At 61.7% G+C, this 55,708-nt stretch carries 55 protein-coding genes (2 of these 55 running past the window's edge); 30 read left to right on the forward strand and 25 right to left on the reverse strand.

All coding sequences use genetic code 11. The features are described 5' to 3' along the window. Positions 1-2,590, reverse strand: the 5' portion of a protein-coding gene (locus HDE75_RS13495) for an NAD(P)-binding protein (RefSeq protein ID WP_183677184.1). The gene continues 527 nt to the left of window position 1, outside the view; the window shows 2,590 of its 3,117 coding nt (coding positions 1-2,590); it begins with the start codon at positions 2,588-2,590; the stop codon falls past the left edge of the window. A gap of 202 nt (positions 2,591-2,792) precedes the next feature. Between HDE75_RS13495 and HDE75_RS13500 the strand changes: the two genes are divergently transcribed. Together HDE75_RS13500 and HDE75_RS13505 are read left to right on the forward strand one after the other, a co-directional pair. Beyond that, on the forward strand, positions 2,793-3,344 hold the full coding sequence (locus tag HDE75_RS13500; RefSeq protein WP_183677183.1) for a phosphohydrolase: 552 nt from the start codon (positions 2,793-2,795) through the stop codon (positions 3,342-3,344). A gap of 385 nt (positions 3,345-3,729) precedes the next feature. Beyond that, positions 3,730-4,314, forward strand: coding sequence for a response regulator (locus tag HDE75_RS13505; RefSeq protein ID WP_260174034.1), 585 nt, complete (start codon positions 3,730-3,732; stop codon positions 4,312-4,314). A 404-nt stretch (positions 4,315-4,718) separates the two neighbouring features. Here the strand turns inward: HDE75_RS13505 and HDE75_RS13510 are convergent, their stop codons facing one another. Further along, positions 4,719-4,940: a hypothetical protein gene (locus HDE75_RS13510; protein WP_183677182.1), complete on the reverse strand. Its 222-nt coding sequence runs from the start codon at positions 4,938-4,940 to the stop codon at positions 4,719-4,721. Here HDE75_RS13510 and HDE75_RS13515 point away from each other — a divergent pair. From HDE75_RS13515 to HDE75_RS13525, 3 genes are read left to right on the forward strand one after another with little or no spacing between them, the layout of a single operon-like run. Beyond that, positions 4,939-5,151, forward strand: a complete 213-nt coding sequence (locus HDE75_RS13515; RefSeq protein ID WP_183677181.1) for a hypothetical protein — start codon at positions 4,939-4,941, stop codon at positions 5,149-5,151. The two genes, HDE75_RS13510 and HDE75_RS13515, sit on opposite strands and share 2 nt — an antisense overlap. Positions 5,152-5,157: 6 nt before the next feature. Further along, the gene (locus HDE75_RS13520) at positions 5,158-5,772 is read left to right on the forward strand and encodes a chromate transporter (RefSeq protein WP_183677180.1); all 615 of its coding nucleotides are present in this window, start codon (positions 5,158-5,160) and stop codon (positions 5,770-5,772) included. Then, entirely contained in the window at positions 5,769-6,353 is a 585-nt protein-coding gene (locus HDE75_RS13525; protein ID WP_183677179.1) for a chromate transporter, read from the forward strand. Before HDE75_RS13520 ends, HDE75_RS13525 begins: the two co-directional genes overlap by 4 nt. 82 nt (positions 6,354-6,435) lie before the next feature. Here the strand turns inward: HDE75_RS13525 and HDE75_RS13530 are convergent, their stop codons facing one another. Then, positions 6,436-7,218, reverse strand: a complete 783-nt coding sequence (locus HDE75_RS13530) for a DUF4349 domain-containing protein (protein WP_183677178.1) — start codon at positions 7,216-7,218, stop codon at positions 6,436-6,438. 299 nt (positions 7,219-7,517) lie between these two features. Between HDE75_RS13530 and HDE75_RS13535 the strand changes: the two genes are divergently transcribed. The 3 genes from HDE75_RS13535 to HDE75_RS13545 are packed head-to-tail and all read left to right on the forward strand — an operon-like array spanning position 7,518 to position 12,753. Then, a complete protein-coding gene (locus HDE75_RS13535; RefSeq protein ID WP_183677177.1) occupies positions 7,518-8,105 on the forward strand; it encodes a DUF2760 domain-containing protein in 588 nt (195 codons plus the stop codon). After that, positions 8,102-9,973, forward strand: coding sequence for an Hsp70 family protein (locus HDE75_RS13540; protein WP_183677176.1), 1,872 nt, complete (start codon positions 8,102-8,104; stop codon positions 9,971-9,973). Before HDE75_RS13535 ends, HDE75_RS13540 begins: the two co-directional genes overlap by 4 nt. A gap of 2 nt (positions 9,974-9,975) precedes the next feature. Continuing rightward, positions 9,976-12,753 carry an Hsp70 family protein gene (locus HDE75_RS13545; protein WP_183677175.1) on the forward strand — a complete coding sequence of 926 codons (2,778 nt, stop codon included), beginning with the start codon at positions 9,976-9,978 and terminating at the stop codon, positions 12,751-12,753. Here HDE75_RS13545 and HDE75_RS13550 read toward each other — a convergent pair whose 3' ends face one another. Next, on the reverse strand, positions 12,754-13,953 hold the full coding sequence (locus tag HDE75_RS13550; RefSeq protein WP_183677174.1) for a citrate synthase family protein: 1,200 nt from the start codon (positions 13,951-13,953) through the stop codon (positions 12,754-12,756). Positions 13,954-14,040: 87 nt separating this feature from the next. On the opposite strand from HDE75_RS13550, the gene HDE75_RS13555 reads away from it, so the two are divergent. Then, a complete protein-coding gene (locus HDE75_RS13555; protein WP_183677173.1) occupies positions 14,041-15,432 on the forward strand; it encodes a CoA transferase in 1,392 nt (463 codons plus the stop codon). A 1-nt stretch (position 15,433) separates the two neighbouring features. Here HDE75_RS13555 and HDE75_RS13560 read toward each other — a convergent pair whose 3' ends face one another. Continuing rightward, a complete protein-coding gene (locus tag HDE75_RS13560) occupies positions 15,434-16,759 on the reverse strand; it encodes a serine hydrolase domain-containing protein (RefSeq protein WP_183677172.1) in 1,326 nt (441 codons plus the stop codon). Between the two features lie 47 nt (positions 16,760-16,806). Continuing rightward, positions 16,807-18,357 (reverse strand): CHASE2 domain-containing protein, encoded by a 1,551-nt coding sequence (locus HDE75_RS13565; RefSeq protein ID WP_183677171.1) that lies wholly within the window; start codon positions 18,355-18,357, stop codon positions 16,807-16,809. A gap of 191 nt (positions 18,358-18,548) precedes the next feature. On the opposite strand from HDE75_RS13565, the gene HDE75_RS13570 reads away from it, so the two are divergent. Beyond that, positions 18,549-19,688, forward strand: coding sequence for a sigma-54-dependent Fis family transcriptional regulator (locus HDE75_RS13570; protein ID WP_183677170.1), 1,140 nt, complete (start codon positions 18,549-18,551; stop codon positions 19,686-19,688). Positions 19,689-19,837: 149 nt separating this feature from the next. Beyond that, a complete protein-coding gene (locus HDE75_RS13575; RefSeq protein ID WP_183677169.1) occupies positions 19,838-21,634 on the forward strand; it encodes an NAD(P)/FAD-dependent oxidoreductase in 1,797 nt (598 codons plus the stop codon). Positions 21,635-21,765: 131 nt separating this feature from the next. On the opposite strand, the gene HDE75_RS13580 is transcribed toward HDE75_RS13575, so the two are convergent. Continuing rightward, positions 21,766-22,332 (reverse strand): YceI family protein, encoded by a 567-nt coding sequence (locus HDE75_RS13580; protein ID WP_183677168.1) that lies wholly within the window; start codon positions 22,330-22,332, stop codon positions 21,766-21,768. A gap of 494 nt (positions 22,333-22,826) precedes the next feature. On the opposite strand from HDE75_RS13580, the gene HDE75_RS13585 reads away from it, so the two are divergent. From HDE75_RS13585 to HDE75_RS13610, 6 genes are all read left to right on the forward strand, one after another. Beyond that, entirely contained in the window at positions 22,827-23,429 is a 603-nt protein-coding gene (locus HDE75_RS13585; protein WP_183677167.1) for a biliverdin-producing heme oxygenase, read from the forward strand. Beyond that, on the forward strand, positions 23,429-23,902 hold the full coding sequence (locus HDE75_RS13590) for a YbaN family protein (RefSeq protein ID WP_183677166.1): 474 nt from the start codon (positions 23,429-23,431) through the stop codon (positions 23,900-23,902). The genes HDE75_RS13585 and HDE75_RS13590 overlap by 1 nt, the downstream gene beginning before the upstream one ends. A 355-nt stretch (positions 23,903-24,257) precedes the next feature. Further along, the gene (locus tag HDE75_RS13595; protein WP_183677165.1) at positions 24,258-25,064 is read left to right on the forward strand and encodes a methionine ABC transporter ATP-binding protein; all 807 of its coding nucleotides are present in this window, start codon (positions 24,258-24,260) and stop codon (positions 25,062-25,064) included. Beyond that, positions 25,057-25,731 carry a methionine ABC transporter permease gene (locus HDE75_RS13600; RefSeq protein ID WP_183677164.1) on the forward strand — a complete coding sequence of 225 codons (675 nt, stop codon included), beginning with the start codon at positions 25,057-25,059 and terminating at the stop codon, positions 25,729-25,731. Before HDE75_RS13595 ends, HDE75_RS13600 begins: the two co-directional genes overlap by 8 nt. 22 nt (positions 25,732-25,753) lie before the next feature. Then, positions 25,754-26,581 carry a MetQ/NlpA family ABC transporter substrate-binding protein gene (locus tag HDE75_RS13605; protein WP_183677163.1) on the forward strand — a complete coding sequence of 276 codons (828 nt, stop codon included), beginning with the start codon at positions 25,754-25,756 and terminating at the stop codon, positions 26,579-26,581. Positions 26,582-26,683: 102 nt separating this feature from the next. Next, on the forward strand, positions 26,684-27,403 hold the full coding sequence (locus HDE75_RS13610) for an HAD family hydrolase (RefSeq protein ID WP_183677162.1): 720 nt from the start codon (positions 26,684-26,686) through the stop codon (positions 27,401-27,403). On the opposite strand, the gene HDE75_RS13615 is transcribed toward HDE75_RS13610, so the two are convergent. Genes HDE75_RS13615 through HDE75_RS13640 form a run of 6 tightly spaced genes read right to left on the reverse strand, consistent with a single transcriptional unit; the run spans position 27,366 to position 32,077 of the window. Then, positions 27,366-28,196 (reverse strand): ATP-binding cassette domain-containing protein, encoded by an 831-nt coding sequence (locus HDE75_RS13615; protein WP_183677161.1) that lies wholly within the window; start codon positions 28,194-28,196, stop codon positions 27,366-27,368. The two genes, HDE75_RS13610 and HDE75_RS13615, sit on opposite strands and share 38 nt — an antisense overlap. 17 nt (positions 28,197-28,213) lie before the next feature. Further along, positions 28,214-28,996: an aliphatic sulfonate ABC transporter permease SsuC gene (gene ssuC, locus HDE75_RS13620; protein WP_183677160.1), complete on the reverse strand. Its 783-nt coding sequence runs from the start codon at positions 28,994-28,996 to the stop codon at positions 28,214-28,216. Position 28,997: 1 nt separating this feature from the next. After that, the gene (gene ssuD / locus HDE75_RS13625) at positions 28,998-30,158 is read right to left on the reverse strand and encodes an FMNH2-dependent alkanesulfonate monooxygenase (RefSeq protein WP_183677159.1); all 1,161 of its coding nucleotides are present in this window, start codon (positions 30,156-30,158) and stop codon (positions 28,998-29,000) included. Between the two features lie 28 nt (positions 30,159-30,186). Further along, entirely contained in the window at positions 30,187-31,191 is a 1,005-nt protein-coding gene (locus tag HDE75_RS13630; RefSeq protein ID WP_183677158.1) for a sulfonate ABC transporter substrate-binding protein, read from the reverse strand. Between the two features lie 29 nt (positions 31,192-31,220). Next, positions 31,221-31,820, reverse strand: coding sequence for an NADPH-dependent FMN reductase (gene ssuE, locus HDE75_RS13635; RefSeq protein WP_183677157.1), 600 nt, complete (start codon positions 31,818-31,820; stop codon positions 31,221-31,223). Then, positions 31,817-32,077, reverse strand: a complete 261-nt coding sequence (locus HDE75_RS13640) for a hypothetical protein (RefSeq protein ID WP_183677156.1) — start codon at positions 32,075-32,077, stop codon at positions 31,817-31,819. The genes ssuE and HDE75_RS13640 overlap by 4 nt, the downstream gene beginning before the upstream one ends. On the opposite strand from HDE75_RS13640, the gene HDE75_RS13645 reads away from it, so the two are divergent. The 8 genes from HDE75_RS13645 to HDE75_RS13680 all read left to right on the forward strand — a co-directional run bounded on the left by HDE75_RS13645 (position 32,076) and on the right by HDE75_RS13680 (position 39,634). Beyond that, the gene (locus HDE75_RS13645) at positions 32,076-33,281 is read left to right on the forward strand and encodes an acyl-CoA dehydrogenase family protein (RefSeq protein ID WP_183677155.1); all 1,206 of its coding nucleotides are present in this window, start codon (positions 32,076-32,078) and stop codon (positions 33,279-33,281) included. The two genes, HDE75_RS13640 and HDE75_RS13645, sit on opposite strands and share 2 nt — an antisense overlap. A 26-nt stretch (positions 33,282-33,307) precedes the next feature. Beyond that, positions 33,308-34,135, forward strand: a complete 828-nt coding sequence (locus HDE75_RS13650) for a MetQ/NlpA family ABC transporter substrate-binding protein (RefSeq protein ID WP_183677154.1) — start codon at positions 33,308-33,310, stop codon at positions 34,133-34,135. A gap of 4 nt (positions 34,136-34,139) precedes the next feature. Next, the gene (locus HDE75_RS13655) at positions 34,140-35,534 is read left to right on the forward strand and encodes an LLM class flavin-dependent oxidoreductase (protein WP_183677153.1); all 1,395 of its coding nucleotides are present in this window, start codon (positions 34,140-34,142) and stop codon (positions 35,532-35,534) included. Between the two features lie 19 nt (positions 35,535-35,553). After that, positions 35,554-36,546 (forward strand): aliphatic sulfonate ABC transporter substrate-binding protein, encoded by a 993-nt coding sequence (locus tag HDE75_RS13660; RefSeq protein ID WP_183677152.1) that lies wholly within the window; start codon positions 35,554-35,556, stop codon positions 36,544-36,546. Positions 36,547-36,554: 8 nt separating this feature from the next. Next, a complete protein-coding gene (locus HDE75_RS13665) occupies positions 36,555-37,373 on the forward strand; it encodes an ABC transporter permease (RefSeq protein WP_183677151.1) in 819 nt (272 codons plus the stop codon). Positions 37,374-37,379: 6 nt separating this feature from the next. After that, positions 37,380-38,114 (forward strand): ABC transporter ATP-binding protein, encoded by a 735-nt coding sequence (locus HDE75_RS13670; RefSeq protein ID WP_183677150.1) that lies wholly within the window; start codon positions 37,380-37,382, stop codon positions 38,112-38,114. A gap of 84 nt (positions 38,115-38,198) precedes the next feature. Further along, positions 38,199-39,071 (forward strand): subclass B3 metallo-beta-lactamase, encoded by an 873-nt coding sequence (gene bla, locus HDE75_RS13675; RefSeq protein ID WP_183677149.1) that lies wholly within the window; start codon positions 38,199-38,201, stop codon positions 39,069-39,071. A gap of 80 nt (positions 39,072-39,151) precedes the next feature. Next, the gene (locus tag HDE75_RS13680; RefSeq protein ID WP_183677148.1) at positions 39,152-39,634 is read left to right on the forward strand and encodes an META domain-containing protein; all 483 of its coding nucleotides are present in this window, start codon (positions 39,152-39,154) and stop codon (positions 39,632-39,634) included. Between the two features lie 8 nt (positions 39,635-39,642). On the opposite strand, the gene epsC is transcribed toward HDE75_RS13680, so the two are convergent. After that, positions 39,643-40,581 (reverse strand): serine O-acetyltransferase EpsC, encoded by a 939-nt coding sequence (epsC, locus tag HDE75_RS13685; protein WP_183677147.1) that lies wholly within the window; start codon positions 40,579-40,581, stop codon positions 39,643-39,645. Positions 40,582-40,783: 202 nt separating this feature from the next. Here epsC and HDE75_RS13690 point away from each other — a divergent pair, with 202 nt between their 5' ends. Further along, positions 40,784-41,971 carry a multidrug effflux MFS transporter gene (locus tag HDE75_RS13690; RefSeq protein WP_183677146.1) on the forward strand — a complete coding sequence of 396 codons (1,188 nt, stop codon included), beginning with the start codon at positions 40,784-40,786 and terminating at the stop codon, positions 41,969-41,971. A 6-nt stretch (positions 41,972-41,977) separates the two neighbouring features. Here HDE75_RS13690 and HDE75_RS13695 read toward each other — a convergent pair whose 3' ends face one another. Together HDE75_RS13695 and HDE75_RS13700 are read right to left on the reverse strand one after the other, a co-directional pair. After that, positions 41,978-42,310: a hypothetical protein gene (locus HDE75_RS13695; protein WP_260174038.1), complete on the reverse strand. Its 333-nt coding sequence runs from the start codon at positions 42,308-42,310 to the stop codon at positions 41,978-41,980. A 78-nt stretch (positions 42,311-42,388) separates the two neighbouring features. Next, entirely contained in the window at positions 42,389-42,829 is a 441-nt protein-coding gene (locus tag HDE75_RS13700; protein WP_183677145.1) for a carboxymuconolactone decarboxylase family protein, read from the reverse strand. A 116-nt stretch (positions 42,830-42,945) separates the two neighbouring features. Here HDE75_RS13700 and pdxR point away from each other — a divergent pair, with 116 nt between their 5' ends. Further along, the gene (pdxR, locus tag HDE75_RS13705) at positions 42,946-44,388 is read left to right on the forward strand and encodes a MocR-like pyridoxine biosynthesis transcription factor PdxR (RefSeq protein ID WP_183677144.1); all 1,443 of its coding nucleotides are present in this window, start codon (positions 42,946-42,948) and stop codon (positions 44,386-44,388) included. A gap of 1 nt (position 44,389) precedes the next feature. Here pdxR and trxC read toward each other — a convergent pair whose 3' ends face one another. Further along, entirely contained in the window at positions 44,390-44,833 is a 444-nt protein-coding gene (gene trxC, locus HDE75_RS13710; RefSeq protein ID WP_183677143.1) for a thioredoxin TrxC, read from the reverse strand. A gap of 131 nt (positions 44,834-44,964) precedes the next feature. Between trxC and HDE75_RS13715 the strand changes: the two genes are divergently transcribed. Then, complete coding sequence (locus tag HDE75_RS13715) at positions 44,965-46,374, forward strand: coniferyl aldehyde dehydrogenase (protein ID WP_183677142.1); 1,410 nt, start codon at positions 44,965-44,967, stop codon at positions 46,372-46,374. On the opposite strand, the gene HDE75_RS13720 is transcribed toward HDE75_RS13715, so the two are convergent. Continuing rightward, complete coding sequence (locus HDE75_RS13720; RefSeq protein WP_183677141.1) at positions 46,375-46,980, reverse strand: LysE/ArgO family amino acid transporter; 606 nt, start codon at positions 46,978-46,980, stop codon at positions 46,375-46,377. A 215-nt stretch (positions 46,981-47,195) separates the two neighbouring features. Here HDE75_RS13720 and HDE75_RS13725 point away from each other — a divergent pair, with 215 nt between their 5' ends. Both HDE75_RS13725 and HDE75_RS13730 read left to right on the forward strand, forming a co-directional pair. Further along, on the forward strand, positions 47,196-48,140 hold the full coding sequence (locus tag HDE75_RS13725; protein WP_183677140.1) for a LysR family transcriptional regulator ArgP: 945 nt from the start codon (positions 47,196-47,198) through the stop codon (positions 48,138-48,140). Between the two features lie 85 nt (positions 48,141-48,225). Continuing rightward, positions 48,226-49,212, forward strand: a complete 987-nt coding sequence (locus HDE75_RS13730; RefSeq protein ID WP_183677139.1) for an alpha/beta hydrolase — start codon at positions 48,226-48,228, stop codon at positions 49,210-49,212. 127 nt (positions 49,213-49,339) lie between these two features. Here the strand turns inward: HDE75_RS13730 and HDE75_RS13735 are convergent, their stop codons facing one another. The 7 genes from HDE75_RS13735 to HDE75_RS13765 all read right to left on the reverse strand — a co-directional run. Then, positions 49,340-49,981 (reverse strand): phasin family protein, encoded by a 642-nt coding sequence (locus HDE75_RS13735; RefSeq protein ID WP_183677138.1) that lies wholly within the window; start codon positions 49,979-49,981, stop codon positions 49,340-49,342. A gap of 297 nt (positions 49,982-50,278) precedes the next feature. Then, on the reverse strand, positions 50,279-50,593 hold the full coding sequence (locus HDE75_RS13740; protein WP_183677137.1) for a hypothetical protein: 315 nt from the start codon (positions 50,591-50,593) through the stop codon (positions 50,279-50,281). A 20-nt stretch (positions 50,594-50,613) separates the two neighbouring features. Then, a complete protein-coding gene (locus HDE75_RS13745; RefSeq protein ID WP_221291857.1) occupies positions 50,614-50,985 on the reverse strand; it encodes a VOC family protein in 372 nt (123 codons plus the stop codon). A gap of 111 nt (positions 50,986-51,096) precedes the next feature. Next, positions 51,097-52,362 carry a YVTN family beta-propeller repeat protein gene (locus tag HDE75_RS13750; RefSeq protein WP_183677136.1) on the reverse strand — a complete coding sequence of 422 codons (1,266 nt, stop codon included), beginning with the start codon at positions 52,360-52,362 and terminating at the stop codon, positions 51,097-51,099. A gap of 74 nt (positions 52,363-52,436) precedes the next feature. Continuing rightward, entirely contained in the window at positions 52,437-53,342 is a 906-nt protein-coding gene (locus HDE75_RS13755; protein WP_311735127.1) for a creatininase family protein, read from the reverse strand. 224 nt (positions 53,343-53,566) lie between these two features. Next, positions 53,567-55,207, reverse strand: a complete 1,641-nt coding sequence (locus tag HDE75_RS13760; protein WP_183677135.1) for a methyl-accepting chemotaxis protein — start codon at positions 55,205-55,207, stop codon at positions 53,567-53,569. A gap of 96 nt (positions 55,208-55,303) precedes the next feature. Continuing rightward, positions 55,304-55,708 carry the end of a patatin-like phospholipase family protein gene (locus HDE75_RS13765; RefSeq protein ID WP_221291858.1) on the reverse strand. It continues 726 nt past the right edge of the window, so the window shows 405 of its 1,131 coding nt (coding positions 727-1,131); its start codon lies off the right edge, out of view — the gene reads right to left on this strand; its stop codon occupies positions 55,304-55,306.

Below are 55,708 nucleotides of genomic sequence, written 5' to 3' on the forward strand. Positions count from 1 at the left end.
GTTCCGTGAAGGCCGACAGTACCGGCTGCTGGCCTTTCGGTTGATACACCCAGCCCATCTGCCTTAAATCCTTGTTCAGCCAGACCTGATAAGCCTGCGTGGCCACCGTTTTTACCTTGTCGGCCGCCAGTTGCAGGGCCGGGCTTTGCTCCAGCAATTGCGGGCACAGGGCCGGCAGCGAGCCGATGGAAATGCCGAACACCACCTTGTCGAAATCGACACCCTTCTGCAACACCGTCACGGGCAGCGGCTGGCCAAACGCCTGCTGGTATTGCTGCGGCCAGTCGCTCCAGTACGATTCCAGGTTGATGTCTTTTGCTTGCAGCAGGGCCGCCTGCGCTGGCTCGATCTGTGCGTAATCGGGTCCGCTGGGCCAGCAGGCCAGTCCCTTCACATCGACCAGCGGCGCGTAGCCGGCAGCCGTATCCCTCAGTTGCACCTGCTCGGTGATGCGGATGCTGTCGATCTCGCCGTGCAGCGGCACCAGCTCTTCCACGCGCTGGAAGAACCTGAACTTGACGCCGCGCTTTTGCAGCACTTCGTACAGCGGCGTAAAAATCGTGTCGCCCATGCCGGCCTGCATCTTGAACATGATGCCGCCCTTGTAGGCCAGGCCGATGCGCGCCATCGCCCGCAGCAGGGTGCCCGCCTCGATATTGGGCTTGCCGAAATCGCCGCCTTCGTAGGCAAACACCAGGTCGTAAAAGCCGCGCACGGGCGCCGAGTTGACGCTGAACTGTTCATCGCCGCCATGCTTGCGCAGCCAGGCGCGGAAATCGATATCGTTGATGACATCGAAGCCGTGCTTGAACACGCCGTCTTCAAACATGCCCTTCATGACCGTGATGCCCAGGTCCAGGCAGGTAAACAGCCGGCGCAAGGTATCGTCGCCATCGATTTTGCTGCGGTAGCGCAGGCGCAGCCAGGTACGGATGCCGCTCAGGCTGCTGGCCAGCAGCTGGTGGCGGGCCACGTCGTGGCGTCGCGAATCAGGCGCCAGGTCAGCCACCAGCGCTACCAGCGCGCCCACCGACAAGCCCACGTCCAGCCCCAGTTCATCCACCTTGCCCACCGCCTCGTCTGCCAGGCGGCGCAGCCAGGCTGGCCAACTACCATTGTTATCGCTGGTCGTGGCGACCCGCGCATCGGCCGCAGCCACCTTGCGGATCTCGCCTATCCACTGTTCGATCCAGCCCACCATGGCCACCGCCATCTGCCATAGGGTGATGTCTTCGCCACCGACACCCGGCTCGCCCGGCAAGGTAGGGAAAACGATGGACCAGTTGCGCCAGCCGCCCTTGACGTCTTCCGACAAGGCCACGTAATCGTGCTGCTTGAAGGCGTCGCGCCAGGTGGCCAGCGGCGAGCCGGCTGGCCGCTGCAGGCTGGCATAGGCTTCCTTGATCATCCTGAAGGCATTGGTGTAGAAGCCGAACCAGATATGCAGGCCGTGTTCCTCGATGCGCTGGCCGATGGCGGCATTGCGTCCGCTGGCGCCCTTGCCACCGAGGCGCCAGCCCAGCTGGTACACCGTGATCTCGCGCTCGTTTTGCCAGCCCGGCTGATTGGTCAGATAGTAGGCCGCCGTCATGGAGGCCACGCCACCGCCAAGGATGACGATCTTTTCCGGCGCGACGCGTGAATTGTCGACCAGTTCTTCGCCCGGCATGGCCGTGAAGTCAAAATTCACATTGAAGGGCAAAATAGCCTGCTGCGGTCCCAGCTTCAGGCCCAGGGTGTCATTGAGCGGAAAACTGTCGAAGGCGTGCAAGGTGCATTCGTACTCAAACCCAAGCAGGCGCGCGCTGTGCAGGCGGTTGATGGTAGCCGGCGCCGCCACCAGCGCCTGGTACACGGCTTTCACGCCCGCGCTGTCGGGAAATTGCTTGAGGAAGATCTGGTCGATACGGGGATTACGCAGCAGCGACAAGATATCCTGCCAGCCAGCTGCATCCATATCGAAGAAATCCGGGATGGACAAAAAGATCTTGAACGCCTGTTCGATGAGTTCCAGGAAACTGTTGACGGGCTTGTGCGGCCCCTTTTGCACGGTAGCATTGACTTCCAGCAGCGGATGCAGCGCCAGCTTCGTTTCCGGTGAAAAATGCTGGAAACCCTTGGCCGCCACGGAACAGCGCAGCGGCTCGCTGCCGGCGGCGGGAATCTCGTATTCGCACAGGTATTTCGGGTAGCCGAACAGCTCGCGCCCGTTGATCAGGGCCATCGCATCGTCAACAAAAATATGGCAGGGGTACCAATAGATTTGGGCCAGCTTGCCCTTGGCATCCATCTGGCCCACCATGATCCAGGTCACGATATCGACTTCCGTGATCCAGCCCTTGGCCTGGTCGACCGGGTTGGCGGAATCGGCGTGATTGACCCGCGTAAAGGTCAGCATCACATAGGGCGACAAGGCCTTCAAGGTCATGTGCTTGCCCGCTACCTGGTTCAGGGTGGTGTTGACAGTCGCTTGCAGTTTCGCCAGGTCTCCCTTGACGAAATAACCATACATTTCAGACTGTTTCAATTGCAGCGGCGAATGCATCATCACCGAACCGCCCTGGTAAATATAAGAAGGTCTTGCCGTCATATCCCACCCTTGTTTTGATTTCAATCAAACAATGTTCTCTTAGTGTGCCAGAGAATGAAAGATTAATGATATGAAATAAATTAAACAATTTGCCAATATGCATAGGCTCAGCAATGGAAAGCGGGACGGCACCCTGAAGGTCCCGGGTGTAGCATGGACACCTGACAACTTTCACTGCGCAATGATAATGAAGACGACGGAGATGATCACGACCGACTATGTATCCACGTATTCTGGCAACCGTTTTTATCCGCTGCGGCCGCATATCGACAAGGTAGCCATCGAAGATATCGCGCACGGACTGGCTTACCAGTGCCGCTTCAATGGCCAGACGCAAGTGTTTTACTCGGTCGCCCAGCACAGCCTGATCGTGGCCGAACTGGTGCCGCCGCGACTCAAGCTGGCGGCCTTGCTGCACGACGCGGCCGAAGCCTACCTGGGGGATATGGTGAAACCATTAAAAGTATTGCTGCCGGAATTCGCCGCACTGGAAGACAAGGTCAGCGCCATCATTGCAGCCACCTATGGCCTCGACTTTTCCGATTACGCCCCCATCAAGCGGGCCGACCTGATCGCGCTGGCGACAGAAAAGCGCGACCTGATGCCGCATTCCGCCGAACGCTGGGCTTACCTTGACGGTATCGCGCCCTTGCCCGGTATAATTGTGGCCATGGATCCCAGTGTCGCCAAGCAACATTTCTTGCAATGTTTTGCGCAGTTGCAGGGCCAGGGCAGCGATAGCACGCTAGTGTAGATCCCATGACGCCGCACCCAACTCATCAGCCTCCAAAGCTAAGTCCGCGTTTTTACAGGACTTTTTTAGATATCCACAGCAACTGTGGATAAAGTTGTTGATAAACCCCTCTTGACAAGCCGCAAAGCCAGTATTAATGCGGCTTTCAACAATTTGCTGTTTTCACAGGCAATATTTTTACTGATTAAAATCAATGACTTGCAACGTGGATTTTGCACGAGAACAAAGTTTCGCCAATTCATGAAAAATATATTTTTCTGTGCATAAGCAAGCACCAGGTCAGGCACCGGCAAGCCCCCTCGTACGCTTGCCTGCACCTTTTTGAGAAAGCGTGCACACTGACATGGTGCGGGTCTCACACCGCATGATCACTGTGGGGAGAAGCATGAACGCCAATACAGAAAGCGCAAGCGCCGCCACGGCGGCTGACGATCCCGACTGGCTGGTGGACGATACCCTGCCCGGCAGCGGCGAGATCTCGGACTCGGCCCAGGCAGCGGCACCATGGCGCGTGCTGATCGTCGACGACGATGTCGACGTGCACGTGGTCACCAAGTTCGCCCTCAGCCAGGCCAGCTTCCAGGGACGGCGGCTCAGTTTCCTGCACGCCTATTCAGGCGCCGAGGCGCTGGCCGTACTGCGCAGCACACCCGACGTGGCGGTGGTGTTGCTCGATGTGATCATGGAAAGCCAGGATGCGGGCCTGCACGTGGCGCGCAAGATCCGCGAAGAATTACATAACAGCAGCGTGCGCATCATCCTGCGCACGGGCCAGCCGGGGCAGGCGCTGGAGCACCGCATCATCCTCGACTACGATATCAATGATTTCTGGTGCAAGACCGACCTGACCACGCGCAAACTGTTCACTACCGTCATCTCCTCGCTGCGCACCTACGCCAGCCTGCGTGAAGCGCAGCAGCAAGTGGCGGAACTGGAGGCCGCCCTGGATCAGCAAGCTGATCGCCACTGATTTGAGCAGCGACTTCTGGTTAAAAAAATTGCACACTGGATGGGCATACAGTCCTGTCTTGCTCACCATCTGCGCCTTGCGCATAAGCGGCTAAACGCCCCGTTTTGATCAAAATCATCTAAGTGGCGGATTGTTAAGCTATTTTTCAGATATCCACACGGACTGTGGATATCTTTGTGGATAAGGGCCTATTGACAGCCCTCAAAGCCACAGCCAGTGCGGCTTTCAATAAACTGCTCAATCAAACAGCAAAAATAAAATCATTCAAAATCAAAGACTTACAAAATCACAGATAATCACAGCAAAATTATTTCGCGAATTTCGCTAACCCATCATTTGTGCATAACTAAGCCACAATGATCAATCCGACAACTGTTGATTATGCTCTGCAGCAACATTCATTGTCAGTGCAGCGCAGCGCGTCTGCGTTCTGGCTGCAACAGCACCCGCTCGATCAATTCAGGGTCGATATTGTATGACTTCAGGTATTCCAGCGCGCACAAGGTACTGAACGCTGCCTGCACGGCGATACCCATATTGACGATGTCGCACATCTTTTGATTGGTGCGTGCATGGGGCATCAACTTGCTAACCGGCATATGCAATGTTTGAGAAGAACTAGGCATGATGGGCTTGCTCCTGCAGAAGGGAAAGGCGGAAGGAGTGCCCTGGTGCATGGCATACATGGACCAGCGCGTGAAAGACAGCGAAAGTATTGCCGATAAATTCTCGATGTCAATGACAGGCAAACATGAAGCCCGACTTTTTCCACACGGACTCTTCAGGAAACCGCACGCTGGAAAAACCGTGGACAAGCGCGCGCTGGCGCAGCGATAATCGGGCATGCACCCTCCTCTGCCATCCCCCACAGTCAACGCGGCTAGCAGCGACACTGAGCCCGCCCTGCGTCCCCGGCCAGCCTCGCTTGCCGACCTGTTTTTCTCCTTTACCTGGCTGGCCCTGCAAGGGTTTGGCGGCGTGCTGGCGGTGGTCCAGCGTGAACTGGTCGAGCGCAAGCGCTGGCTGACCCAGGAAGAATTCCTGGAAGACTGGGCAGTGGCGCAAATCATGCCCGGACCCAACGTTGCCAACCTGTCACTGATGGTAGGCGGCCGCTATTTCGGACTGAAAGGCGCCCTGACGGCACTGGCCGGCATGCTGGCCGCGCCGCTCGTGATCGTGCTGATACTGGGCGTGCTGTACACGCGCTTCGGTGCTCACCCTCAAGTAATCGGCGCGCTGCGCGGCATGGCCGCCGTCTCGGCTGGCATGATAGGCGCTACCGGATTGAAACTGGCCGCCGCGCTGAACAAGCATCCGCTGCCGCTGTGGCTGACCGTGCCGATCAGCGTGCTGGGCGTGCTGATGGTAGCCATCTTGCACTGGCCACTGTTCTATATCCTGCTGGGCCTGGGCGGCCTGGGCTGCGTGCTGACCTACCAGAAGCTGGCGCCATGAACCCGCCGATCCACCTGGTGCTCGGCACGGGAGACTGGCTGAGCCTGTTCGGCCACTACCTGATGCTGTCGCTGATGTCGATCGGCGGCGCCATTTCCACCACCTCCGAAATGCACCGTTTTTTGGTGGAGCAGCATGGCTGGCTGACGCAGGCCCAATTCAATGAATCGGTCGCCATCGCCCAAGCCGCACCGGGCCCCAATGTATTGTTCGTCGCGCTGATGGGCTGGAACGTGGGGTTGAACGCGGGCAGCTACGCAGCCGCCTACCTGGGCGTCTTCGTCACCATGGTCGGCATCATGTTGCCCAGCACTACCCTGACCTATGTGGCGGCCCAATGGGGCTACCGCAACCGCGACCTGCGCGGTGTGCGTGCCTTCAAGCAAGGCATGGTGCCCATCGTCATCGCCCTGCTATTTTCCACCGGCATGATCCTCGGTGGCGCCAACCACAATCCCGGCACCGACTGGCCGCTGTGGACCTTGTCTATCGTTGCCGGCCTGATCATCTGGCGCACGCGCATCCACCTGCTGTGGCTACTGGCGGCGGGCGCCGTACTGGGGTGGTTCCAGCTGGTGTAATGTTATTGACTGAAAGCAGGCCATGGACGGTATCTTCACAGGATTAATCCAGCCCGCCAGGCTCCTGAACCAGGGAAAGACGCTATTGCTTGCTTGGCGCCCCTCGCAGCCGGCGCCACCCCTTGCGTCCCAACGGAAACAGCAACACAAAGGCCAGCAGCCACGGCAGCATATAGGCCAGCGCCGTGATGGCGTTGGCCACACCTTCCGACAGGTTGTCCGTAAAATTGCCCAGCGAGCGCTTGACGGGCGTCCAGAACGATTGCTTGCCTTCCGCGCTGAGGGACACGTTCAGCAAATCTGTGTTGATGCGCTGCATCAGGAGCGCATCGGCCGCCGTCGCCTGTTCCAGTTCCGCCTGCACGGTGGCCAGCTCTTTCGTCACCTTGATCAGGGCGTCCACATCCTTGCCCGAGCGCTTTTCCAGTTCCTGCAGCTGCGCCTGGTACTGGCGCAGCATGTCCAGGCGCTTGCGGCTATCGAGCACGGGGCGGCCCAAATCCTCCACCTTGGTGCCCTGGCTGGTCACTTCACCTTCCTTGCCGACCAGCGCCATCATCTTTTTGATGCCGTCCGGCTTGGCCCGCAGGCTGATGCGCGCGTGGACATAACGCCCGCTGGCGATGCTCGAATCGAGCAGCAGGCAGCTGTTTTCCGTATCGGCCTTGCAGGCAGCGATGACTTTTTGATACAGGGGCAACATCTGCGCTTGGCCCGTTGCCACGTCGATGCTGTGCTCATAGGCAAGGAATTCATTGCCTTTGCGCTCATCGATCACGCGCGTTTCGACCGCTTGATACGGGCCGGACTTGCCGCAAGCAGTCAATAACAAGCTGACAGCGACGGTTAAGACAATTTTCCGCATTTCCACTCTCTTTGATTTTTATAAGGATAATGTCCGCATGACAAGCATATGAAAATGCCAAGCGGAGATTTTAGTCGAAACAATAGAAAATCCATCGTTTCCTTGCGAAAAAACAAAAAGAGTGGGCGCCAGGCGCGGGTTGCGCGAGGGGCGGCGACTTTGGCACAAGCGCTCTAGCTGGTATCATGCGGGCAACGCCAGCCGGCCAACGCGGTCCGGCCCATGCAAGACCTTGCGAAGCGGCCACGCCACAGGCGCGCCGCCGACGCCACCCTACAGATCAGAGAAACGAGTATCCCATGAACGCATCATCGTCCCATCCCTCATTCTGGCGCAGAGTCCCGCTGGCTTTCGGCGCCTTCTTCAGCGCCCTGTCCGACGCCGCCTATGCTGCCCGCGTGGAAAAACTGTCGCTGCCCGAAGTTGCACCGGTAGCGCCAGTGGCACCCGCGCCTGCACCGGCACCCGTGCATGTTCCTGCGCCTGCTCCCGTCATATTAAAAGAAGCCACGCCAGACGCCGCCCTGCAATTGCTGGCCCTGCTGCAACGCGAAGCGCGCCTGATCGACTTTACGCAAGAAAACCTGGGCAGCCATGCCGACGCCGATATCGGTGCGGCAGCCCGCGTGGTACACGAAGGCTGCGCCAAGGTCATGCGCGAATACTTCACCATCGAAGCCGTGCGCCAGGAAGCCGAGGGCAGCCGCATTGTCTTGAACGAAGGTTTTGACTCAGCCAGCGTGCGCCTGACAGGCAACGTGGTCGGTTCGGCCCCATTCAAGGGCACATTGAGCCATCGCGGCTGGCGCGCGTCCAGCGTACGCCTGCCGAAACTGAGCGAGCAGCACGATGCAGCCATTCTGGCGCCAGCCGAGGTGGAACTGTGAGCGACATCAATAACACCAGCGCACGCTATGCCATCGGTATCGACCTGGGCACCACCCACAGCGCCCTGTCGTATGTGAACCTGAGCGAGAGCGATGGCGAAAAGTCCAGCCATGGCGTGCTGAAAGTGCCGCAATTGTCGGCCCCGGGCACAGTCGAAGAACTGTCGCTGCTGCCATCATTCGTCTACCTGCCGCACGCCGATGAAGTGGCTGCTGGCGACCTGGCCCTGCCCTGGGTCACACAGGAAGCACAAGCCCCCTTCGTGGTCGGTGAAATGGCCCGCAGCCGTGGCGCCACCACGCCGATCCGCCTGGTGTCGAGCGCCAAGAGCTGGCTGTGCCACCCAGGCGTGGACCGCCGCGCCGCCATTTTGCCGAGCGACGCGCCGGCAGAAGTGGCGCGCATTTCGCCGATCACGGCGGCTACCCGCTACCTGACACATTTGCGCCAGGCCTGGGATAACGCTCATCCGCAAGCGCCGTTCGCGGAACAGGAAATCACCGTCACGATTCCCGCCTCGTTCGACCCGGCCGCGCGCGAACTGACAATGGAAGCGGCGCAAGCGGCCGGCTACACGTCCCTGACCCTGCTGGAAGAACCGCAAGCAGCCCTGTACAGCTGGATCCAGACCAGCGAAGGCCGCTGGCGCAAGGACGTCAAGCCGGGCGACATCATTTTAGTCGTCGACGTGGGCGGCGGCACCAGCGACTTTTCGCTGATCGCCGTGCTCGAACGCGACGGCGTGCTGGAACCGCACCGCGTGGCCGTGGGCGAACACATCCTGCTGGGTGGCGACAATATGGACCTGGCCCTGGCCCACCTGGTGGCGCGCAAGCTGGCTGCCAATGGCACCCAGCTCGACGCCTGGCAAATGCGCGCGCTGACCTATGGCTGCCGCAGCGCCAAGGAAAGCCTGCTGGCCGACAGCGGCCTCGATACAGCCCCCATCGTGGTGCCCAGCCGTGGCTCGAAACTGATCGGTGGCTCGATCCGCACGGAACTGACGCGGTCCGAAGTATCGACCTTTATTCTCGACGGCTTCTTCCCGCAGGTGGAAGCATCGAGCCGCCCTGCCGTGCGCACCCGCGCCGGCCTGACGCAACTGGGCTTGCCCTACGCGCAAGACGCCGCCATCACGCGCCACCTGGCAGCCTTTTTGGGCCGGCAAGTGGCGGCGACCAATGAGCTGGAAGGCTTTGCCGGCCGCCAGTCGCAAGACGCCACCTTCTTGCATCCGACCGCCGTGCTGTTCAACGGCGGCGTCTTCAAGTCCGACCTGCTGGTACAGCGCATCATGGCCACCGTCAACGACTGGCTCTACATGGAAGGCGCGGAACCGGCACGCATGCTGGCCGGCGCCGACCTGGACCTGGCGGTCGCGCGCGGCGCTGCCTATTACAGCTACGTGCGGCGCGGCCATGGCGTGCGCATCCGCGGCGGCACGGCCAGCTCTTTCTATGTGGCGATCGAATCGGCCATGCCGGCCATCCCCGGCATGGAACCGCCGATCCAGGCTCTGTGCGTAGCGCCATTCGGCATGGAAGAAGGCAGCGAACTGGAACTGCCAGGCCAGCAATTCGGCCTGGTGGTCGGCGAACCCGTGCACTTCCGCTTCTTCGCCTCGTCCACGCGACGCAACGACCAGATCGGCGACCTGCTGGACTTCTGGGGCCCGGACGAACTGCAGGAATTGAGCGAAATCCAGGCGACCCTGTCCGCTGAAGGCCGCCAGGCCGGCGACGTGGTGCAAGTCAGGCTGCACGCCCGCGTGACTGAAGCTGGCACCCTGGAATTGCTGGCCGTTTCCCTTGACGGCGCCGAGCGCTGGAAAGTGGAATTCGACGTGCGCGGCACGCCGCAGCAATAAGCATGGGTAGCGCAAAGGGGCAGCCGGACTATCTGGTCGGCATCGACCTTGGCACCACCAATACGGTGGTGGCTTATGCCGACGCCAACGATCCCGCCGCAGGCATCCGCCTGTTCGAGATCGAGCAACTGGTGGCGCCCGGCGAAGTGGCGCCGCGGACCCTGCTGCCCTCCTTGCGCTTTCACCCTGCCGCTGGCGAACTGGCGGCAGGCGACGTGCCCTTGCCATGGCTGCAGCAAGATCTGGCGGGCGTCGATCAAGCGGTGCTGGGCACCCTGGCGCGGCAACTGGGCGGACAAGTGCCCGGCCGCCTGGTGGCCAGCGCCAAGAGCTGGCTGTCGCATGTCAATGTTGACCGCCAGGCGCCCATCCTGCCCTGGGGCGCCGATCCCGATGTACCGAAAGTGTCGCCAGTGTCAGCCAGCGCCAGCTACCTGGCCCATGTGCGCGCCGCCTGGAATCACCGCCACCCGCAAGCACCGCTGGAAGCCCAGGAACTGGTGCTGACCATCCCCGCCTCGTTCGATGAAGGCGCCCGCGCGCTGACCCTGGCAGCGGCGCGCATGGCAGGCCTGCCCAGCTTGCGGCTGGTAGAAGAACCGCAAGCGGCGTTTTATGATTTCCTGCACCGACGGCGCGCTACCCTGCATGCGGACCTGGCCAATACGCGCCGCATTCTGGTGTGCGACGTAGGTGGCGGCACCACCGATTTCAGCCTGATCGATGTCACATTCGACGGTGAAGAACCGCAGCTGGCCCGCACCGGCGTGGGCAACCATTTGATACTCGGTGGCGACAATATGGACCTGGCGCTGGCCCACCTGGTGGAAACACGCATGGCCGCAGGTGCCGAAGACGGCATGCGTTTGTCCGCCGCGCGCTTGTCGCAGCTGATGGAACGCTGCCGCGCCGCCAAGGAGCTACTGTTATCCAAAGACGCGCCCGAAAAAAACACCGTCACCCTGCTGGGCGCCGGTTCGCGCCTGATAGGCGGCAGCCGCTCCGTCGACATTACGCGTGAAGAAGTGGCAGCCATGGTGGTCGACGGCTTTTTCCCGCTGGTGGAACAAGACGAGATCGCAAAGAAAGCCCGTACTGGCATCGTCGAATTCGGCCTGCCCTATGCCCAGGATGCGGCCATCACGCGCCATCTGGCCAGCTTCTTGCAACAGCACCAGGGCGAGCTGCCGGATACGGTGCTGCTCAATGGCGGCGTGTTCCGCGCCGATGCGCTGGCCCGCCGCCTGGCTGATACCCTGGCGCGCTGGCGCGGTGTACCGCTGACTATTCTGCACAACGACAATCCTGACGTGGCCGTGGCGCGTGGCGCCGTCGCCTATGCGCTGGCCCGCCGCGGCCAGGCGCCGCGCATCGCAGGTGGTTCAGCGCGCAGCTATTTCCTGGTGCTGGGCGAAGCGGGCAAGGATCACCGCGCCGTCTGTATCCTGCCGCGCGGCAGCGCCAGCGGCGAAGAGCTCAGATTGTCCGAGCGCGTCTTTGCACTGCGTCTGGGCCGGCCCGTGCGCTTCCACCTGGCGTCATCGACTTCCGCAGCAGGCGCCGCAGCCAAGCTGGGCGACATCGTCGATCTGAACGCCGGCGACTACGTACGCCTGCCCCCCATGGCCAGCGTGCTGCATGGGCACGATGGCGCAAACGACAAGCGAGAGATCACCGTACAGCTCGCTACCGTGATGACGGAAGTCGGCACCCTGGAAGTGCATTGCGTGGCACAGGAAGACAGCAGTCAACGCTGGCTGCTGGAATTCCAGCTGCGCACAGAACAGCAAGATGCTGCCAGCGAGGCGGAAGCAGCATCTCCCCGCCTGGCGCAGGCGCTGGAGAAAATCGACCGCATCTTTGGCGGCAAGGCGCAAAAAGTCGAAGCCAAGGAAGTGCGCCAGCTGCGCCAGCACCTGGAACAGGGCCTGGGCGCACGCGAACAATGGCCCGCGCCCCTGCTGCGCCAGCTGTTCGACGCCTTGCTGCAAAGGGCCAAGGGCCGGCGCCGTTCGGCGGACCATGAAAAAGTGTGGCTGAACCTGGCCGGCTACTGTCTGCGCCCCGGTTATGGCGAACCGCTCGATGACTGGCGCATGGAACAATTGTGGGCACTGTTCGACACGGGCGTGCAGCAGCACAAGGATCACCAGGTTTGCAGCGAATGGTGGACCCTGTGGCGCCGCGTGGCCGGCGGCCTCGCCACGGAACAGCAACTGCGCCTGCTCGACGATTTCGCTTTCAATCTGCAAGCCGATGCGGCGCAGCGCAGCAGCCGCCCCGTCACGCTGGTCAACGGCAGCGACGACGACATGCTGCGCCTGGGCGCCTCGCTCGAACGCATCCCCGGCGCCTACAAGGCTGAAGTGGGCGCCTGGTTATTGAAGCGGCTGGAAAAGTCGGCCAGCAAGATGGAAGCCGCCGATGCGCACAGCCTGTGGGCGCTGGCCAGGGTCGGCACGCGCCAGCCCTTCCACGGCAGCGCGCACGAAGTGGTCGCCGCCGACACCGTGGCCGAATGGCTGGACGTGCTGCTGGCGCTGGACTGGAAAAAAGTGGAACCCGCCGCCTTCGCCGCCGCCCACCTGGCCCGCATGACAGGCGACCGCTCGCGCGACATCGGCGACGCACTGCGCAGCACCGTCATCACGCGATTAAAAGCCGTGGGCGCACCGGCCACCTGGGTCACCATGGTGCAAGAAGTGGCGCAACTGGACGAAGCGGCTACCAAACGCATACTGGGCGAGGCGCTGCCGCCGGGCTTGAAGCTGATCAGCTGATCAACCCGCTTCAAACTGCCCCACATAGCGCGCACGCGGCCGTATCAAGCTTCCCGATGCAGCCTGTTCCATCGCGTGGGCGATCCATCCGGCGCTGCGGCCCAGTACGAATAAAGTCTGCGCGGCGCCACGCGGCAAATCCAGCGCATATTCGATGGCCGCCAGGCCGAAATCCACGTTCGCGGACTGGCCCGTCAAGGCACTGCCGGTGGCGGTAATCGCCAGCAGCGGCTGCAGTCTTTCCATCTGGGGCGCATGCTGCTGCAGCAAATCGAGCATCAGCCGGCCACGCGGATCGCCGGCCGGTTCCGGGTACAGGGGATGGCCAAAACCGGGCAGGATATCGGCAAAACCGAGGTGATCAGCCTGCGCAATGCGTTCGCCCAGGCCGACAGCGATATCGCCGCTGGCCATCACAAACTCGATCAGCTCGCGCACGCGCAAGGTGTCACCGCTGTGGCGCGGGCCGCTGACTGCCGCCAGTCCTGCTGTCAGGGAGCCGGGCAAGCCCACGCCCGCCGAGGTCACGCAGCGCACGGTAAAGGCCGACACATTCAATTCATGATCGGCGCAGGCCACCAGCGCGGCGCGCAGCACGGTATCAACACTGGTCTCCAATGCCCAGGCCATGCGGCATTGCACGTGCAGCGGTGCGCTGCCGATATCGGTGTCGAGCAGCGCGGCGGCCAGGATACGCATCCACTGCGCTCCCGTCAGATCGGGCATTGGCGGCCATGCGGCCAGCAGCGCCATCGCCCGTTCCAGGGGCAAGCGATCCCGCATGGCTTCGCGCAAGACAGGCCAGTGCGCCGGCGCCGCGATATCGGCGGCATGAAAGAAAGGATCGGTATCTGCGGCCTCCCACAACACGCAGGCCGTTTCTTCCAGGGTGGCATGGCGGGCCAGCGCCATTGCATCGCGGCCCCGGTAACGCATCACGCCATGTTCGATCTGGGTGATGCGCGATTCGAGCACCGGCGTACCCCAGTCTATCGCCTGCTGCGCCACATGGCCAGCCCGGCGGCCATCCTTGCGCCGTGCGGCCAGGCGCAAGACTTCATCGCGCGCATAATGCTTGCTGCGCTCACCATCCCTGGCGTGCGACGTCAGCAAGCCCCGGCTGACATAGGAATACAGGGTGGCCGGCGTCACGCCCAGCAACTGGCAAGCCTCGCTTGCGCTCACAGTCTGCTCGCTCATGGATTTTTCTTTATATCGATTGCGGGAATCAAGATTGACGCCCCGCTTACGCAATTTTAGACTGAATCATCACTTGAGGAGCCCATCATGACATTGAACACCACGCTGCATACACTGTGGACACTGGCCGAAAACGACACCGCGCCCTTGAACCGCCTGCGCTTTTCCAATACCGGCCTGTCCCTGCCTTCCACCTTCCATGTCGGCCCGATAGCTTCCGCCACGATAGGCGCGCAGGCGCTGATGGCGGCTGAAATCTGGCGTTTGCGCACAGGCCGCGAGCAGGATGTACTGGTAGACCAGCGCCATGCACTGGCCCAGTTCCGCAGCGAGCGTTACCTGCTGGTCGATGGCAAGCCGGCGCCTGATCCATGGAGCCCGATCGCCGGCTACTACCAGGCTGGCGATGGCCGCTGGATACAGTTGCACACCAATTTCCCCCATCATCACAATGGCGTGTTGAACGTCTTGCAATGCGCCGACAGCCGCGAGGCCGTGGCGGCCGCCATCAAGGATTGGAAAGCCGAGGAACTCGACGCACGGCTGGCACAGGAAGGCTTGTGTGCGGCAATGATACGCAGCCCGCAGGAGTGGCAAGCCCACCCACAGGCGGCAGCCATCGCCAGCTTGCCCCTGTTTGACATTGAGCGCGTCAGCGACACGGCGCCACTGCCCTTGCCTGCCGATCACCAGGGCCGGCCCCTGGGTGGCTTGCGCGTACTCGATCTGTCGCGCGTGATCGCCGCCCCCGTTGGGGCACGTACCCTTGCGCAGCACGGCGCCGATGTGCTGGCGATCAGTGCCGCGCATTTACCAAATATCCCGGCGCTGGTGATCGATACGGGGCGCGGCAAGCGCCCGGCCCAGCTGGACCTGCGCCAGGAATCGGAGCGCGAGCGCCTGCGTGAACTGATACGTGGCGCCGACATCTTTATCCACGCCTACCGGCCCGGTTCACTGGAAGCGCGCGGCTTTTCGACTGCCGAATTGCAGGCATTAAAACCGGGCTTGATCGAAGTATGCCTGTCAGCCTACAGCCATGCAGGACCATGGGCGCAGCGGCGCGGTTTTGACAGCCTGGTGCAATCGGCCAGCGGCATTGCCTGGGCCGAAGGCCAGGCCCAGGGGCTGGCGCAGCCAGGCAAACTGCCTTGCCAGGCGCTCGATCACGCCAGCGGCTATATCGCCGCGCTGGGCGCGATGGCAGCCTTGAAACGGCGCGCTGTGGCAGGCGGTGGCTGGCGAGTCAGGCTGTCACTGGCACAGACGGGCGCCTGGCTGCAAGCGATGGGGGCGGCGGATGGCGGCCTGGAACAGCCCGAACTGGGCGCGGAGGAAGTCGCGGCCTGGAGAGCCGAAACGGACTCGCCATTCGGCCGCATCAGCGCGATTACCCCCGCAGAGGAAATGGCGGACACACCACCCTACTTTGCCTTGCCGCCCTCGCCGCTGGACGCTTATGAGGCAAGCTGGGTCTGAGTCACTTAGGCTGGGCCAGCAGCAGGCGGCCCAGCGCCTCGAACGCGGGGATGGTGACCGGGTCGTTGGCCGCATTGGCGGCCGTCGGCGTGGAAGCATAGCGCACGATAACCATTTCCGCTTTCGGATCGATGTAGATGCGCTGGCCATACACGCCACGCGCCATATAGGCGCCATGGTCGTTATGCGTGACCCACCACATGTCGCGGTAGCTCCAGCCTTGCAGCAAATCGTAGCCGCCCTTGGCGAACAACTGCTTGTCGCCGCCACGGCGGATATCGTCGACGACCGCTTTCGGCACGATCTGTCGGCCCTGGTAGCGGCCATCGTTGCGCAGCATTTCGCCCAAGCGCGCCAGGTCGCGCAAGCCCGTATTCAAGCCACCGCCGGAAAATGGCGTGCCCGTCGAATCGACGGTCATATAGGCATCCTGCTCGGCGCCCAGGCGGCTCCAGATACGCTCGGACAGGTAATCGTTGACGCTCTTGCCCGTCACCCTGGCGATGATCCAGCCCAGCACATCGGAATTGACGGTTTTATAGCCGAAGGCCTCGCCATGCCGGCCCTGGTGGGCCACCGTTTGCAAATACTCGAAATAACTGCGCGGGCCCGTGTAATCCGCAGGTTTTGGCAGCGGACTGCCAGCCGCCGCATGCTGCCACACTTCGGCCTTGGGGTCGGCGTAGTCTTCGCTGAATTTCAGGCCGGTGGTCATGTCCAGCACCTGGCGCACGGTAGCGTCACCGAAGGCCGATTGCGCCAGTTCAGGCACATAGTCGGCCACCTTGCGGTTCGCATCGAGCTTGCCCTCGGCCACCAGGGTCGCCCCCAACACCCCGATCACGGATTTCGTCACCGACATGGCGCCATGCTGGCCGCTCTCCGACAACACGCCAAAATAGCGCTCATAAACGATGCGGCCACGGTGCAGCACCAGGATCCCGTCCGTGTAATTGGCGCCTAACGACTGCTCCCACGTCATCGTGTCTTTCGCGCCCAGCGGGGTAAAGCGCAGGCCGTCGATATCGCTGCGCAGTGCGCGCGCCAGCGGCACCGGCGCACCCAGGCCACGCGCCACGTTCACCGTCGGCATCAGCTGGCGAAAATGCGACACGCTCCAGCGCAACTGCGGGAAATTAAAATAACTGCCATCGTCGAAGCGGATGATTTTGTCGGCTGGCGGCGGCGCCCCCACCATCCAGCGCAAGCTGGCCGGATCGCTGGCAGCAGCTGATAGTGGTGGTGGAGTTTCAGCCGCCTGCACGGTACAAAACGATGCCAGCAGCAGTGTAACGGCCATACCTTGCAGGCCAGGAAAATGCGTCATGCCATACCCTCCTTGTTATACATCGACATACTCGAGCCATCGCCGTGCTACAGCAAGGCCACGATCAACAGGATCAGCGCCAGCGGCGCCTGCACCAGCACGATGCCGGGATGCGTGCGGCGCAGCTGCTGCCACACGTTCAAGCCAGCGACTTCCTCATGCGGGTGGTGGGCTTCGTCGCGCAGCGACATCGCATGCAGGAACATGCCCGCGATCAGTGGGCCGGGATTGACCCACCAGCCCTGCTCCAGCAAACCACGCGAGGCGTAAATCGCCAGCGCGGCGATGATGAAAGGCGAAGCCCATACGATCACCAGCATCACGCGGATGCCATAAAATTCAGCCAGAGTGCCCATGCGCTGCAGACGGCCAGCATCGTGGCCCGCCATGCGTTTATCGATGGCCAGTTCGGCCCTGCCGTACAAAGTCCACAAGCCGCCAAACAGGCAGCCGAGCAGCACGCCGATGACGATATCGGCCACGAACACTACGTATTTATTCACGTCGGCTGTGCCGATGCCCAGCGAGGTATAGGCAGCGGCGTGCAGGTGTAATCCGGCTTGTTCACCTTCGGCGGTCGTGTAGCGGTCGCGCACGTCGTAGGTGGCGCCGATGAAAACCACCTGCTTGCGCGGCGCATCCGCCGCCACGCCGGCGCGGCCATCAAGCAAGCGCACCCTGGCCCGCGCGGGATCCAGGAAGGCGATCGCCATGGCCGATGGATGAAACGGCGCCGTGACCGCATTCTGTTCGGCCGCATCCTCGGCGTCCCCATGGATGACAGGCTCGAAGGCCCAGCGCGCCAACTCCTTTTCACTGCCCGTACGCTCGGCCAGCTGGCAGACGCGGTTGGCCAGGCCAGCCACTTCCTTTTGTTCAGACAGGGCAGCCGGCATCGGCTGCTTCTGCTCCTGCCCTTGCGTACCATGCGCCAGCTCAAACGCCACGGCCGCCAGCACCGGGCTTTTTACTTCGATGCGCGTGACGGCGCCCATGCGTTCGCGGATCTGCGGGCTGGCGAAATGCACGCCGGCCGCGCAGCGTGTCCTTATCCAGCTTAAATTCGTGTTCTGGTCGGACTGTTCGGGCAAGATCAGCACCAGCTGATGGCCGTCCCTGGCCAGCGAGTCAAGCACACGGTCCAGCGGCCGCCCGCCAGGCAGTTGTTGCTCGTACACGGCAGGCGCCAGGTCCAGATCGATGGCCAGCACCTGGCTGCCACGCTGGGCCACGCTGGCCAGCAACTGCTCCAGACGCGTGCTTTCGAGCGGTTCGCGTTCCTTGAACACCTGTTCAAATGCAGGCTGGTCGATTTCAATGATGCCAGGCCGGTAAGCGCGCCCCGGGTCCGCGCCCTTGCGCAGCAGCTGTCCCTGTTCGGCACTGGTGCGCAGCATGGCGGCGTCCAGCCATTCAAGCACATGAAAACCTTCCAGCGCCAGCATCAGCGCGGCGATCAGGCTCGCGCCGATTACATGGTGCAGCAAGTGCGTGCCGGTCAGCTTGAACGCCGATCCGGCCTGGGCGACAGGCCACAGCAAACGCCGTGCAAGCGTAGGCCGGGCATGGTCTTGCTGGTCAGGATAGTCTGGACTCACTGTGCATCCCCTCACGCCTTGATGTAATCGATGTTATCAGAGAAGCCAGACGGGGCCGGGCACGCTAGACGCAGACCAGACTGAGACGATCGTCTCATCGCCGGCTTATGCTGCAACGCAGAATGCAGTGTCTGGCCCTTCGTGCTACAAACAGGGAACGATAAAAGAGACACGAGACCAAGGAGAGGACCATGCCCTACGTCCGCCAAACCAGCCATATCGACCGGGTGCGCGACCTGATCGCCGGCAGGATCGTCAACCCCGGCGCCGATGCGGCCAGGCTAGCCTCGTCCTACCGCCGTTCCCTGAACGACTACCGGCTCGACCCGGCGTCCACCACCGGGCCGCGCATTCTCAGCGGCGCAGAATTACGGGCCATCCAGCAGGCGGAAGAAGGCTTTTTACGGTCGACGGGAGACTGCCTGCCGCGCCTGCACGTCATGGTGCGCGAGGCCGGCTACTGCGTCATCCTGGCCAATGCGCATGGCGTGACCATTGACTACGCGGTTGACCAGGACCAGCGCAAGCAATTCAGGAAGGCGGGCCTCTACCTCGGTTCCTGTTGGTCAGAAGACGAAGAAGGCACGTGCGGCGTCGCTTCCGTGCTGCTGGACCACGAAGCGATCACCGTGCATAAAACCGACCATTTCCGTGCCGCGTTCACGGGCCTGACCTGCAGCGCTGCCCCCATCTTTTCACCACACGGCGACTTGATCGGCGTGCTCGACGCCTCCGCGCTGGCCTCGCCCGATGCGCGCGACAGCCAGCGCCTTGTCAAGCAGCTGGTGCGGCAAAGCGCCACCTTGATCGAAGATGGCTATTTTATCAAGTCCTACAGCCATTGCAGTATCCTGCTGGCGCACCGCAACCGCCACTTCGCCGAGGTGCAGCCGGAAATGCTGATCGCCGTCGATGCACAGGGTAGCATCGTGGCGGCCAACCGCTGCGCGCGCCAGGCTATCGAAGGTCTTGCCTGCCTCCCCCGTCCTGTCGCCGAGGTGTTCGACCTGCGGCCAGAGCGCCTCTTCGATGCGCGCGCCAGCCATCACCTGCTGTCCTTGCGCCTGGTCGCCAGCGGCGCCTGGCTGCATGCCCGCGTGCGTGCACCGATCCGCAGCACGCCTGCGCGGGTAAGCATACGGCCAACGCCCACCGCCCCCGTGACGGAAAACTACAGCGAACAGGAGCTGGCCGAGCGCACGCGCATCATCAACGCCATGAGCGCCACCAAGTGGCGCCCACTACAGGCAGCCGCCATGCTGGGCATCTCGCGCGCGACCTTGTACCGCCGCATGAAATACCTGCATATCGTGCCGCCACACAGGCAATAGGCATCCGACAATAGGCATCCCACCGGCTGAGACTTCCGTCTCATCGCCAGCCACGCTGCAACGCAGGATGCGGCGCCAGAACGGCAGTGATACAACATCGTCAGCGGTGACAAAACCGCATCCCGACAGTCATACATGGAGGAGACACGATGACAAATCACGACCACACCGTTGCCAGCGTGCTGGAACAATTGGAGGGTGCACTGCGCGCCAGCGACAGCACGGGCGCGGCGCAGCTTTTTGAAGAGAACGGTTTCTGGCGCGACCTGGTGCTGTTTACCTGGAACCTGAAAACCCTGGAAGGCCGCGTACAGATCGCCGACATGCTGAGCGCACAGCTGGGCCCTGTGCAGCAGGTCACCCTGCGCATCGCCGATGGCGAACAGGCCAGTGCAGCTGGCGGCGTCACGCAATGCTGGATCACGGTAGAAACCAGGGTCGGGCGCGGCACCGGTTTTATCCGCATCCGCGATGGCAAGATCTGGACCCTGCTCACCACCATGGCCGAATTGAAGGGCCATGAAGAACCCAAAGGCGCACGGCGGCCCATGGGCGCCGAACACGGGGCGCGCACCAACCGCAGCAGCTGGCTGGAACACCGCGAACAGGAAGCGCGCGAACTGGGTTATGCACGCCAGCCGTATTGCGTGATCATCGGCGGTGGCCAGGGTGGCATCGCGCTCGGTGCGCGGCTGCGCCAGTTGAACGTCCCCACCATCATCATCGAGAAAAACGCCCGCCCCGGCGACAGCTGGCGCAAGCGCTACAAATCGCTGTGCCTGCACGACCCGGTCTGGTACGACCACATGCCCTACATCCCCTTTCCCGACAACTGGCCCGTCTTCACGCCCAAGGACAAGGTGGGCGACTGGCTGGAAATGTACACCAAGGTGATGGAACTGAACTACTGGGGTTCGACCAGCTGCGAGTTGGCCGGCTATGACGACGCCACCGGTGAGTGGACGGTGCAAGTGCTGCGCGACGGCCAGCCCGTCACTCTGAAGCCGAAACAACTGGTGCTGGCTACTGGCATGTCGGGCAAGGCCAATCTGCCAAAATTCAAGGGCATGGACGTATTCCAGGGCGAGCAGCAGCACTCCTCGCAGCATCCGGGGCCGGATGCCTATGTGGGCAAGAAGGTGGTGGTGGTCGGCGCAAACAATTCGGCGCACGATATCTGCGCGGCGCTGTGGGAAGCGGGCGTGGACGTAACCATGGTGCAGCGCTCGTCGACGCACATCGTCAAGTCCGATTCGCTGATGGACCTGGCGCTGGGCGACCTGTATTCGGAACGCGCACTGGCAGCCGGCATGACGACTGCCAAGGCCGACCTGACCTTTGCATCGATCCCGTACAAAATCCTGCCGGACTTCCAGAAGCCCATCTTCAAGGCCATCCGCGAGCGCGATGCCGACTTTTATGCGCGCCTGGAAGAACGCGGTTTCATGCTGGACTTTGGCGATGACGACTCGGGCCTGTTCATGAAATACCTGCGGCGCGGCTCCGGCTATTACATCGACGTGGGCGCTTCCGAACTGGTCGCCGAGGGCAAGATCAAGCTGAAAAGCGGCGTCGGCGTGCAGGAGCTGAAGTCCCATTCGATCGTGCTCTCGGACGGCACGGAACTGCCAGCCGACCTGGTGGTGTACGCCACCGGCTATGGTTCCATGAACGGCTGGGCGGCCGACCTGATTTCGCCCGAAGTGGCGAACAAGGTGGGCAAGGTGTGGGGACTCGGTTCGGCCACCACCAAGGACCCGGGACCGTGGGAAGGCGAGCAGCGCAATATGTGGAAACCCACGCAGCAGCAAGCGCTGTGGTTCCACGGCGGTAACCTGCACCAGTCGCGCCACTACTCGCAATACCTGTCGCTGCAACTGAAAGCGCGCATGGAAGGCATCGCCACACCCGTGTATGGGCAGCAGGAGGTGCATCATTTATCGTGATGCCTGAAAGCCGACCCGCAAAGCAGAAGCCGGGGTCGGACCCGCCGGGTCCGACCCCAGTCCTTGCCGTTGGCGTATAAAAAAACGGCAGACCGAAGTCTGCCGCCATTTTTCTCATGCATCCAACATTATTACTGCTTGATTGCTTCGATTGCGAAAGTCAGGGTCACGTCATCGCTCACTGCTGGCGCATATTTACCAGCGTTGAATTCCGAACGCTTGATGTGGGCCGTGGCGTTGGCGCCGCATGCGTCTTTTTTCAGCATTGGGTGTGGCGCGCAGGTAAACGAGGTGACGGTCAGGGTCACTGGCTTGGTCACGCCTTTCAGGGTCAGCGTGCCATCGACGCTGGCCAGCTTGTCGCCGTCAAAATTGAACTTGGTCGACTTGTAGGTCGCGACCGGGAATTTGGCGGTGTCGAGGAAGTCTTCGCCCTGGATGTGGGTGTTGAATACGGTCGAACCGGTGTCTACCGATTTGGTGTCGATCAGTACTTCAACCGAACCGGTCTTGGCGGCGCGGTCCAGCGTGATCTTGCCGGTGGTGTTATTGAAACGGCTTTGCTGCGTCGAGAAACCCATGTGGGTGTATTCGAAACGTGGGAAGGTGTGGCTGCCATCGATGACATAGACTTCAGGAGCGGCAACGGCGGACAGCGAGATACCAGCAGCGGCGATAAAGGCGAGCAGTTTTTTCATTGTAGATTTCCTGATTCAATTATGAAGGTTTAAAAACCGCGGCCAGCGCGCCCTTGGGCGGATGGCAATGGCTCGGTTGCAACGATTATGCATGCCACGAAGATCGATGTAAAATGGAAAATATACCTAGTTAGCATCGAAAAATTCGATAATAGGCTCATCACTGTCCACCACAACGCCTCCTCTTGCCGATTATTCAGCACACGCTTGAAAATATCCAGCAATTTAAATGAGAATGATTCTTGTTATTCATCCCGTGGATTGTTATCATGCCTGCCTTCCGCGCGATCGCTTTTAACACAGTGTTTTAAAACCCGGCCACGCCAACCATACGCCAGCCCGCCGGCCACCGCGCCTACGCCAGCCATCAGACCATATCGCCGCGCCGATCCGGCCCGGTCATCACGGCGCGCCCTGCCCTCTACCCCTCATCAGGCCAGCAGGCGCACTTGATCGTTCGCAGTTGATCGTTATTTGATAGAGTAGGAAAACACATGAATGCAAACACCCTGAATCACCTCACCGACACCAGCCTGCCGCGCAGCCAGCGCCTGAAAGCAGACACCATGGAAACGCACGACGTGCTCGACAAGCGCATCATGGCCAGCAAGCCATTCGAGAACACGCAAAACTACACGCGCTTCCTGCAAGCGCAATACGCCTTCTTGCGCGACGTCGATGCGCTGTATGACCATGCTGGCCTGGCGGCCCTGCTACCCGACCTGCAACAGCGCCGCCGCTACGACAGCATCGCCGCCGATCTGCACGACTTGGGCGCGCCCGTGCCGGCCGATGCGGTCGAAGCGCCATTCGGCGCACAGCTGGACATGGCCACCGCGCTGGGCTGGCTGTACGTCAGCGAAGGCTCGAAACTGGGCGCCGCCATCCTCTACAAACTGGCTGGCAAGATCGGTCTCGATGAACACCACGGCGCGCGCCACCTTGCCGGCCACCCCGATGGCCGCGCGCGCCACTGGCGCGACTTCACGGCCGTACTCGATGCCGCGCCACTGGACGCTGACGGCGAAGCACGCGTGATCGACGGTGCACGCGCCGCCTTCATGCGCATGCACGGCCACGTCGAGGCTTACGCCTGATGAAAAAAGAGCACTCCAGCGCGCCATTGCCGGAAACCCATGGCGCCCGCCTGCGCCGCTGGGCCTGGACGGCCGCCGGCGCGCTGATGGTTTTACTGGGCATCATCGGCGCCATGCTGCCCGTGATGCCGACAACGATCTTCCTGATCCTGGCGCTGGCCTGTTTCAGCCGCGCTTCGCCGCGCCTGGAACACTGGCTGCTGCATCATCCGCGTTTCGGACCATCGCTGCGCCAGTGGCGCGAGCACCGCGCCGTATCGCGGCGCGGCAAGGCCATGGCTTGCCTGGGCATGGCCATAGGCTTCGTTGCCATGTGCCTCGGCCATCCGCCCGCGTGGGTGATCATGCTGGTGGGCGCGATGGAAATCGCCGTCATCATTTATCTGTTGCGCCGCCCGAATGGCCCGCCGCCAGCATCCGCCGGCAGCGCTGAGGCAGAATCTGCTCAAGATAGCGCAAATAGCGGTCGATAATCGCTCACCCTTCTGCAACAAAAAGCACTAAAACCTGTGCATCCCGCAAAAGATCGCCTTTTGCGGATGCCCTGCCCATCGAATTTTCCATCGCCCCACGCCTCTCCCGCCCCATACGGCACGATTTAATTCGGCCATAAGCCCTGTTTTCAGTTTTTTTCACTTGAAAACCGCTGCATAGACATTATTCGCATATTCAAAGCAAGATTCTATCGTAGGGGGTATATGGCGATCAGAGGTATACTACGCAACCGACGTCCCAGGCCGGCCTGTCCTGCCGCCGCTGAAAGTGATCCATGCTGACGATGATGAGCAACATGGCAGTAAGGGACGCGAATAATAAAAGGAATAGTGCATGACCATAAACCGTACACCGGTGATACGCATAGCTGGCGCGAACAAGACCTTCGCGCTGCCCAAGGGCGAACAATTTCACGCGGTCAAATCGGTCTCGCTGGAGGTTTATCCCGGCGATATTTTCGGCCTGATCGGCAAGAGCGGCGCCGGCAAATCGACCCTGCTGCGCCTGATTAACCTGCTCGAACGCCCCGATAGCGGCAGCATTACCGTCGCTGGCCGCGAATTGACCAGCCTGGGCAAGAGCGCGCTGCGCGATGCGCGCCAGAATATCGGCATGATCTTCCAGCAGTTCAACCTGCTGCAAAACGCCAGCGTCTACGACAACGTGGCCTTCCCCCTGAAAATTCATGGCACGACCAAGGGCGAGCAGATTGCTGCCAGGGTCGAGGAATGCCTGGCGCTGGTAGGCCTGTCGGACAAGCTGCATAGCTATCCGGCGCAATTGTCGGGCGGCCAGAAACAGCGCGTGGCGATTGCCCGTGCACTGGCCAGCCATCCCGACGTGCTGCTGTGCGATGAACCGACTTCCGCGCTGGATGCGGAAACCACGCGCGCCCTGCTCGACACCCTGCGCGACATCAATGCGCGCCTGGGTGTGACCATCGTCATCGTCAGCCATGAACTGTCGGTGCTGGGCGCCATCTGCAACCGCGTGGCGGTGGTGGAAAACGGCGCCATCGCCGAACAATTCGACTTGAGCGACACCACTACCCCGCGCAAGACCGCGCTGGGACGCGAACTGGCTTATTACGGCACCGAAGCATTCGAAGCCACCGCATGGAAGGATGCCACACATGTTTGAAGAATCGTTCAATAACGTCGTCGCCCTGCTGCCGGAAATCTGGGTCGCGCTGGGCCAGACCATGACCATGCTGGGTATCGGCCTGACGGCCGCCATTCTGATCGGCGGCCCGATGGGCATCTTGCTATTCCTGGTCTCGGAAGGCCAGTCGCTGCAAAACCGTCCGCTGTCCATCATCCTGGGCTGGCTGGTCAATACCGTGCGCAGCTTCCCCTTCATCATCCTGCTGGTCGCGCTGACGCCGTTTACCCGCATCATCGCTGGCACCTCGATCGGCCCGCTGGCAGCCGCCGTGCCACTGTCGTTCGCCGCCATCCCTTACCTTGCGCGCCTGGTGGAACAGAACCTGCGCGAAGTGCCGCGCGGCGTGATCGAAGCGGCGCACGCCATGGGCGCCTCGGAAATGCAAATTATTTTCCGCGTGCTGCTGGTGGAAGCGCGCTCCGGCCTGGTGCTGGCGCTGACCGTGCTGTCGATCAGCTTCCTGTCCTATTCGGCCGTGGCCGGCGTGGTGGGCGGCGGCGGCATCGGCGACCTGGCCATCCGCTACGGCTACTACCGCTTCGAGACCGACATCATGGTCGTCACCGTCGCCATCCTGATCGTGCTGGTGCAGCTCATCCAGTTCGCAGGCACGCGCATCGCCAAGCGTCTCGACAAACGTTAATCTTCGAATCAAGGAAAACATCATGAATACATTCCGCCGCAATCTGCTGCTGGCCGCCGTCAGCCTGACCCTTTCCATTTCGGCTTACGCCAAGGACCCGAAAGAACTGGTGATCGGCACCAGCGCCGGTCCTTACGCAGACCAGCTGAAACTGGGCATCAAGCCTATCCTGGAAAAACAGGGCTACAAGGTCAAGATCGTTGAATTCAACGACTACGTGCAGCCGAACTACGCGCTGGCCGAGGGCTCGCTGGACGCCAACGTGTTCCAGCACATCGTCTACCTGAACAAGTTCGCCACCGATAACAAGCTGGCTCTGAGTCCCTTGATCACGGTACCGACCACGCCGATCGCGCTGTACAGCACCAAGCACAAGTCGCTGGCTGAAATCAAGCCGGGGGCCACCATCGCCATGCCGAACGACCCGACCAACCAGGCGCGCGCGCTGGTGGTGCTCGATAAAATGGGCTGGATCAAGCTGAAACCGAATGTCGACCCGCTGCGCGCTTCCGAGCGTGACGTGGCCGACAATCCGAAGAAGCTGAAACTGGTGCCGCTGGAAGCGGCGCAGCTGCCACGCTCGCTGGCCGATACCGATTATGCTTTCATTAACGGCAACTACGCGCAAGCGGCCGGCATCAAGCTGACCAGCGCCCTGATCGCCGAAAAAATCTCGGACAGCTATGTCAACCTGGTCGCCATCCGCACGGCCGACAAAGGCAAGCCTTGGGTGAAAGACATCGAAGCGGCCTACCGCTCGCGCGCCTTCCTCGACATCACCAATAAATACTTCGCCGGCTACGAAAAAACGGATTACCAGCTGGCGATGGAAAAGGCTGACAAAAAATAAGACAGCTTGCGCAGGCGCGCCCATCCCTCAACAACGCGCCTGCCTGAAATAAAATCACTCTGCCGTTACAATGGCTTCCAGCCCATCATTTGCAAGGAAGCCATGTCCGCCCTGCCCTCGTCCCCGCCGTCTTCCAGCCTCGCCTCCGTCACGAAGCAGCATGGCCGCTACCGCGCATTCCTGTTCGACATGGATGGCACCATCATCAATTCCATCGCTGCCGCAGAGCGCATCTGGGGTTCGTGGGCCAAGCGCCAGGGCCTCGATGTGGCAGCCTTTTTGCCCACCATCCATGGCGCGCGCGCACTCGACACCATCGCCAGGCTGGATTTGCCCGGCGTTGACCCGCACCATGAATCGCACGGCATCACGGCGGCGGAAATCATCGATGTGGATGGCATCGTTGAAATTGATGGCGCGCAGCACTTTTTGCAAACGCTGCCGCCTGCGCAATGGGCGATAGTCACCTCCGCGCCGCGTGCGCTGGCGATTGCGCGCCTGGAGGCGGCGGGCATGCCGCTACCAAAGGTGATGGTGACGGCGGAAGATGTGAAGGCGGGCAAACCGCGGCCTGAATGCTATCTGCTGGCGGCGCAAAAACTAGGTGTGCCTGCCAGTGACTGCCTGGTGTTTGAAGATGCGGCGGTAGGGATCGAAGCGGGCGAAGCGGCGGGCGCCGAGGTGATGGTGATCACGGCCACGCATCACCACGCCATGGCCACGCGCCATGCCAGCATCGCCAGTTATGCAGCGATGACGGCCACGCTGGACGGTGATGGCTTTATCAGCTTGAGCGAGGCTGCAGCACGCGCGCCAGGATAGTCTGCTCCAGCGCAGCGAACGCCGCGCTGCCACGCTGACGGGGGCGCGGCAAATCAATCTGCTGATCCAGCGTGATCTGGCCATCTTCGATCAGCAGCACGCGGTCGGCCAGCGCTACCGCTTCGGCCACGTCATGCGTCACCAGTACGGCCGTGAAACCACGCGCCAGCCAGAGCGATTCGATCAGCTGCTGCATTTCGATGCGGGTCAAGGCATCGAGTGCACCCAGGGGTTCATCGAGCAGCAGCAATTGCGGTTCGTGCACCAGCGCCCGCGCCAGCGCCACCCTCTGCTTCTGCCCGCCCGACAAGGCAGCAGGCCACTCGTCAGCGCGGTCGGCCAGGCCCACCGTCCACAGGGAGGCAGCGGCCGCACCCACCGAACGGGGCAAACCCAGGGCGACGTTTTCCAGCACGGTTTTCCAGGGCAGCAGCCGCGCTTCCTGGAACATGATGCGGATATCGGGTGGACCAAATTCCTTGCCTGAACCGACCGTGACCTGGCCTTCGTCCACGCTTTCCAGGCCCGCGATCGAGCGCAGCAAGGTGCTCTTGCCGCAGCCGCTGCGCCCTACGATGGCGACGAATTCACCGGCACGCAATGCCAGATCGATATTATTGAGCACTGTGCGCTCGGCGTAGGCCTTGCTCAAGTTGGTCAATGCCAGCGGCACGCCGCGCCGCTCAAACCTGTCGCGCGGGCCAGTCCTGGCCCTGGCTTGTTCGGCCACGGGGTCGTACTGCACGAAGTGGGACAAAAAGTCCGATTCTATCTGGATGGGCGCGAGCAGCATGGTGTGTTCTTTCGTGATTAGCGGTAAGCGGGATTCCAGCGCAGGCAATGGCGCTCCAGCCGGCGCGAGAACAGGTCTGCCAGCTTGCCCAGCAAGGCGTACAGCAAAATACCCACCAAGACCACGTCCGTTTGCAAAAACTCGCGCGCATTCATGGTCATGTAGCCGATGCCGGCCTGCGCCGAAATGGTTTCAGCGACGATCAGCAGCACCCACACCAGGCCCAGCGAAAAGCGCACGCCCACCAGTATCGAGGGCATGGCAGCCGGCAGGATCACATCGCGGTACAGGGGCCAGCCGGACAAGCCATAACTCTTTGCCATTTCTATCAAGCCCTGGTCGGCCGAACGGATGCCGTGGAAGGTATTGAGGTAGACGGGAAAGAAGACGCCGACCGCCAGCAAAAACAGCTTGGCCGTTTCATCGATGCCGAACCACAGGATGACCAGCGGGATCAGCGCCAGCGCCGGGATGTTGCGCACCATTTGCAGGGTCGTGTCTAACAGGGTTTCCGCATGGCGGAAGCTGCCCGTCAACAGGCCCAGCAACAAACCGAGGCCGCCGCCGATGGCAAAGCCCAGGGTAGCCCGCCACAAGCTGGTTTTCAGGTGCAGCCACAGTTCACCCGATACAGTCAGGCTCCAGAAGGCTTTCGCCACAGCCCATGGTTCGGGCAGGATGCGGCTCGATAGCCAGCCCCATTGCGACGCCAGCTGCCAGGCCAGCAGCAGCGCAAACGGTAAAGCCCATGGCGCTGCTGCTTTCCATGCCCGACTGCGCTTGACGACACTAGCCGCCATCTCAGGCCGCTTTCTTTTGTGACGCAGCCGGCACGATATTGCTGGCCATGACTTCGCCAAAAGGCCCCGTCAGCGATTGCTCACCCGCGGCCTTGCCCTTGCCCAGCAAGGGGAATACCAGTTCGGCGAAGCGGTACGATTCTTCCAGGTGCGGGTAGCCGGAAAAGATAAAGGTATCGATACCCAGGTCGGCGTATTCCTGGATGCGCGCCACCACCGTGGGAGCGTCGCCAACCAGGGCCGTGCCCGCGCCGCCGCGCACCAGGCCCACGCCTGCCCACAGATTGGGCGACACTTCGAGCTTGTCGCGCTTGCCGCCATGCAGGGCTGCCATGCGCTGCTGGCCGACGGAATCCATCTTGCCGAACGCTTCCTGCGCCTTGGCGATGATGTCGTCGTCCAGGTGGCTGATCAATTCATCGGCCGCGCGCCAGGCCGCTTCATTCGTTTCGCGTACGATCACGTGCAAACGGATGCCAAACCGGACTGTGCGCCCCCGCTTGGCCGCGCGCGCGCGGATATCGGCGATCTTTTCGGCCACGGCAGCCGGCGGCTCGCCCCAGGTCAGGTAGACATCCATCTGTTCGGCCGCCAGTTCGTGGGCCGGCTCGGATGAACCGCCAAAATACAGCGGTGGATATGGTTTTTGCACGGGCGGATACAGGGTTTTGGAACCTTTTACCTGGATATGCTTACCCTCGAAATCATAGCCGGCCGCACCGCCCTCGCCTGCCAAGGTGGCGCGCCAGACGCGGATGAATTCATCGGAAATCTCATAGCGCTTGGCATGGTCGGCAAACAGGCCATCGGCTTCCAGTTCGGCCTGGTCGCCGCCAGTGACGACATTGATCAACAGGCGGCCATTCGACAAGCGGTCAAAGGTGGACGCCATGCGCACGGCCAGGCCGGGTGTCGACAAACCTGGTCGCACGGCGACCAGGAACTTGAGCTTTTGCGTCACGCTGATCAGCGACGAAGCGACCACCCATGCATCTTCGCATGAGCGGCCGGTGGGCAGCAGCACGCCATCGTAGCCCAGGGTGTCGGCGGCCACCGCCACCTGGCGCAAGTAATCGGCATCGACCGGGCGCGCACCCTGCGAGGTGCCCAGGTAGCGGCTGTCGCCATGGGTGGGAATAAACCAGAAGATATTGAGTGACATGGAACTCTTTCGCTTGATTGTGGATCGATTACTTGCTACTGGTGGCCAGCTGTCTGGCCGGTAGCAGCGCATCCTTGACGACGATGGGTTTCGGGATCAGCTTCAGGCTGGAAAAGGCGTCGGCCACCTTTTGCTGCGAGGCGATCACGTCGACCGATACAGGCTTGACGCCATAGGCATAACGCGATGCCGCCAGCGCCACCACGTCGCGGCTCAAGCCCGTCTGGGCTGACAGCACGGTAGCCACTTCATCGGGATTGTTGCGGCCCCAGTCATCGACCTTGGCGATTTCATCGAGCACGATGCGCAGGATTTCGGGATTTTTTTCCGCGTAATGACGCGAGGCGAGGTAGAACTGGTAGTTCGCCACCAGGCCCTTGCCATCGGCCAGCACGCGCGCGCCCAGCTGTTTTTCGGCGGCCGCCAGGAAGGGGTCCCAGATCGCCCAGGCATCCACGCTGCCGCGCTCGAAAGCGGCGCGCGCATCGGCCGGCGGCAAATATACTGGCTGGATGTCGCTGTAGGCGACGCCGGCTTTTTCCAGCGCCTTCAATAACAGGTAATGCACGTTCGAGCCCTTGTTCAGGGCTATCTTTTTGCCCTTCAATTCAGCCAGGGTGCGCAAGCCGGAACCCTTGGGCACGACGATGGCTTCGCTGCCAGGCGAGGCTGGCTCATTGCCCACATAGACCAGGTTGGCGCCAGCCGCCTGGGCAAAGATGGGCGGCGCTTCGCCCACGGTGCCAAAATCGATGCTGCCTACATTGAGGCCTTCAAGCAGCACCGGCCCGGCCGGAAATTCCGTCCATTTCACCGTCACGCCTTGTTCCGACAGGCGTTTTTCCAGCGTACCTCGGCCCTTGAGCAAGGTCAGCGTGCCGTACTTCTGGTAGCCGATGCGCACTTCAGGCTGCGCCTGGGCCTGGGCCTGGACCGTCACCGGCATGCCGGAGGCCAGTACGCCCGCAGCAGCGGCGAACAGCAGGCCCAAGGTTGTGCGGCGGGAAAGGCGGTTTTCGTGGCGATTGCTCATGGCGGCTGGCTCCTTGTGATAGATGTGATTCAGGCGGGTTGAAGCTGGGTCTGCGGCGTGCGCACAGGCGGCAAGACGGCGGCAGCCTCGCGAGGCCCCGCCAGCAGGAACAGCCCGGCAGACAATTCGTCGATGCCGGCCTGCACACGCGCAGCAATCGGCTCATCGAAGTTCAAGCCACGCTCTTCATGCCAGCCCAGTTGCTGCGCGTTCGCGTAGATGCTGGTGTAGACCTGTTTGGCGCCCAGTGCCTGCAGCACCGGGCGCAAGGCGTAGTCCAGCGCCAGCGTATGGGCATGGCCGCCGCCCGTGGCCAGCGGCAGCACCAGCTTGCCGGCCAGCCCGTCCTGCGGCAGCAGGTCGAGGAAGGCTTTCAGCAGCCCGGTATAGGCAGCCTTGTAAATCGGCGTGGCGATCACGACGGCTTCGGCCGCAGCCACGGCTTGCACCGCCTCGGTGATCGCAGGATCGGCGTAATCGGCCAGCAGCAGCGCTTGCGCGGGAAGGTCGCGCACATCGAGCTTGCGGATACCATAACCCTGCAGGGCCAGGCGCTCGCCGATGTGCGCCAGCAAGCGGCCCGAACTCGATGGCAGCTGGGGGCTACCGCCCAATAAAAGTATGCTCATATGATGCCTGTTCTTAAAGCGACGCCGATGATGGAGTGATCGACCTTGCCGCAGCCTATCGCCATCAGGGCTGCGGCAAAACGAATGCTTTCGCGCTTCGATATGTATTTTCCAGATATGAGCGAACGACGCCCCGCAGCCTGCCACGTGCCGCCGCAATCGCGTTTTTTTGCATATGCATGTGCGCTTTTCTTCGTGTACGGGCTTTGACAACCGGTGCAATACTGGCCGCATCGCCTCACTGGAATCGCCGTCATGTCATCTGTTCTTCCTTTATCCCCCAAACATACCGAGCAAGCAGCGCCAGACGCTATCGGTATCGCCACGGCGCTGGCGTCACGCCTGGCCGAAACAGCAAATGCCCGCGACCAGGTTGGCGGCCATGCGGCGCAGGAGCGTGAATGGCTGCGCGAGTCGGGCTTGCTGACTTTGTCGGTTCCGGTGCAATTTGGCGGCCAGGGCGCACCCTGGACATTGGTCTATCAGGTGATCCGCATCCTGGCGCGCGCCGATAGCGCGCTGGCCCACGTCTTTGGCTTTCACCATTTGCAGCTGGCCGGCCTGCAGCTGTATGGCAATGCGCAGCAGCAGCGCCATTTGCTGACCTTGACCGTGAACGAGCGCCTGTTCTGGGGCAATGCCCTCAACCCCCTAGACCGCAGAGTCACGGCGCAGGACAGCGGCGCTGGCTATCTGCTCGACGGCGTCAAGAGTTTTTCTTCCGGTTCCGTGGGCTCGGACTGGCTGACCGTCTCGGCCTGGCACGCACCGACCAAAACGGCGCTGATCGCCGCCCTGCCAACGCGCCAGGCTGGCGTGCAGGTCAAGCCGGACTGGGATGCGTTTGGCCAGCGCCAGACAGACAGCGGCAATGTCCATTTCGAGCAGGTATTCCTGCCGTCCGAACTGGTCTTGCAAGCGCCCGCGCAGGCAGCCACGCCACAAGCGACGGTGCGTTCGCAGATCGCACAGCTGATTATGACTAACCTCTACCTGGGCATCGCCGAAGGGGCTTTCGAGGCGGCCCGCCGCTATACGGAAGAACAGGCAAAAGCCTGGTTTGCCTCCGGTGTGGACAAGGCCAGCGACGATCCGCTGGTGCAGCACCGCTACGGCCAGCTATGGCTGCTGCTGCGGCCCGCGCAAGTACTGGCCGACGTGGCGGCGCAGGAACTCGATACCGTCTACCGCAAGGGTGCGCTGATCACGGCGCAGGACCGTGGCCAGCTGGCCGTCGCCGTGGCAGAAGCGAAAGCCCTGGCCCACAAGGCCGGCCTGGAAATCAGCAGCCAGATGTTCGAGCTGACGGGCGCCCGCTCCACCTCGGCCCAATATGGTTTTGACCGCTACTGGCGCAACGTGCGCGTGCATACCCTGCACGATCCCATCGACTACAAGCTGCGCGACCTGGGGCGCTATGCCCTGAGCGGCACCCTGCCGGAACCGACCGCGTATTCGTAACCCTCTTTTATCAACCAGGAGCCGCCATGAGCATGACCCGCCGCACTCTGATTCTTAGCACCTTGTCCCTGGCACTCGCCACCGGCCTGGCCCACGCCAAAGACCCGAAAGAGATCGTGATCGGCACCAGCGCCGGGCCGTATGCGGACCAGATCAAGCTGGGCATCAAGCCCATCCTGGAAAAGCAGGGCTACAAGGTCAAACTGGTGGAGTTCAATGACTATATCCAGCCGAACTTCGCGCTGGCCGAGGGTTCGCTGGACGCCAACGTGTTCCAGCACATCGTCTACCTGAAAAAATTCGCCGCCGAACACAAGCTGGCACTGACCGACCTGGTGACGGTGCCGACGGCGCCAATCGCCATCTACAGCAAGAAGCACACCACGCTGAACGATGTGAAGGAAGGCACGACGGTGGGCTTGCCGAACGACCCGACCAACCAGGCGCGCGCACTGGTGCTGCTCGACCAGCTGGGCTGGATCAAGCTGCGCGCAGGTTTTGACGCCGTGCGCGCGTCGGAAAAGGATATCTCCGTCAACCTCAAGAAAATCAAGCTGCTGCCGCTGGAAGCGGCGCAGCTGCCACGTTCGCTGGGCGACACCGACTACTCTTTCATCAACGGGAACTATGCGCTGGCATCGGGCCTGAAGCTGACGGATGCGCTGGTGACTGAAAAGATCTCGCCCAACTACATCAACCTGGTGGCCGTACGTACGGCCGACAAGGACAAGCAATTTGCCAAGGATCTCGCGGCAGCCTACCACTCGCGTGAATTCCTCGACGTGACCAACAAATACTTTGCCGGCTATTCGAAGACCGAGTATCAGCAAGCCTTGCAGACAGCATCTAAGTAAATCCATGGCCAAGACGATACGCTTCAACGCTTTCCAGATGAATACCGTGGGCCACCAGTCGCCAGGACTGTGGACCCATCCGCGCGACCAGAGCCACCGCTATACCGATCCGCAACACTGGACCGAACTGGCGCGGCTGCTGGAAGCGGGCCTGTTCGACGCCATCTTCCTGGCCGATGTGCTGGGCGTGTATGACGTGTACCAGGGCGGCGTAGCAGCGGCATTGAAACATGGCGTGCAAGTGCCGCTGAACGACCCGCTGGCACTGGTGCCCATCATGGCGCAGGCGACGACACACCTGGGTTTCGGCGTCACCTGCGCCCTCACCTATGAACATCCGTACACGTTCGCGCGGCGCATTTCCACGCTCGATCACCTGACCGGCGGGCGCATCGGCTGGAATATCGTCACCGGTTATCTCGATAGCGCGGCGCGCAACCTGGGCCTGAACCAGCAGCTGGGCCACGATGAGCGCTACGACCTGGCCGATGAATACCTGGACGTAGTCTACAAACTGTGGGAAAAAAGCTGGGAAAACGATGCCGTGGTCAATGACAAGGCAAGCGGCATCTACACCGACCCGGCCAAAGTCCACCCGATCAACCATCACGGGCGCCATTACCAGGTGCCCGGCATCCATTTGTGCGAACCGTCGCCGCAACGCACGCCGCTGCTCTACCAGGCAGGTACGTCACCACGCGGCACGCGCTTTGCGGCGCGCCATGCAGAAGCGACGTTTGTCAGTGGCCCCAGCAAGACGGTGGTGAAACGCTACGCCGACGACTTGCGCGCCGCCGTGCGCCAGGCAGGCCGCGATGGCGACGCGCTGGTGATTTACGCGCAGGCGCTGATCATCACGGGCGTCACCGAAGCAGAGGCACGCGCGAAATATGAAGATTACCGCAGCCATATCGATATCGAGGCGGCGCTGGCGCTGCTATCCGGCTGGACCGGCGTGGACTTCAGCCGCTATCCGCTGGACGCCACCATCGACTATATCGACCTGGACGCAGGCCGCTCGGCGCTCGCGTCCTTCAGCCAGGCGGACCCCGACCGCAAATGGACGGTGCGCGAGGCCGCCGAATATATCGGCCTGGGTGGACGCGGCCCCGTGATTGTCGGCGATGTGCGCCAGGTGGCCGACCAGCTGGAAAGCTGGATAGACGACACCGGTATCGACGGTTTTAACCTGGCCTTTGCCGTGGCCCACGACAGCATGGCCGATGTGGTGACGCATATCGTGCCGGAACTGCAACGGCGCGGCCGCTACCGCCACAGTTACGAAGACGGTGCCTTGCGCCACAAGGTATTCGGCCAGGGGCCGCGCCTGCCAGAGCGCCACGCAGGGCGCCAGGTCAGTATCGCTCCCGCTCCCGCCACGACACGCGCAGCAGCGTGAACCCGCAATCAAGGAAACCATGAAACGCAGAACCCTGTTACAGCTGGCCGCCAGCGGCGCCGCGATTGCCGCCCTGCCCACCCTGGCTCGCTCCGCAGCGCAAGTCACCACGCCATTAAAAGAACTGCGCCTGGACTATGCGTACTATTCACCTGTGAGCCTGGTCTTGCGCCGTTTCGGCTGGCTGGAAGAAGCCTTCAAGCCTGAAGGCACCAGCATCAAATGGGTCTTCAGCGCAGGCAGCAACCGCGCGCTGGAATACCTGAACGCCAACAGCATCGATATCGGATCGAGCGCCGGCCTGTCGGCCTTGCTGGCCCGCGCCAATGGCAACCCTATCCGCGCGCCCTATATCTTTTCGCGGCCCGAATGGACCGCGCTGGTGGTGCGCAAGGATAGTCCCATCCGCAGCATCGCCGACTTGAAAGGCAAGAAGGTGGCAGCCACCAAGGGCACCGATCCTTATCTGTTCCTGCTGCGCGCGCTGAAAACGGCGGGGCTCAAACGCAGCGATATCGAACATGTGAGCCTGCAGCACGCCGATGGCCGCGCCGCGCTGGAACAGGGCAAGGTCGATGCCTGGGCCGGCCTCGACCCGCATATGGCGGCCAGCGAACTGGAAGCAGGTTCGCGCCTGTTTTACCGCAACGTAGCCTTCAATACCTATGGTTTCTTGAACGTGCGTGAAGACTTCCTGGCCAGCCGACCCGCCGAAACGGCCAAGGTGATACAGGCCTACGAACGGGCGCGCGCCTGGGTGATTGACAACCCGGCCGAGGCGTCGAAAATCCTCGCCGAGGAAGCCAAGGTCAGCCTGCCGGTGGCCCTGCTGCAAGTCAAGCTGCGCAGTGATTTCAGCAATCCGCAACCATCGACCGAGCACGTCAAGGCGCTGCAGCTGGCCGCGCCCATCCTGGTCGAAGAAGCACTGGTCAAACCGGGCACGGACGTGAACCGCGCCATTGCGGAACTGGTCGATACACGCTTCGCCCGGCCTTACATCAAAGTATAAGCTGCATCATGAACAAGCAGACGCTGGCTGCCACTACGGCGGCTTCCCCTTCCCCGCCAAGCAAACTACGCCTGCCGCGCGCCGCCTGGGGTTTGTTATTACCCTTGCTTGCGCTGCTGGTGGCCGAAGTGGGCGTGCGCAGCGGCGTCATCCCCGACAACCTGCTGCCCGCCCCCAGTGAAATCGCCACCACGATTGCGGAGCTGGCACGGCACGGCCTGGCCGGCCATGTGCTGGCCAGTACCGTGCGCGTCGCCATCGGCTTTGCGGGCGGCGCCTTGCTGGCCATCGTGCTTGGTGCCGCCGTGGGTTTGAACCGCACGGCCGAAGCGTTACTGGACCCCACCTTCCAGGCGCTGCGCGCCATACCTTCACTGGCCTGGGTGCCCTTGCTGCTGCTGTGGCTAGGCATCGATGAAGCGCCCAAGCTGGTGTTGATTGGCATCGGCGCCTTTTTCCCCGTCTACATGGGCGTGGCCTCGGGCATCCGCGATGTGGACCGCAAGCTGATCGACGCTGCCCGGCTATACCGCTTGAGCCGCTTTGCGCTGGCGCGGCGCGTGCTGCTGCCTGCCGCCTTGCCGGCGATTTTTACAGGGCTGCGCAATGGCCTGAGCCTGGCATGGATGTTCATGGTGGCGGCCGAACTGATCGCCGCCAGCCAGGGCCTGGGCTATTTGCTTAGCGACGGCCGGGAAACGAGCCGCGCCGATATCGTGCTGGCCGCCATCGTGCTGCTGGCACTTTTGGGCAAAGCCAGCGACAGCCTGATGCGCCGCCTGGAAAACCGTTTGCTGGCATGGCGCGACAGCTATGCGCCAAGCTGAAAAACCATGACGACACTATTAGACATCAACGTCCACGAAAAAAGCTACGGTCCCCGCCGCGTGCTGCACAATCTGCAGCTGCAACTGCGCCAGGGCGAGATCGTCAGCCTGATCGGCGCCAGTGGCTGCGGCAAGAGCAGCCTGCTATCGATCGTGGCGGGGCTGGACGGCGACTTTCGCGGCAAGGTTTTACTCGATGGCCTACCGCTGGACGGCGTTCACGCCGATATTGGCTTGATCTTCCAGGAACCACGCTTGTTTCCCTGGCTGACGGTGGCGCAAAATATCGCCTTCGGCCTGGGAGCCGGCGGCAAGCACGATCCCCGCGTAGCGGCGCTGCTGGAAGAAGTGGGCTTGCAAGGCCATGCAGCCAGCCTGCCCAAGCAGCTGTCGGGCGGCCAGGCGCAGCGGGCGGCGATTGCCCGTGGCCTGTTTGGCCAGCCCCGCATTTTGCTGCTCGATGAACCGTTTTCCGCCGTCGACGCGTTTACCCGCATGAAGCTGCAAGACTTGCTGGCAACCGTCGCCGCCAGGCACGGCTTGACGGTGCTGCTGGTCACGCACGATATCGATGAAGCGCTGTACCTGAGCGACCGCATCGTCATGCTCGACACGCGCGCCGGTCCGCCGCGCGGCCATTACGATGTGACGCAGCTCCGGCCACGCACGCGCGCACCAGCGGCGCAGGCGGCTTTGAAAGACAGCATTCTCGCCGAACTGCACGCAGCACACGCGATTTAGTCTTTATCGGACTGCATCCGTGTTTGCATACCATGCCATTCCATGTCAGCATACGCCACCCCGGCACACCTGATAAGGATAGCAATGCCCTTCACACTGACACGCGCCCTGCTTCTCCCCACACTATTCGCCAGCTCTGCGGCATTTGCCCAAACGCCCGATGCCACCGCCCTGAATGCGGACCAGACGCCGTTCCGCATCTATGCCAACACCTATTATGTGGGCGTCAAGGGTGTCAGTTCCGTGCTGGTCACGTCGCCGGAAGGCCATGTGCTGATCGACGGCGGCTTGCCTGAATCAGCGGCAAAGATCATCGCCAATATCGCCACCCTGGGATTTCGCATCGAAGACGTGAAGATGATCCTTAACTCGCACGGCCACTACGATCAGGCGGGCGGCCTGGCCGAACTACAGCAGCGCAGCGATGCGCTGGTCGTGGCCAGCCCGTCTTCCGCGCTGGACCTGGCGGCGGGCGAAGTGGGACCGGACGATCCGCAATACAAGGCGCAGCCCAACTATCCCCCCGTGACCGACATGCGACTGGCGCGCGACGGCAACCATTTTTATGTCGGTCCCATCAAGCTGACGGCCTACACCACGCCCGGCCACACGCCCGGTGGCTTGAGCTGGACCTGGCAATCGTGCGAGGGCAAGCGCTGCCTGAACATGGTGTATGCAGACGACCTCGATCCCGTGTCGCGGCCCGGCTTCAAGTTCAGCGCCAGCAGCGAATATCCGAACGCGCTCGACGATTTCCAGCACAGCTTTGAAACCTTGGAACACCTGCCCTGCGACGTACTGATTTCCGCCCGTCCTGAAGCGTCGAAACTGTGGCAAAGGCTGGAGCTGAGCGCAACAAAAGGCAGCGCGGCCTTTATCGACCCGCAAGCCTGCCACGCTTATGTAGCCGAAGCGCGCACTGCACTGGAGACGCGCCTGCGCAGCGAAAAGGAATAAAGCGTCAACCGTGCGCGCCAGGAAGGCGCCGGTCTGCTAATCTGCGGTGTGACCATTTTGCCATAATCAGGAGTTTTCGCATGTTGACCTTCTCCCGCCTGATACCTCTCGGCTTTGTAGTATTGATCGCTGGCTGCACGCAAACCGCACCGGCCACCAGCACGACAGGCAGCAGCCCGATCGCTGCGACCGCGCCAGCCAATCCACCACTGCCGCTGGTGGGCACCCACTGGAAACTGAAGGAACTGGCTGGCCAGGCCATCACGCGCACTCCACCTCAGCAGCAAGACATCACCCTGCTGCTCGATGGCGGCCGTGTCAGCGGCAATAGCGGCTGCAACCGGATGATGGGCGCCTACGGCACCAATGGCAGCAGTACGCTGACGTTCTCGCAATTTGCCGGTACCATGATGGCTTGCCAGCCGGCCGACATGGAGCTGGAACAGCAAGTGCTCAAGCGCCTGTCCACCGTCAACGGCTACCGTTATGATGGACAGGATTTGCTGCTGACCAGCGATGGCGTTGTGGTGGCCAGGTATGAGGCCACGGCCAAACACTTTTAATCACCGCGCTAATCACTGCGTGTCTGCGCCTGCGACACGTTGCTGCCGGCTGGCACGCTATGTGTCAGCCACACATTCCCCCCGACTGTCGATCCTGCGCCGATGATGATGCGCCCCAGCACGGTCGCGCCCGCGTAGATCACCACGTCGTCCTCGACGATCGGATGGCGCGGCGTGCCCTTGATCAGGGCGCCCGTATCGTCCGCTGGAAAACGCTTGGCGCCCAGGGTCACGGCCTGGTACAGGCGCACGCGCTGGCCGATGATGGCCGTCTCGCCGATCACCACCCCGGTTCCATGGTCGATAAAGAAGCTGGCGCCGATTTGCGCGCCGGGGTGGATATCGATGCCCGTCAGGGTATGCGCGATATCGGCGATCAGGCGCGCCAGGAATGGTGAACCCAGCACGTGCAGCTGGTGCGCCAGGCGGTGGTACAGGATGGCGATGGTGCCCGGGTAGCACAGCATGATTTCCGCCACCGAGGTGGCGGCCGGGTCGCCCGCATACGCAGCCTGCACGTCGGACACCAGCAGTGCGCGGATGCCAGGCAGGCTGGCGGCAAATGCGCGCGTGATGTCGCGTGCCTGCTGCGCCAGGGCCGCATCATCGTTCCCTGCATGGCTTTCATCATCGGCCCGCACGGAAAACAGTAACCCGCGACGCACCTGTTCGCTCAAGCGGTTCAGGGTCGTGTTGAGAGTATCGCCGACAAAATAGTCGATGCTTTCATCGGTCAGGTTCGGCCGCCCGTAATGCGTGGGAAACAGCGCCGCCGACAGGCCGTTGACGATGGTCGTCAAGGCCTCGCGCGACGGCAGCTCGCGCACCCGTCCATTGTGGCGAATCTTGTGCTTTTCTTCGCGCGAAACGCGCAGCGCCTGGATCACAGGCTCCAGATTCCACTGTGCCGATTCGTCGGCAGGCGCCAAGGGGTAGCTGCTAGTCATGCGGTGTCAATCCAAAAAACGGCGTACAGGCCGGGTCGCCCCAGCTTAGCCGCCAACAGGCAAAAACCTAAAGAAGATTTCCACTCCTGCATATGTGAAAAACGCATATGCATCCTTGCCACCCTGCTATCAGCTTGCCCGGCGCCCTACCCGATTGCGGGGACTCGCGTAAAATGATGGCCTAACGAAAACATATTTCAACATGACTAAATTATTAACATGGATTTTGGCGGGCCTGGCGATGGTCGGACCGCTTGCAATTGATACCTATCTGCCGTCTTTCCCCGCCATCGTGCACGATTTTAATGCCAGCCCCCTGCTGGTGCAGCAAACCCTGAGCTTCTTCCTGTTCACGTTTGCCTTCATGATGCTGTTTTATGGCACTGTTTCCGATTCCTTCGGCCGCCGTCCCGTCATTCTCGTCTCGCTGGTGCTGTATGTGATCGCGTCCGTGGGCGCCGCACTGGCGCCGTCGCTGGGCTGGCTGCTGGCCTGGCGCGTTCTGCAAGGCCTGTCGGCGGGGGCCGGCTCGGTGATCGGCCGCGCCATCGTGCAAGACCGCTATTCGGGCGCGGAAGCGCAAAAAATCCTCTCGCATATCATGATGGTATTCGCGCTGGCGCCCGCAATCGCTCCCGTGCTGGGCGGCTGGCTGCAAGTAGCGTTGGGCTGGCGGGCAATCTTCTGGTTCCTGACCTCCTTCGGCGCGCTGATGTTTATCGTCGTGTACCGCGCCCTGCCGGAAAGCCTGCCGAAAGAACAGCGCCATGCCTTCCACGTGGGCAGCATCGCCGTCAATTACTGGAAAGTGCTGTGCCACCGCCAGTTCCTGCTGCTGTCGACGGCCATCGGTGCGGCGTTTGGCGGCTTCGCGCTGTACATCGGTTCAGCCGCCTACTTCATCATCGATATCCTGCATCTGCCGGAGACGGCGTTTGCCTGGCTGTTCATTCCCCTGATCAGCGGCATGGTGATCGGCTCGGCCCTGTCGGCCCGCATCGCCCACCGCTACAGCCAGCGCCAGCTGATTTGGGCCGGTTTCGTGCTGATGCTGGTGGCCGCGCTGGCCAATATCGGCTACAACTACTTCTTTGCCGCCGAAGTGCCATGGGCCGTGCTGCCCCTGTTCTTCTATTCGTTCGCCCTGTCGATCGCCATGCCGCCGATGACCCTGATGGCCCTGAACCACTTCCCCAACAACAGCGGCCTGGCGTCATCGATGCAATCGTTCATCCAGATGCTGCTGTTCGCCCTCGTCTCGGGACTGGTCGCGCCGCTGCTGTTCGACAGCGCCCTGAACCTGGCGTATGGCGTGATGGGTGGCCTGATCGTGAGCCTGGCATGCTGGGCGCTGGCGCAGGTCGGCAATTCCTCAGTCAAAAGCGCCTGAAAAATATCAGGGCCAGGGCGCAGGCGTCGTATCCAGATACTGCGCCCCGCCTTCTTCCGGTTTCGGCTCGGCCGCATTTTCAGGCTGATTCAAGGGCCCAGCCGGCGAGCGCAAGCTGAGGATTTCCTTGCGCGCTTCGACAAAATCGGCTGAACTCAAGGGGTTTTTCTGATCAGGCCAATGACTGACGGCCCATTCCTGCAAGCCCTCGAAGCGCCGCCACAATTCCGCAATAAACGCGCGGCGCGCTGCTTCTTTGGCTTCTTCCAGTTGCTGGGGCGTCTTCGCAACGCCCTCGCCCACAGATTCACTCACAGATTCATTCACATTCGCTGGCATGATCGCTCCTGGCTGATGGTGTGCGCACCATGTTAAGCCAGAAACGAAAAATCTTCCGTACGCGAGCGAACGTCCAGCTTATTGTGGCATCTTGCGAAAACCCACGGCGAGACGGTTCCAGGTATTGATGCTGCCAATCGCCAGGGTCACGTTGACCATTTCCGCCGGCGACAACTCGGCTTCCAGCGCTGCATAATCTTCATCGCCTGCATGGTTTTGCGGCAGCAGGGTCAGCGCTTCCGTCCAGGCCAGCACGGCGCGTTCACGCGGTGTAAAAAATGGCGTTTCGCGCCAGACGGCAACCGCGTACAGGCGGCGCTCCGATTCGCCGGCCTTGCGCGCATCGCTGGTATGCATGTCCACGCAAAAAGCACAGCCATTGATTTGCGAAGCGCGCAAACGGATCAGCTCCAGCAAGGAGTGCTCCAGGCCCAGTTTGGCAATCGCCGCTTCCAGTGCGTACATGGCCTTGACGGCGTCGGGTGAGGCCGATGTGAAATCGAGTCGTTGCTGTGTCATGATGCATTCCTTGATAAAAGTAAAGATGCCTTATTGTAGGAGCGCAGTACCGTTGCGCGGCAGGCCAATCCGGCCGAAAAAAAGCAGACCAACAGCAGGCGATCAGCAGACCATTCATGGAATTACACATCACTATCGACGGCACGCGCGACCTGAGCGGCCAACTCTACCGCCAGCTCAGCGAAGCGATCCGCAGCGGGCGCCTGGCCGACGGTCAGCAATTGCCACCCACGCGCCTGCTGGCCAGCCAGCTGGGACTGTCACGCAAGACGGTCTCCGACGTGTATGAAAAGTTGGGCTACGAGCAACTTCTGGTAGGAAAAGTGGGCGTGGGCAGCTTCGTGCAAACGCCGCACGCTTCACCGCAGCGCCGCAATGCCAGCACGCAACTGGCCAGCGCCGGGCGGATTGCGCGCTGGGAAGCGGCACCGGTACCGCTGCGCCACTCGGCGCAGGAAGCGCCAGCCCGCTATGCCTTTATCGGTGGACGGGCCACACCCTCGCACTTCCCGCAGGATGAGTGGCGTGCCTGCGTGCAATACGCCGTGCGCCAGGATGTGCAGGCACGGGGCCGCTATGGCCCCGTAGAAGGCTTGCCGGCATTGCGCACGGCGATTGCCGGCCATGCCGCCTTCAGCCGGGGCATTCATTGCAGACCGGAACAAGTATTGGTGTGCAGCGGCGCGCAGCAGGCATTGAGCCTGCTGGCGCAAACCCTGCTCGAGCCCGGCGATACGGTCGTCGTGGAAGAGCCGGGCTACCCCGTGGCGCGCCAGGTGTTCGTTGCCCAGGGGGCACGCGTGGTAGGGGTGGATGTGGACGAAGATGGACTCAACGTCGAGCAGATACCGGACGGTACGCGGCTGATTTATGTGACGCCAGCGCATCAATTTCCACTCGGTATGCCGATGAGCATGGCGCGCAGGCATGCTCTGCTGGAACGCGCGCGGCACCTGGGCGCCATCATTATCGAAGACGATTACGACAGCGCCTTCCGCTATGAAGGCCGGCCCACGGATTCGCTGCAAAGCATGGACCGCTATGGGCTGGTGGCCCACGTGGGCAGCTTTTCCAAGATCATGCTGCCGGAATTGCGCCTGGGCTATGTGGTACTGCCCCTGGCCATCGTGCAAGCCGTACAGACGGCGAAATACCTCAATGATTGCCACACGGCCAGCCTGGGGCAGCATGCGCTGGCCAAGTTTATCCAGGATGGCCACTTGCTGCGCCATATACGCCGCTGCCACGATATCTATGCGGGGCGCCGCGAACGGCTGCAGTACTGGTTTGACGGCGCCCTGTCACCATGGTTCCGCCTGGTGCCGGCCAGCGCCGGCTTTCACGTGGCCGCGCTGGCGCAGGCGCCGCTCGATATCGTGGAACTGCTGCGCCGCGCGCGCCTGGCCGACATCAGCCTGTATGCGCTGTCCGGCTTTTATCATGGGCCGGCCCGCCACGAAGGCCTGTTCCTCGGTTACGGCGCCATCGACAAGCTCGACATCGATACGGCGCTGGCCATCGTGCACACTATCTTGCAGGAGATGGCGCCAGTAGTCTGAGTTAGCGCCCTCTTGCCCAGGCAATAATGCTATTGGCGTCCATGGCGCCCGGCTGGCGCGCCACTTCCCGGCCGCCACGGAACAGGGCCAAAGTGGGAATGCTGCGGATATTGAAACGGCTACCCAGGTCTTGCGAAGCTTCCGTATTGACCTTGACGACACGGAAATCTGGCTCCAGCGACTTGGCCGCCTGTGCATACCAGGGCGCCATCGTGCGGCAAGGACCGCACCAGGGCGCCCAGAAATCGACCAGTACGGGAATGTCCGTGCGCTCTATATGCTTGAGGAAACGGGCACTGGCCAGGTCGACTGGCTGGCCCGTAAACAAATCTTTCTGGCACTTGCCGCACGTGGGCTGCTCGCGCAGGCGCGCTGGCGGCAAGCGGTTGACAGCGTCGCAATGAGGGCAAACGATGTGCAGGGCGTCGGACGTGGTAGAGGTCATGGCTATCCTTTCAACTTTTAACTTGCAACAAGCAGGTATTTTAAGGCGTAGCGCGCCGTTCCGAAAACACTGTTACTGCCGCGTTTGCTGTACCCTCTGTTGTAGAAAAAAAGTTTCCACGCAGGAGAACCATGGACATGCCACACAATACGCTGGAGAGCACCTTGGCGCAGCAAAAGGCTGCCTATCTGGCCCAACCCGCCCCCACGCTAGCTGAACGCCGGCGCGACCTGCTGACGCTGCAGCGCTTTATCCGCGACCACAAGGCAGCCCTGTGCGAAGCGATCAGCGCCGACTATGGCAACCGGTCCAGCCACGAAACTTTGCTGACGGAAATTTTTCCCGCCATCGATGGCATCGACCATGTCTTGAAGCACTTGCGTTCCTGGATGAAGCCGCAGCGGCGGGCTGTGGACTGGCGCAACTTTTTTGGCGCGCGCAACCGTGTGATCCCGCAAGCGCTGGGCGTGGTGGGCGTGATCGTGCCGTGGAATTTTCCACTGAACCTGAGTTTGATACCGCTCACCTACATCTTTGCGGCTGGCAACCGCGCCATGGTCAAGATGAGCGAGAATTCGCGCCACCTGGCCAGGCTGCTGATAGCCAAAATACCCGATTATTTTCCACCGGATAAATTGCAATTTTTCGATGAAACGGGCGGCGTAGGCATCGCTTTTTCGCAACTGCCCTTCGACCATTTGCTGTTTACAGGATCGGGCCAGACGGGCCGCGCCGTGATGGCGGCAGCGGCGCGCAATCTGTGCCCCGTCACCCTGGAGCTGGGCGGCAAGGCGCCAGCCATCGTCTGTGACGACTTTCCGCTGCGCACGGCCGCCGAGCGCATCCTGTTCGTGAAATACCTGAATGCGGGCCAGATCTGCACCACCGTCGATCATGCCTGGCTGCCGGCAGCCAGCATCGATGAATTCGTGGCGCATGCGCGCGCCATCGTGCCGGCGCGCTATCCACAGCTCGATACGCCAGACTACACGTCGATTATCGACCAGCCTTCATTCGAACGGCTGTTGCAGGCGCTCGACGATGCGCGGGAACGGGGGGCACACGTCATTTCATTGCTGCCGGGGCCGGCCTTTGACCGGGCCAGCCGCAAGATCGCACCGCATATCGTGATCGACGCACCCGAAGACAGTGTGCTGCTGACACGTGAAATCTTTGGTCCTATCTTGCCGCTACGCAGCTATGCAAGCCTGGAAACGGTGATCGACAGCATCAATGCGGGGCCGCGTCCGCTGGCCATCTATCCGTTCAGCCATGATCAAGCCACGGTGCAGACGCTGATCACCCGCGTGATGTCGGGCGGCGTGTCCGTCAACGACGCCCTGTTCCATGTGGGCCAGCACGACTTGCCATTCGGCGGCGTGGGCGATTCCGGCATGGGCCACTATCACGGCCACGAAGGATTCCTCACATTTTCCAAGCTGCGTCCCGTGTTTTACCAGGCCCGTTACAGCGCGCTGAAATTGCTGTGGCCGCCGTATGGCAAACTGGCCAGCCGCGTGCTGGCCTTTCTGACCCGCTGATTAAAAGAACAGCGAAGCGGCAATCGCCCACATCACGAGCGCAATGATGCCGTCCAGCACGCGCCAGGCCATGGGCTTGGCGAACACGGGCGCCAGGTAGCGGGCGCCAAAACCCAGCAGGAAGAACCACAGGGCCGAAGCCATGATGGCGCCGCCGGCAAAGTAAAAGCGGCCTATGCCTTCATGCTGGCCACCGATGGAGCCCAGCAGGATTACCGTATCGAGGAAGGCGTGCGGGTTCAGCAGGCTGAACGCCAGCGCCGCGCCGATCACGGCCCAGTAACCTTCAGGCGCCTTGGCGGTCGAAGCCGTCAAGGCAGATGGACGCCAAGCCGATTTGGCGGCGCGCAAGCCATAGGCGATCAAGAAGGTCGCGCCACCAGCCTTGGCCCACAACAAGAAGTTGGGATTGTCGGCAATCACGCTACCCATGCCGGCCACGCCAGCGGTAATCAGCATGGCGTCGCACAGCAGGCACACCAGGATGCAAGTGAGCACGTAATGGCGCTTCAAGCCCTGTTTCAGCAAGAAAGCGTTTTGTGTGCCGATGGCAACGATCAAGCTCGCGCCCAAACCCATGCCTTTCAAGAAGATAGTGCTGTCCATATCGATTCCTTTTGAGTGCTTCCCAGATTGCGCACGGCCGCCCGCTCTCGGCCGGCAAACGCTCGGCAGAGCAATAAGAATGGTGTGTGGACGGTACGGCGGAGCCTGGTGTCCAGGCTGCGCGGCAATGTGGAATGTTTATCCTATGACGCTAGTGTAAAGAAAATGTAAATATAAGTATAATGAATGATTCTAACCATACATAAGAGAAACTTATGCGCGTCGTGGACTACCGGGGCCTGGCTGCACTCGATGCCGTGATCGGCTTGGGCAGCTTTGAAAAGGCGGCGCAGGCTTTGATGATCAGCCAGCCGGCCGTGTCGCAACGCATACGCACCCTGGAAAACCTGGAAGGCACTTTACTGATCATCCGCAGCCAGCCGCCCACCCCGACCGAGGCTGGCCAGCGCCTGATCGCCCATTACCGGCAAGTCAAGCTGCTCGAAGCGGCGCTCGACGCCCAGCCTGGCCCCACCACGCAATTGCCGGAACTGGCCATCGCCGTCAACGCCGACAGCGCCGCTACCTGGATCCCGGAAGCGCTGGGGCCACTGCTGACGCCGCCGTCCTGCCTGCTCGACATCCGCCTCGACGACCAGGACCATACCCTGAGCCAGCTGCGCGAAGGACGCGTATTTGCCTGCGTCACCAGCGCTTCCGACCTGGTGGCGGGCACGACGGCAACACCGCTGGGCGCCATGCGCTACCTGTGCGTGGCCTCGCCCGCGTTTGCCGCGCAATGGTTTCCCGATGGATTTACGGTAGAAGCCGTCAGCCAGGCGCCAGCCATCACTTTTGGCAGCAAGGATGCGCTGCACGAACGCTACCTGGAGCACCGCCTGGGCTACACAGGCCGCTACCCTCACCATGTACTCGGTTCCGCGCGCGACTTCGTGCGCTTTATCGAAGCGGGCTACGCCTATGGCATGGTGCCGCTGCTGCAGGCGGAAAATGCACTGGCCAGCGGGCGCTTGATGGACGTGGCGGCGGGCCAGGCACTCGACGTGCCCCTGACCTGGCACGCCTGGGACATCCAGACGCCGCTCACGCGCACCTTGTCGGACGCGGTGATCGCCACAGCACGCAAGTGGCTGCTGCAAAATGGCTCGACCCTGACAGGACTGGCCGGAGTCACGGAGACCGAGGCAGGCCAAGCCTGAAGTCATTGCCAGTGCGTCGATAGTGCGCGCGCAAAATACGCCAATTGTCTTACACTAGTGCAACCATCCTACGCCGGAGAACACCATGACGATCGCGCGCACCGCCCTGTTCTCCCTGCTGGCCATGATCCCGCTGGCCGCTGGCCTGGTCGCCTGTTCGCCGCTGACGGCGATTAACGCCATGTCATCCGGCAGTGCCTCGTGCGTGACGCCCGATATCGCTTACGGACCGCTGCCACGGCAAAAACTCGATGTCTACGCGCCAAAAAACCATGCCGGCCCGGTACCCGTGGTGGTCTTTTTTTATGGCGGCAACTGGGTTTCGGGCGAGCGCAAGGATTATGCCTTCGTCGGCCATGCGCTGGCATCGCGTGGTTATCTTGCAGTGATCGCCGACTATCGCTTATACCCCGATGTGCATTATCCGGAGATATTGCAGGATGCGGCCCGCGCCGTGGCCTGGGCGTCCGTGGAGGCGGGCCGCTACGGCGGCGACACGACACATTTGTTCGTGATGGGGCATAGTGCGGGCGCCTACAACGCCGCCATGGTGGCGCTCGATCCCAGCTTGCTGGCGCGCCACGGCATGCGCCCTCAAGACTTGAGCGGCTGGATAGGCCTGGCTGGCCCCTACGATTTCTTGCCGATCGAAAATCCCACTACCCGCCCGGTGTTCTTTTTCCCGGAGACGCCCGCTTCTTCGCAACCGATCAATCATGTGACAGCCGACGCGCCACCAGCACTGCTGATCGCGCCCCAGCCCGGCAAGGACAAGCTGGTCGATCCGCAGCGCAATACCGGTGGCCTGGCGACCGCCCTGCGCGCCCAGCAACGCCCCGTCACGGAAATCTACCTGGACGGCGTCAGCCATACGACCCTGGTTGCCTCGCTGGCCAGCCCCCTGCGCATGCTGGCGCCCACCCTGGACAGGGTCAGCGCCTTTATCGATCAGCTCAGCCGTCTGCCTGCTGCAAAAGAGCCGCAAGATACAGTAGATGCACAACAGCAGCGGCAAAATCCAGGACAAGCTGCAGCAAACCCTGCCTTTAACGTAAAAACGCCCATCCGGTAAGGGACGGGCGTCGTGCTGCACATCGCAATCAAGCAACGCTTACGAACCTGGCGAACTCAGCCAGCTTGGGTCTCGGTCCCCAAGGTAGCCAGGAAAAACGGATCGTAAGAACCTTGCTCCTTGCTACTTACTCTTTGCGGCCGGTGCTGCCGCTGGTTTTGCCTTGCGCTGCACTGCCAGCGGTATGCGCGGCGCCAGATTCAGCGCTGCCCGACTGCTGGCTACCCTGGTGGGTCGCGCTTTGCAGGCTTTCGCCGGCGCGGCTTTGCGTTTGGCCCTGCGCACCGCGCTGGTCACGGCTGCTGCCGTTTTGGAAAGCCTGGAACGGTTCAGAGATACGCTGAATCGCGTCTTGCTGCTTGCGCACGTTTTTCTCTGTTTCTTCGGAAGCCGTACGCGCCACTTCTTCGGCCAGTACTTTGGCCGTGCGGCTCGTTTCAGAAATATGTTTCTCTGCCACGCTGGCCAGGTCAACTTGCGCATCTGCCGCCAGGCGCGATGCCTGTTGCTGATAAATACGCAATTGCTCGGCCACCGGCTGGCCGGAAGCAGCTGCCACCTGGAAAAGATCTTCCGTGCGGTCAACCGTGAGCAGGTTTTGGCTGGCTATTGTGGATTCTTCCAGCAAGCCTTGCGCAAATTGCAGGTTCAGGTCGCTGAATTGCTGCACCGAACGGAACAGCGATTTCGAGATGCCGTTGAAAAACGACAGTTGCGCTTCCAGATGGCTTTTGGCAGCAGGGCTGACACTACGTGAATATGGATACATAGAATTTCCTCATGAAAGTGCGGTGGAATGAAAAACCTGTGCGGCCAGGCACTGCAGCGATGTGAAGCTAAACATTCATCAAACAGGCTTGGCCGCGCTACGCGAAGAACATATCCGTTTTGGTGGAGAGATGCTTTGCAACGCGAATTCCAAGGCTACGTGAGCACCGATCAGGAGGGATGATATGGATCAAAGGTGTGAGAAGTGGGGGGCAAAATAAGAGCACAGCCCTGCCGTTAAGCAATTTGCTGCAGGCTATCGCCACCAGGAAAGTCGAGCTACTTACTCAGGAATATATCAGGCAACGCGTGCGTAACCACGGCGCCGCAGCGACGCCGCCAGCCAGCGGTTGCCATACCAGCCGCGCGCCAGGAAATAGCCCAGTTCGGCGACCAGCACCAGCAGCATCAAGGGGAAGATACGCAGGTTGACAGCCAGCTGGCTGCCAAACCACAGGCAAGCCTCGACACCCAGCATGGGTAGCAAAAACCACCAGCGGCGTTTGGCGACCGCCCACAGGGGACCAAGAAAGAAGGCGGGCCAGGAAAAGCCTTCATGCACATAGGCATAATGCCCGGCAGAGTCCATCAGCAATGCGGTGTTGCGCTTCATCGTCTCAGTGGCTTCAGGTTTCAGGCTTCCGGGGCGTGGCAAACGGCTTCGATATTGTGGCCATCGGGGCCGATGACGAAAGCGCCGTAGTAATCAGGGTGATAGATGGCGCGGATGCCGGGTGGACCATTATCCTTGCCGCCGGCGGCCAATGCAGCCGCATAAAAGTCGCGTACCTGGGCCCGGTTGGCAGCCTTGAACGCCAGATGCATGGGCGTATGCGGCTGGGCGCCAGCGCCGAACCAGAAGTCGGGCTTGCCATCCTTGCCGTAGCCCACCCAGCCATGCACTTCCGTCACCAGGCTAACACCCAAGGGGGCCAGGGCGGCCGAAAAAAATGCCTTGCTCGCCTGCGTATCGCTGACGTTCACACCGATATGATCGAAAATCATGAGGAATATTTTGCAGTGGCCCAGGAAGAACTGCAGTATGCCGCAAGCTTATAGAACAGACAAGCAAATGCGGCAGGCCTGATACAAAACAGACCTGCCACGCATTGCTGTTTAACGCAGGTTACCGGTGTGACCCAAGGAGTAGCGGCCCGGCTGCGGCCAGACGGTCAAACCGTGCGGCTCCTGGCCCACTTTCACTTGCGCTACGGAGCCATTGTTCGTGTCGATGCGGTAAACCACATCGTCGAAGCGGCCCGACAGCCACAGGTACTTGCCATCGGCGCTGACGTTGCCCATATCAGGGCTGCCGCCGCCCGGGATCGGCCATTGCGCGACCACTTTTTCGGTGGCGAAATCGATCACGCTGACGCTGCCCTTGCCCTTGCGCTTGCCGTGGATGCGGTGCGTGCCACGATTGGCTACGTACAGCTTCTTGCCGTCGCGGCTAGGGTACAGGCCGTGCGTGCCCACGCCCGTCTGAATGAAGCCGATTTCCTTGAGGGTGGCGCCATCGACCACGTGCACGCCATCGGCGTCCATGTCAGCGATGAAAAATTTCTTGCCGTCAGGCGAGATGCGTATGTCTTGCGGCATGCCCTTCTTGACGCTGCAGATTTCATCGGCAGGGCCGCCCACGGGGCCAGACTCGGCGAAACGCTTGCTCGGCATCTGCAATTTCAGATAACCATCGACCTTGCGCTCCACCATGTCGATCTTGGCGATGGTACCGTCGAATTCGCAGGTAAAGATAGCGTAGCGGCCATCGTTCGAGAAATCGGCGTGGTTGATACCGCCGCACTGCGGCGTATCGATGGAGTACTGCACGGCCATGGTCTTCGGATCCCTGAAGTCCAGGCGGTGGCGCGCTTCGGCCACCACGATGGCCGACTTGCCATCCGGCGTGTAATACATATTATAAGGATCGTCGACCGGCACTTCCTTGCCCGGCTTGCCCGTCAAGGGATCGATCGGCGTCAAACTGCCCTTGTTGGTGCGCTCGGCGTTATTCGCCACCCACAAAGTGCGCAAGTCCCACGATGGCACGACGTGCTGCGGGCCGCTGCCGACCTTGAACTTGTCGACCACTTTCAGGCTTTCCTGATCAATCACATACACATCGTTCGAGCGCAGGTTGGGTACATACACGCGGTGCAGATGGTCCTTGACCACCGGGCTCATATTGCTGCTACCGATGCTGCCATACACGTTTTTAGGATCGACCAGTGGCGGCATGCCGGGCAGTGGCGAATAAGCTGCAGCAGGTGCGGCCGGGGCTGGTGCACTGGCACCGATGACCTGGCTGGCGACGCCGAGCCCAAGAGCGGCCGCGGCAATGGCGGATAATGTGACGATAGTGCGTCGTTGAGGTTTTTTCATGGATTTTCGCATGTTTTCGTTGCAAATACCGGCACGTTAACAGACGGCCGGCGTGGTATCAGTGTGTAGAATGTTTAACGTTCCAGCAATTTCTTGATCGCCGCCACCGAAGTGTCGACCTGCAGCTTGACACCGATCTCGCCCAACTCGGCAGTCGCCCGCGTGGCGTCGCCGCGCACGCCGTCCGCCACGCCAGGCTTGGGACCGTGGGCCAGGGCCTCGCTGCGCACCAGCGACGGATCGGTCGCCAGCATCAGCGCCGCATCCGCCAGGCCTGCGTGCAAGCCGATCTCGGCATTGCTATAGCCACGCTTCTGCAATTGCGCAATATACGCCGTTTGCGTAATGTCATAGTAATCGAGCAAGGCGTGCGCGCGCGCATCGCTCGCAGCCGGTTTCATCACGGCCGACTTGCTCCAGGCGTGATTAAGCTTGTTGGCCACGTTTTGCTCATTCTTTTGGTAACCGCCATGGTCGCCCACAAAGACGATGTCACGGAAACCATGCTGGCGCAAACTGGCTGCCGTGCCTTCCAGCAGTGCTTCGAAAGCGGCTGGCGGTATCGAAATCGTGCCCGCATGGCGCATATGGCCGGCCGGTGGATTAATACTGCCTTCCGGCACGTAGGAAACGACGGGGGCGACAATGGTATTGCCCAGCTTTTGCGCGATCTGGCGCGCCAGGATGCCGGCGCGCACATTGTGCTTGCCCAAGGCAATATATGGGCCGCTTTGCTCCACCCCGCCGATCGGCACGATCACCGTAGTGGCGCCATGGTCGATACGGGTCCGCAATTCGGTACTGGTCAAGTCTTCCAGCATCACGCTATTGCTGGCGGAAGCCGCCATGACGGGAGTGCTGACGATCAGACAAGACAAGCTCAGGGCCAGCATGGCGCCCACGGCTTTGAATGGGAATAGGGGCGCGCATGGCGCAAGGGTAGCGGGGGGCGCGATGCGCAGAGGCAACTGCAGTGTCATAGGCAAACATCTTTCCGTGATCATCAAGGGTGACGCCGTGCCTGGCTGAACCAGGCAAGCTGGCTGCCACGCGGGAATTGTATTCCATCGAGACAGGATCGGCACGTTAATTTGTCGCACTGCTTGATTACGGGAAACTGTTTTGCAAGGACGATAAAACAAAGGGCCGGAATGCTGCGGCATCCGGCCCCAAGCCTTACACTATCAATAGATTAACCGATTCATTAACCGAGCATGCGGCGGGAAGGCGACGGCAGGCGGCGCGCAACAGCGGAGGCTGCAGGCAATCCGCCAGCCACTTTCAGGCCTGACTGCTTGGCTTCGCCACGCAGGCGGAACACGGCCACCACATCGACCAATTCCACCGCGCGGTCTTGCAGCGAGGCAGCGGCAGCGGCCGCCTCTTCCACCAGGGCCGCGTTTTGCTGCGTGACCTGGTCCATTTGCGAAATGGCCTGGTTGACTTGTTCGATGCCGGCGCTTTGCTCGTGGCTGGCGTTGGCGATGTCGCCCATGATGTCAGTCACGCGCTTGATGCTGGCGACGATTTCTTCCATCGTTGCGCCCGCTTCATCGACCAGCACCGTACCGGCATTGACCTTATCGACCGAATCACCGATCAAGTCCTTGATTTCCTTGGCGGCGGCTGCCGAGCGTTGCGCCAGGTTGCGCACCTCGGTTGCCACTACGGCAAAGCCACGGCCCTGCTCGCCTGCGCGGGCTGCTTCCACGGCCGCGTTCAGCGCCAGGATATTGGTCTGGAAGGCGATGCCGTCGATCACGCCGATAATGTCGGCAATCTTCTTAGCCGACTCGTTGATCGACCCCATGGTGCCCACCACCTGCGCCACCACCGCGCCACCCTTGCGGGCCACGTCCGAGGCAGACACAGCCAGGGTATTGGCCTGGCGCGCATTGTCCGTATTCTGGCGCACGGCCGAGGTCAGCTCCTCCAGGCTGGATGCGGTTTCTTCCAGCGACGATGCCTGCTGTTCGGTACGCACGGACAAGTCTGCATTGCCGGCTGAAATCTGCGCGGCTGCCACGCTGACCGTATCGGCCGAAGCGCGCACAGTGGCGATCACTTCCACGATGCGGTCGAGGAATTTATTGAAGGCGGTCGCCGTGCGGCCCACTTCATCCATATTGGCGACCGGCATGGCAGCCGACAGGTCCAGCGAAACGCTGACTTTTTCCAAGGTATGCTGGATATTGCCCAGGCCGCCGCTGATGGTGCGGTAGATATGCAAGGCCAGTGCGCCCGTCAGCAACACTGCCACGCCCAGTACGGCCAGCATGGTGTTGAAGGCCGTATCGTAAGCGTCCAGGCTTTCGGCCTTCACGTCATCGACCAGCTTGTTGTTATAAGCCAGGTGGTCGTCCATGCTTTTTTTGGCGGCAGCGGCCGTGATGGCCAGCGGCGTGCCAGCGAGCAAGGTGGCGCGCACGCCATCCATATCGCCTGCGTAAGCGGCGGCAAAGAATGGTTTCAGGGCCTGGCGATACGCTTCCATGGCGGCCTGGTCGGCGTCGAGCATCTTGCGGTCGGTTTCGTCATAGATGCGTTCGGCGCGGTACTTGGCGATGATGTCGTCGAAGTCCTTGTTGGCGGCAGCCAGTGCATTGTCCAGCGCCGTCTTGTCGGCCAGATTGGAAAACACGGACAAACGGTAGCCGGCCAGGCGCGAATCGGCCAGCGAAGCCTTGGCGGCATGCAAGCCCTGGATGCTCGGAATGATGCGGTTCTGCACGGTGTCAAAGCGCTCCTGCGAGCGCTGCAGCTGCCATGCGCCGCCGGCGCCCAGCAATAGCAAGGCCAGCAAGGCGATGGTCAGGGTCAGTATAAGTTGCTTGGTGATATTCATTGATGTACTCAGCAAATGGAAAAAGCAGCCCGCAGCGTCATGCCGGGCTGCAGGGCCTGGCAAGGCCAGGTACTACATACGATCCGCTATGCGCGATCAGGCTGCCAAAGGAGCGGCGGCGTCCTCGGTATCGGGGCGGCGCAGCAAGTCGCCGTGTTCGCGGGCAAAGGCGATGCCCGCCTTGTAGCCCACGTCGAACAGCAGCTGCATGTTCGAACTGGACCAGTCGAGCGTGTCGGGCCAATGCTCTTCCGGAATGCCGCCCATCAAGTCCAGCTTCAGCAGGCGGCGCTTGGGCTGGCCTGTGCGCGCATCCGTGTTGTGTTCCAGCTCGAACAAACGCATCTCGCTCTTGGAAATTTTCACCAGCGGCGTGATGATCGAGCGTACCCAGGCGTCATACAGGTTGCGCGGTTTGCGCAGCAGGCGCTCGTCGCCCAGGATATCGAGGATGACCAGGGTATCGGCGTCGTGATGCTCGCCCTTGCCTTCGATGAAGGG

The organism is Janthinobacterium silvisoli (assembly GCF_014200725.1).
Classification (GTDB): domain Bacteria; phylum Pseudomonadota; class Gammaproteobacteria; order Burkholderiales; family Burkholderiaceae_D; genus Janthinobacterium.

What these genes read in the sequence shown, in the direction of transcription:
- HDE75_RS13500 (WP_183677183.1), top strand. Translation starts at nt 2,793, where the DNA reads ATGATCACGACCGACTATGTATCCACGTATTCTGGCAACCGTTTTTAT.
- HDE75_RS13505 (WP_260174034.1), top strand. Translation starts at nt 3,730, where the DNA reads ATGAACGCCAATACAGAAAGCGCAAGCGCCGCCACGGCGGCTGACGAT.
- HDE75_RS13515 (WP_183677181.1), top strand. Translation starts at nt 4,939, where the DNA reads ATGATGGGCTTGCTCCTGCAGAAGGGAAAGGCGGAAGGAGTGCCCTGG.
- HDE75_RS13510 (WP_183677182.1), bottom strand. Translation starts at nt 4,940, where the DNA reads ATGCCTAGTTCTTCTCAAACATTGCATATGCCGGTTAGCAAGTTGATG.
- HDE75_RS13520 (WP_183677180.1), top strand. Translation starts at nt 5,158, where the DNA reads ATGCACCCTCCTCTGCCATCCCCCACAGTCAACGCGGCTAGCAGCGAC.
- HDE75_RS13525 (WP_183677179.1), top strand. Translation starts at nt 5,769, where the DNA reads ATGAACCCGCCGATCCACCTGGTGCTCGGCACGGGAGACTGGCTGAGC.
- HDE75_RS13530 (WP_183677178.1), bottom strand. Translation starts at nt 7,218, where the DNA reads ATGCGGAAAATTGTCTTAACCGTCGCTGTCAGCTTGTTATTGACTGCT.
- HDE75_RS13535 (WP_183677177.1), top strand. Translation starts at nt 7,518, where the DNA reads ATGAACGCATCATCGTCCCATCCCTCATTCTGGCGCAGAGTCCCGCTG.
- HDE75_RS13545 (WP_183677175.1), top strand. Translation starts at nt 9,976, where the DNA reads ATGGGTAGCGCAAAGGGGCAGCCGGACTATCTGGTCGGCATCGACCTT.
- HDE75_RS13550 (WP_183677174.1), bottom strand. Translation starts at nt 13,953, where the DNA reads ATGAGCGAGCAGACTGTGAGCGCAAGCGAGGCTTGCCAGTTGCTGGGC.
- HDE75_RS13555 (WP_183677173.1), top strand. Translation starts at nt 14,041, where the DNA reads ATGACATTGAACACCACGCTGCATACACTGTGGACACTGGCCGAAAAC.
- HDE75_RS13560 (WP_183677172.1), bottom strand. Translation starts at nt 16,759, where the DNA reads ATGACGCATTTTCCTGGCCTGCAAGGTATGGCCGTTACACTGCTGCTG.
- HDE75_RS13570 (WP_183677170.1), top strand. Translation starts at nt 18,549, where the DNA reads ATGCCCTACGTCCGCCAAACCAGCCATATCGACCGGGTGCGCGACCTG.
- HDE75_RS13575 (WP_183677169.1), top strand. Translation starts at nt 19,838, where the DNA reads ATGACAAATCACGACCACACCGTTGCCAGCGTGCTGGAACAATTGGAG.
- HDE75_RS13580 (WP_183677168.1), bottom strand. Translation starts at nt 22,332, where the DNA reads ATGAAAAAACTGCTCGCCTTTATCGCCGCTGCTGGTATCTCGCTGTCC.
- HDE75_RS13585 (WP_183677167.1), top strand. Translation starts at nt 22,827, where the DNA reads ATGAATGCAAACACCCTGAATCACCTCACCGACACCAGCCTGCCGCGC.
- HDE75_RS13590 (WP_183677166.1), top strand. Translation starts at nt 23,429, where the DNA reads ATGAAAAAAGAGCACTCCAGCGCGCCATTGCCGGAAACCCATGGCGCC.
- HDE75_RS13595 (WP_183677165.1), top strand. Translation starts at nt 24,258, where the DNA reads ATGACCATAAACCGTACACCGGTGATACGCATAGCTGGCGCGAACAAG.
- HDE75_RS13600 (WP_183677164.1), top strand. Translation starts at nt 25,057, where the DNA reads ATGTTTGAAGAATCGTTCAATAACGTCGTCGCCCTGCTGCCGGAAATC.
- HDE75_RS13605 (WP_183677163.1), top strand. Translation starts at nt 25,754, where the DNA reads ATGAATACATTCCGCCGCAATCTGCTGCTGGCCGCCGTCAGCCTGACC.
- HDE75_RS13610 (WP_183677162.1), top strand. Translation starts at nt 26,684, where the DNA reads ATGTCCGCCCTGCCCTCGTCCCCGCCGTCTTCCAGCCTCGCCTCCGTC.
- HDE75_RS13615 (WP_183677161.1), bottom strand. Translation starts at nt 28,196, where the DNA reads ATGCTGCTCGCGCCCATCCAGATAGAATCGGACTTTTTGTCCCACTTC.
- ssuC (WP_183677160.1), bottom strand. Translation starts at nt 28,996, where the DNA reads ATGGCGGCTAGTGTCGTCAAGCGCAGTCGGGCATGGAAAGCAGCAGCG.
- ssuD (WP_183677159.1), bottom strand. Translation starts at nt 30,158, where the DNA reads ATGTCACTCAATATCTTCTGGTTTATTCCCACCCATGGCGACAGCCGC.
- HDE75_RS13630 (WP_183677158.1), bottom strand. Translation starts at nt 31,191, where the DNA reads ATGAGCAATCGCCACGAAAACCGCCTTTCCCGCCGCACAACCTTGGGC.
- ssuE (WP_183677157.1), bottom strand. Translation starts at nt 31,820, where the DNA reads ATGAGCATACTTTTATTGGGCGGTAGCCCCCAGCTGCCATCGAGTTCG.
- HDE75_RS13645 (WP_183677155.1), top strand. Translation starts at nt 32,076, where the DNA reads ATGTCATCTGTTCTTCCTTTATCCCCCAAACATACCGAGCAAGCAGCG.
- HDE75_RS13640 (WP_183677156.1), bottom strand. Translation starts at nt 32,077, where the DNA reads ATGACGGCGATTCCAGTGAGGCGATGCGGCCAGTATTGCACCGGTTGT.
- HDE75_RS13650 (WP_183677154.1), top strand. Translation starts at nt 33,308, where the DNA reads ATGAGCATGACCCGCCGCACTCTGATTCTTAGCACCTTGTCCCTGGCA.
- HDE75_RS13655 (WP_183677153.1), top strand. Translation starts at nt 34,140, where the DNA reads ATGGCCAAGACGATACGCTTCAACGCTTTCCAGATGAATACCGTGGGC.
- HDE75_RS13660 (WP_183677152.1), top strand. Translation starts at nt 35,554, where the DNA reads ATGAAACGCAGAACCCTGTTACAGCTGGCCGCCAGCGGCGCCGCGATT.
- HDE75_RS13665 (WP_183677151.1), top strand. Translation starts at nt 36,555, where the DNA reads ATGAACAAGCAGACGCTGGCTGCCACTACGGCGGCTTCCCCTTCCCCG.
- HDE75_RS13670 (WP_183677150.1), top strand. Translation starts at nt 37,380, where the DNA reads ATGACGACACTATTAGACATCAACGTCCACGAAAAAAGCTACGGTCCC.
- bla (WP_183677149.1), top strand. Translation starts at nt 38,199, where the DNA reads ATGCCCTTCACACTGACACGCGCCCTGCTTCTCCCCACACTATTCGCC.
- HDE75_RS13680 (WP_183677148.1), top strand. Translation starts at nt 39,152, where the DNA reads ATGTTGACCTTCTCCCGCCTGATACCTCTCGGCTTTGTAGTATTGATC.
- epsC (WP_183677147.1), bottom strand. Translation starts at nt 40,581, where the DNA reads ATGACTAGCAGCTACCCCTTGGCGCCTGCCGACGAATCGGCACAGTGG.
- HDE75_RS13690 (WP_183677146.1), top strand. Translation starts at nt 40,784, where the DNA reads ATGACTAAATTATTAACATGGATTTTGGCGGGCCTGGCGATGGTCGGA.
- HDE75_RS13695 (WP_260174038.1), bottom strand. Translation starts at nt 42,310, where the DNA reads ATGCCAGCGAATGTGAATGAATCTGTGAGTGAATCTGTGGGCGAGGGC.
- HDE75_RS13700 (WP_183677145.1), bottom strand. Translation starts at nt 42,829, where the DNA reads ATGACACAGCAACGACTCGATTTCACATCGGCCTCACCCGACGCCGTC.
- pdxR (WP_183677144.1), top strand. Translation starts at nt 42,946, where the DNA reads ATGGAATTACACATCACTATCGACGGCACGCGCGACCTGAGCGGCCAA.
- trxC (WP_183677143.1), bottom strand. Translation starts at nt 44,833, where the DNA reads ATGACCTCTACCACGTCCGACGCCCTGCACATCGTTTGCCCTCATTGC.
- HDE75_RS13715 (WP_183677142.1), top strand. Translation starts at nt 44,965, where the DNA reads ATGGACATGCCACACAATACGCTGGAGAGCACCTTGGCGCAGCAAAAG.
- HDE75_RS13720 (WP_183677141.1), bottom strand. Translation starts at nt 46,980, where the DNA reads ATGGACAGCACTATCTTCTTGAAAGGCATGGGTTTGGGCGCGAGCTTG.
- HDE75_RS13725 (WP_183677140.1), top strand. Translation starts at nt 47,196, where the DNA reads ATGCGCGTCGTGGACTACCGGGGCCTGGCTGCACTCGATGCCGTGATC.
- HDE75_RS13730 (WP_183677139.1), top strand. Translation starts at nt 48,226, where the DNA reads ATGACGATCGCGCGCACCGCCCTGTTCTCCCTGCTGGCCATGATCCCG.
- HDE75_RS13735 (WP_183677138.1), bottom strand. Translation starts at nt 49,981, where the DNA reads ATGTATCCATATTCACGTAGTGTCAGCCCTGCTGCCAAAAGCCATCTG.
- HDE75_RS13740 (WP_183677137.1), bottom strand. Translation starts at nt 50,593, where the DNA reads ATGAAGCGCAACACCGCATTGCTGATGGACTCTGCCGGGCATTATGCC.
- HDE75_RS13745 (WP_221291857.1), bottom strand. Translation starts at nt 50,985, where the DNA reads ATGATTTTCGATCATATCGGTGTGAACGTCAGCGATACGCAGGCGAGC.
- HDE75_RS13750 (WP_183677136.1), bottom strand. Translation starts at nt 52,362, where the DNA reads ATGAAAAAACCTCAACGACGCACTATCGTCACATTATCCGCCATTGCC.
- HDE75_RS13755 (WP_311735127.1), bottom strand. Translation starts at nt 53,342, where the DNA reads ATGACACTGCAGTTGCCTCTGCGCATCGCGCCCCCCGCTACCCTTGCG.
- HDE75_RS13760 (WP_183677135.1), bottom strand. Translation starts at nt 55,207, where the DNA reads ATGAATATCACCAAGCAACTTATACTGACCCTGACCATCGCCTTGCTG.